The 57281-nt window shown below is 69.7% G+C and carries 51 protein-coding genes and 1 pseudogene (1 of these 52 running past the window's edge); 27 read left to right on the top strand and 25 right to left on the bottom strand.

Annotation, left to right across the window (positions count from 1 at the left end):
• Positions 1-325, top strand: the 3' portion of a protein-coding gene (gene ureG, locus AADR41_RS11290) for an urease accessory protein UreG (RefSeq protein ID WP_342281230.1). 317 nt of this gene lie to the left of the window's left edge; the window shows 325 of its 642 coding nt (coding positions 318-642); its start codon lies beyond the left edge, outside the window; the stop codon is at positions 323-325.
• Between the two features lie 59 nt (positions 326-384).
• Positions 385-1263, top strand: a complete 879-nt coding sequence (locus tag AADR41_RS11285) for an urease accessory protein UreD (protein WP_342281229.1) — start codon at positions 385-387, stop codon at positions 1261-1263.
• 52 nt (positions 1264-1315) lie between these two features.
• Here the strand turns inward: AADR41_RS11285 and AADR41_RS11280 are convergent, their stop codons facing one another.
• Positions 1316-2785, bottom strand: a complete 1470-nt coding sequence (locus tag AADR41_RS11280) for an extracellular catalytic domain type 1 short-chain-length polyhydroxyalkanoate depolymerase (RefSeq protein WP_342281207.1) — start codon at positions 2783-2785, stop codon at positions 1316-1318.
• Positions 2786-3068: 283 nt separating this feature from the next.
• Here AADR41_RS11280 and AADR41_RS11275 point away from each other — a divergent pair, with 283 nt between their 5' ends.
• Together AADR41_RS11275 and AADR41_RS11270 are read left to right on the top strand one after the other, a co-directional pair.
• Positions 3069-3875, top strand: a complete 807-nt coding sequence (locus tag AADR41_RS11275) for a 3-hydroxybutyrate dehydrogenase (RefSeq protein ID WP_342281206.1) — start codon at positions 3069-3071, stop codon at positions 3873-3875.
• Between the two features lie 74 nt (positions 3876-3949).
• On the top strand, positions 3950-5932 hold the full coding sequence (locus AADR41_RS11270; RefSeq protein WP_342281205.1) for a helix-turn-helix domain-containing protein: 1983 nt from the start codon (positions 3950-3952) through the stop codon (positions 5930-5932).
• Between the two features lie 21 nt (positions 5933-5953).
• Here the strand turns inward: AADR41_RS11270 and AADR41_RS11265 are convergent, their stop codons facing one another.
• From AADR41_RS11265 to AADR41_RS11230, 8 genes are all read right to left on the bottom strand, one after another.
• The gene (locus AADR41_RS11265) at positions 5954-6838 is read right to left on the bottom strand and encodes an alpha/beta fold hydrolase (RefSeq protein WP_342281204.1); all 885 of its coding nucleotides are present in this window, start codon (positions 6836-6838) and stop codon (positions 5954-5956) included.
• A complete protein-coding gene (locus AADR41_RS11260; protein WP_446751014.1) occupies positions 6835-7989 on the bottom strand; it encodes a branched-chain amino acid ABC transporter permease in 1155 nt (384 codons plus the stop codon). Before AADR41_RS11260 ends, AADR41_RS11265 begins: the two co-directional genes overlap by 4 nt.
• Positions 7986-8873, bottom strand: coding sequence for a branched-chain amino acid ABC transporter permease (locus AADR41_RS11255; RefSeq protein ID WP_342281203.1), 888 nt, complete (start codon positions 8871-8873; stop codon positions 7986-7988). Before AADR41_RS11255 ends, AADR41_RS11260 begins: the two co-directional genes overlap by 4 nt.
• On the bottom strand, positions 8873-9619 hold the full coding sequence (locus AADR41_RS11250) for an ABC transporter ATP-binding protein (protein WP_342281202.1): 747 nt from the start codon (positions 9617-9619) through the stop codon (positions 8873-8875). The genes AADR41_RS11255 and AADR41_RS11250 overlap by 1 nt, the downstream gene beginning before the upstream one ends.
• Complete coding sequence (locus AADR41_RS11245) at positions 9616-10407, bottom strand: ABC transporter ATP-binding protein (protein WP_342281201.1); 792 nt, start codon at positions 10405-10407, stop codon at positions 9616-9618. The genes AADR41_RS11250 and AADR41_RS11245 overlap by 4 nt, the downstream gene beginning before the upstream one ends.
• Before the next feature lie 3 nt (positions 10408-10410).
• Positions 10411-11652: a substrate-binding domain-containing protein gene (locus AADR41_RS11240; protein WP_342281200.1), complete on the bottom strand. Its 1242-nt coding sequence runs from the start codon at positions 11650-11652 to the stop codon at positions 10411-10413.
• 232 nt (positions 11653-11884) lie between these two features.
• Entirely contained in the window at positions 11885-12235 is a 351-nt protein-coding gene (locus AADR41_RS11235) for a DUF4190 domain-containing protein (protein ID WP_342281199.1), read from the bottom strand.
• Positions 12236-12349: 114 nt separating this feature from the next.
• A complete protein-coding gene (locus tag AADR41_RS11230; RefSeq protein ID WP_342281198.1) occupies positions 12350-12961 on the bottom strand; it encodes a TetR family transcriptional regulator in 612 nt (203 codons plus the stop codon).
• Positions 12962-13191: 230 nt separating this feature from the next.
• Between AADR41_RS11230 and AADR41_RS11225 the strand changes: the two genes are divergently transcribed.
• The 3 genes from AADR41_RS11225 to AADR41_RS11215 all read left to right on the top strand — a co-directional run bounded on the left by AADR41_RS11225 (position 13192) and on the right by AADR41_RS11215 (position 16415).
• The gene (locus AADR41_RS11225) at positions 13192-14523 is read left to right on the top strand and encodes a glycosyltransferase family 4 protein (protein ID WP_342281197.1); all 1332 of its coding nucleotides are present in this window, start codon (positions 13192-13194) and stop codon (positions 14521-14523) included.
• Between the two features lie 63 nt (positions 14524-14586).
• A complete protein-coding gene (locus tag AADR41_RS11220) occupies positions 14587-15345 on the top strand; it encodes a class I SAM-dependent methyltransferase (protein WP_342281196.1) in 759 nt (252 codons plus the stop codon).
• Positions 15342-16415 (top strand): prenyltransferase/squalene oxidase repeat-containing protein, encoded by a 1074-nt coding sequence (locus tag AADR41_RS11215; protein ID WP_342281195.1) that lies wholly within the window; start codon positions 15342-15344, stop codon positions 16413-16415. The genes AADR41_RS11220 and AADR41_RS11215 overlap by 4 nt, the downstream gene beginning before the upstream one ends.
• Positions 16416-16512: 97 nt before the next feature.
• Here AADR41_RS11215 and AADR41_RS11210 read toward each other — a convergent pair whose 3' ends face one another.
• The gene (locus AADR41_RS11210) at positions 16513-16710 is read right to left on the bottom strand and encodes a hypothetical protein (protein WP_342281194.1); all 198 of its coding nucleotides are present in this window, start codon (positions 16708-16710) and stop codon (positions 16513-16515) included.
• Between the two features lie 353 nt (positions 16711-17063).
• Between AADR41_RS11210 and AADR41_RS11205 the strand changes: the two genes are divergently transcribed.
• From AADR41_RS11205 to AADR41_RS11185, 5 genes are all read left to right on the top strand, one after another.
• The gene (locus AADR41_RS11205; RefSeq protein ID WP_342281193.1) at positions 17064-20033 is read left to right on the top strand and encodes an AfsR/SARP family transcriptional regulator; all 2970 of its coding nucleotides are present in this window, start codon (positions 17064-17066) and stop codon (positions 20031-20033) included.
• A gap of 208 nt (positions 20034-20241) precedes the next feature.
• A complete protein-coding gene (locus AADR41_RS11200) occupies positions 20242-20808 on the top strand; it encodes a hypothetical protein (RefSeq protein WP_342281192.1) in 567 nt (188 codons plus the stop codon).
• Between the two features lie 40 nt (positions 20809-20848).
• Positions 20849-21637 carry a maleylpyruvate isomerase family mycothiol-dependent enzyme gene (locus tag AADR41_RS11195; RefSeq protein ID WP_342281191.1) on the top strand — a complete coding sequence of 263 codons (789 nt, stop codon included), beginning with the start codon at positions 20849-20851 and terminating at the stop codon, positions 21635-21637.
• 113 nt (positions 21638-21750) lie between these two features.
• Entirely contained in the window at positions 21751-22827 is a 1077-nt protein-coding gene (locus AADR41_RS11190) for a PHP domain-containing protein (protein WP_342281190.1), read from the top strand.
• A 4-nt stretch (positions 22828-22831) separates the two neighbouring features.
• A complete protein-coding gene (locus tag AADR41_RS11185) occupies positions 22832-23392 on the top strand; it encodes a VOC family protein (RefSeq protein WP_342281189.1) in 561 nt (186 codons plus the stop codon).
• Here the strand turns inward: AADR41_RS11185 and AADR41_RS11180 are convergent.
• The 4 genes from AADR41_RS11180 to AADR41_RS11165 form a co-directional block, all read right to left on the bottom strand.
• Entirely contained in the window at positions 23382-24392 is a 1011-nt protein-coding gene (locus AADR41_RS11180) for an LLM class F420-dependent oxidoreductase (protein WP_342281188.1), read from the bottom strand. The genes AADR41_RS11185 and AADR41_RS11180 overlap by 11 nt on opposite strands.
• Before the next feature lie 120 nt (positions 24393-24512).
• Positions 24513-25346 carry a DUF5336 domain-containing protein gene (locus AADR41_RS11175; RefSeq protein ID WP_342281187.1) on the bottom strand — a complete coding sequence of 278 codons (834 nt, stop codon included), beginning with the start codon at positions 25344-25346 and terminating at the stop codon, positions 24513-24515.
• Between the two features lie 190 nt (positions 25347-25536).
• Positions 25537-26466, bottom strand: a complete 930-nt coding sequence (locus tag AADR41_RS11170) for an N-acetylmuramoyl-L-alanine amidase (protein WP_342281186.1) — start codon at positions 26464-26466, stop codon at positions 25537-25539.
• Positions 26467-26501: 35 nt separating this feature from the next.
• Positions 26502-27089 (bottom strand): class I SAM-dependent methyltransferase, encoded by a 588-nt coding sequence (locus AADR41_RS11165; RefSeq protein ID WP_266500338.1) that lies wholly within the window; start codon positions 27087-27089, stop codon positions 26502-26504.
• Between the two features lie 252 nt (positions 27090-27341).
• On the opposite strand from AADR41_RS11165, the gene AADR41_RS11160 reads away from it, so the two are divergent.
• Positions 27342-27776 (top strand): VOC family protein, encoded by a 435-nt coding sequence (locus tag AADR41_RS11160; RefSeq protein WP_342281185.1) that lies wholly within the window; start codon positions 27342-27344, stop codon positions 27774-27776.
• Positions 27777-27967: 191 nt separating this feature from the next.
• On the opposite strand, the gene AADR41_RS11155 is transcribed toward AADR41_RS11160, so the two are convergent.
• Positions 27968-28861, bottom strand: coding sequence for an oxygenase MpaB family protein (locus AADR41_RS11155; protein WP_446751013.1), 894 nt, complete (start codon positions 28859-28861; stop codon positions 27968-27970).
• A gap of 24 nt (positions 28862-28885) precedes the next feature.
• Positions 28886-29830, bottom strand: coding sequence for a 4-hydroxybenzoate octaprenyltransferase (locus AADR41_RS11150; protein WP_342281183.1), 945 nt, complete (start codon positions 29828-29830; stop codon positions 28886-28888).
• Between the two features lie 316 nt (positions 29831-30146).
• On the opposite strand from AADR41_RS11150, the gene AADR41_RS11145 reads away from it, so the two are divergent.
• Complete coding sequence (locus tag AADR41_RS11145) at positions 30147-30299, top strand: hypothetical protein (RefSeq protein ID WP_342281182.1); 153 nt, start codon at positions 30147-30149, stop codon at positions 30297-30299.
• A 445-nt stretch (positions 30300-30744) separates the two neighbouring features.
• Here the strand turns inward: AADR41_RS11145 and AADR41_RS11140 are convergent.
• Positions 30745-31813 (bottom strand): annotated as a pseudogene (locus AADR41_RS11140) (IS110 family transposase); the annotation flags it as partial.
• A 602-nt stretch (positions 31814-32415) separates the two neighbouring features.
• On the opposite strand from AADR41_RS11140, the gene AADR41_RS11135 reads away from it, so the two are divergent.
• From AADR41_RS11135 to AADR41_RS11125, 3 genes are all read left to right on the top strand, one after another.
• Positions 32416-33324 (top strand): NHL domain-containing protein, encoded by a 909-nt coding sequence (locus tag AADR41_RS11135; RefSeq protein WP_342281181.1) that lies wholly within the window; start codon positions 32416-32418, stop codon positions 33322-33324.
• A 377-nt stretch (positions 33325-33701) separates the two neighbouring features.
• Positions 33702-35150, top strand: a complete 1449-nt coding sequence (locus AADR41_RS11130; protein ID WP_342281180.1) for a glycoside hydrolase family 18 protein — start codon at positions 33702-33704, stop codon at positions 35148-35150.
• Between the two features lie 176 nt (positions 35151-35326).
• On the top strand, positions 35327-35722 hold the full coding sequence (locus AADR41_RS11125) for a hypothetical protein (RefSeq protein ID WP_342281179.1): 396 nt from the start codon (positions 35327-35329) through the stop codon (positions 35720-35722).
• A gap of 285 nt (positions 35723-36007) precedes the next feature.
• Here AADR41_RS11125 and AADR41_RS11120 read toward each other — a convergent pair whose 3' ends face one another.
• A complete protein-coding gene (locus AADR41_RS11120; RefSeq protein ID WP_342281178.1) occupies positions 36008-39532 on the bottom strand; it encodes a hypothetical protein in 3525 nt (1174 codons plus the stop codon).
• A 311-nt stretch (positions 39533-39843) separates the two neighbouring features.
• The gene (locus AADR41_RS11115) at positions 39844-40230 is read right to left on the bottom strand and encodes a hypothetical protein (protein ID WP_342281177.1); all 387 of its coding nucleotides are present in this window, start codon (positions 40228-40230) and stop codon (positions 39844-39846) included.
• A 272-nt stretch (positions 40231-40502) separates the two neighbouring features.
• Between AADR41_RS11115 and AADR41_RS11110 the strand changes: the two genes are divergently transcribed.
• From AADR41_RS11110 to AADR41_RS11095, 4 genes are all read left to right on the top strand, one after another.
• Complete coding sequence (locus AADR41_RS11110) at positions 40503-41126, top strand: hypothetical protein (protein ID WP_342281176.1); 624 nt, start codon at positions 40503-40505, stop codon at positions 41124-41126.
• A 196-nt stretch (positions 41127-41322) separates the two neighbouring features.
• Positions 41323-42660 carry a hypothetical protein gene (locus tag AADR41_RS11105; RefSeq protein ID WP_342281175.1) on the top strand — a complete coding sequence of 446 codons (1338 nt, stop codon included), beginning with the start codon at positions 41323-41325 and terminating at the stop codon, positions 42658-42660.
• Positions 42661-43074: 414 nt separating this feature from the next.
• Positions 43075-43203, top strand: a complete 129-nt coding sequence (locus tag AADR41_RS11100) for a hypothetical protein (protein ID WP_342281174.1) — start codon at positions 43075-43077, stop codon at positions 43201-43203.
• Between the two features lie 475 nt (positions 43204-43678).
• Positions 43679-44200, top strand: a complete 522-nt coding sequence (locus AADR41_RS11095) for an RICIN domain-containing protein (protein ID WP_342281173.1) — start codon at positions 43679-43681, stop codon at positions 44198-44200.
• A 714-nt stretch (positions 44201-44914) separates the two neighbouring features.
• Here AADR41_RS11095 and AADR41_RS11090 read toward each other — a convergent pair.
• Both AADR41_RS11090 and AADR41_RS11085 read right to left on the bottom strand, forming a co-directional pair.
• The gene (locus tag AADR41_RS11090; RefSeq protein WP_342281172.1) at positions 44915-45580 is read right to left on the bottom strand and encodes a response regulator transcription factor; all 666 of its coding nucleotides are present in this window, start codon (positions 45578-45580) and stop codon (positions 44915-44917) included.
• Between the two features lie 35 nt (positions 45581-45615).
• Positions 45616-46788 carry a sensor histidine kinase gene (locus AADR41_RS11085; protein WP_342281171.1) on the bottom strand — a complete coding sequence of 391 codons (1173 nt, stop codon included), beginning with the start codon at positions 46786-46788 and terminating at the stop codon, positions 45616-45618.
• 161 nt (positions 46789-46949) lie between these two features.
• Here AADR41_RS11085 and AADR41_RS11080 point away from each other — a divergent pair, with 161 nt between their 5' ends.
• The 3 genes from AADR41_RS11080 (at position 46950) to AADR41_RS11070 (ending at position 49989) form a co-directional block, all read left to right on the top strand.
• The gene (locus tag AADR41_RS11080; RefSeq protein ID WP_342281170.1) at positions 46950-47675 is read left to right on the top strand and encodes an ABC transporter ATP-binding protein; all 726 of its coding nucleotides are present in this window, start codon (positions 46950-46952) and stop codon (positions 47673-47675) included.
• The gene (locus tag AADR41_RS11075; protein ID WP_342281227.1) at positions 47675-49012 is read left to right on the top strand and encodes an ABC transporter permease; all 1338 of its coding nucleotides are present in this window, start codon (positions 47675-47677) and stop codon (positions 49010-49012) included. Before AADR41_RS11080 ends, AADR41_RS11075 begins: the two co-directional genes overlap by 1 nt.
• A 209-nt stretch (positions 49013-49221) precedes the next feature.
• Positions 49222-49989, top strand: a complete 768-nt coding sequence (locus tag AADR41_RS11070; RefSeq protein ID WP_342281169.1) for a DUF4097 family beta strand repeat-containing protein — start codon at positions 49222-49224, stop codon at positions 49987-49989.
• A gap of 249 nt (positions 49990-50238) precedes the next feature.
• Here AADR41_RS11070 and AADR41_RS11065 read toward each other — a convergent pair whose 3' ends face one another.
• Positions 50239-50580: a helicase associated domain-containing protein gene (locus tag AADR41_RS11065; protein ID WP_342281168.1), complete on the bottom strand. Its 342-nt coding sequence runs from the start codon at positions 50578-50580 to the stop codon at positions 50239-50241.
• 89 nt (positions 50581-50669) lie between these two features.
• Between AADR41_RS11065 and dacB the strand changes: the two genes are divergently transcribed.
• The 3 genes from dacB (at position 50670) to AADR41_RS11050 (ending at position 55602) form a co-directional block, all read left to right on the top strand.
• On the top strand, positions 50670-52331 hold the full coding sequence (gene dacB, locus AADR41_RS11060) for a D-alanyl-D-alanine carboxypeptidase/D-alanyl-D-alanine endopeptidase (RefSeq protein ID WP_342281167.1): 1662 nt from the start codon (positions 50670-50672) through the stop codon (positions 52329-52331).
• Between the two features lie 280 nt (positions 52332-52611).
• Positions 52612-54318: an amidohydrolase family protein gene (locus AADR41_RS11055; RefSeq protein WP_342281166.1), complete on the top strand. Its 1707-nt coding sequence runs from the start codon at positions 52612-52614 to the stop codon at positions 54316-54318.
• Between the two features lie 390 nt (positions 54319-54708).
• On the top strand, positions 54709-55602 hold the full coding sequence (locus AADR41_RS11050; RefSeq protein WP_342281165.1) for a serine hydrolase: 894 nt from the start codon (positions 54709-54711) through the stop codon (positions 55600-55602).
• Here the strand turns inward: AADR41_RS11050 and AADR41_RS11045 are convergent.
• Genes AADR41_RS11045 through AADR41_RS11035 form a run of 3 tightly spaced genes read right to left on the bottom strand, consistent with a single transcriptional unit; the run spans position 55592 to position 57064 of the window.
• A complete protein-coding gene (locus tag AADR41_RS11045) occupies positions 55592-55726 on the bottom strand; it encodes a hypothetical protein (protein ID WP_342281164.1) in 135 nt (44 codons plus the stop codon). The genes AADR41_RS11050 and AADR41_RS11045 overlap by 11 nt on opposite strands.
• 58 nt (positions 55727-55784) lie before the next feature.
• Positions 55785-56522 (bottom strand): TniB family NTP-binding protein, encoded by a 738-nt coding sequence (locus AADR41_RS42860; protein WP_446751015.1) that lies wholly within the window; start codon positions 56520-56522, stop codon positions 55785-55787.
• Positions 56519-57064 (bottom strand): DoxX family protein, encoded by a 546-nt coding sequence (locus AADR41_RS11035; RefSeq protein ID WP_342281163.1) that lies wholly within the window; start codon positions 57062-57064, stop codon positions 56519-56521. The genes AADR41_RS42860 and AADR41_RS11035 overlap by 4 nt, the downstream gene beginning before the upstream one ends.
• Positions 57065-57281 lie beyond the last annotated feature (217 nt).

The raw sequence follows: 57281 nt of genomic DNA, 5'->3' as shown, positions 1-57281 counted from the left end.
CTTCGAGAGCGGCGGGGACAATCTCACCCTCACCTTCAGCCCCGCGCTGGTCGACCTGTTCCTGTTCGTGCTGGACACCGCCGAGGGCGACAAGATGCCCCGCAAGCGCGGCCCCGGCATCACCGAGTGCGAACTGCTCGTCATCAACAAGGTGGACATCGCCCCCTACGTACGGTGCGACCTCGGCGTCATGGAGTCGGACGCGCACCTCGTCCGGGACGGCCGGCCGGTGGTGCTGACCAATTCGCTCACCGGAGAGGGCCTCGGCACCGTCGCCGACTTCCTCCTGTCCCACGAAGCCGCCCAGGAGACGGCCTCCGCGTGACCGGGGCGCCCGCGCGGCTGGACCCCGCGCACTACGAACCCCGGCGGGTACCGGCCCGGATGCTCGAACTCACCGGCAGCCCGGACACCCTGGCCGCCGGGCGCCCCGGCAAGGTCGGCCTGCTCGAACTGGGCTACGCGCGGGCGGGCGGGCGGACCGAACTCGTCGACCGGTACCAGAAGTCACCGCTGCAGATCATGCGCCCGCTGTACATCGATCCGCTGCGCCCCGACCTTCCGGTGACCTGTCTGATGTCGACCGGCGGCGGCATCATCCAGGCCGACCGCAACCGGATCGACATCGACTGCGGCCCCGGTACGTCGGTCCACCTGACCACGCAGGCCGCCACCAAGGTGCACCGGATGGAGTTCGACCACGCGAGCCAGATCGTCAACCTGGCTGCGGGGGAGGGGAGTTACGTCGAGTATCTGCCGGACTCCCTCATCCCCTTCCGGGACTCCCGCTTCTACCAGCACACCCGGGTGACCGTCGACCCGACCGCAACCGTGCTGCTGGGCGAGACGATCGCGGCCGGACGGCTGGCCCGTGGCGAACGGCACGCCTACCGGATGCTCTTCAGCGATCTGGAGGTCCGGCGCCCCGACGGGACGCTCCTGGCGGTGGACAGCGTCCGGCTCGACCCGCACGGGCCGGGCGGGGTCACCGGACCGGCCGTCTTCGCGGGCCACGACCTGATGGCCTCCCTGTACGCGGTCACCCCGCTCGCCCCCGCGGCCCGGGTCGCCGACACCCTCCACGAGGCGCTCGAACCGACCGGTCTGCTCTTCGGGGCGAGCACCCTGCCCGACGACTGCGGGGCGTGGGTCCGGGTCGTCGGCAGCGACCCGCCCGCCCTCACCCGCGCGATGCGCGCCGCGTGGGACGCCGTGCGGCGGCTGCTCATCGGCGTCCCGGCCCCGGACCTGCGCAAGACCTGACCGCGCGGACCGGAGACCGGGGCCGGACGCCGCCCCGGCCCCCGGACACCGCTCAGGCCGCGCACCCGGCGTCCGCGATCACGAAGTGGCCGGCCGGCGACTCCCGCAGGGTGTGGGTGACGAACACGTTGTACAGGCCCATGTCCTGGTCCGAGCCGTTGGCGTACACCTGACCGCCCGTGGTGTGCGCCCGGCCCGCCGCCACCTGCGCGTAGTTGGTCGCGGTGAAGCACCGGGCCGGGGTGCCGCCGGTGGTGGTCGCCGTCACCTGGGGCGAGGCGGTGCCGGGCGTGCCCGATCCGTCGAGGGCCGTCACCGAGTAGCGGTACGCCGTGCCGGCGGTGAGACCGGTGTCCGTGTACGTCGTACCGGAGGTGGCGGCCACCTCGGCGCCGTCACGGCGCACCGCGTACGAGTCCGCTCCCGCGACCGCGTCCCAGGACAGCGAGACACGGTCCGCCGAGACGTCCGTGACACGCAGACCGGACGGGGCGGGAAGCTGCTCCCCGCCGCCGGGCACATCCCGGTCCAGGCCCCAGAAGACACCGGTGTGATACGTCGAGCAGATGGCGTTCAGGAAGTACGCGGCCGTCGTCCCGCACTGCTCGGCGCCCGAGCCGGGGCTCACGGCCAGACCGTGGCCCATGCCGGAGACGGAGTACGTCACCACCGCCGGATTCCCCGAGGCGTCGTCGTACACGCTGCGCGTCGTGCTGCCGGGGAGGCTGTCCGTGGCCGACGGGGTCTGGCCGATGCCCCAGACGTCCGTCCACTGGTCGCGCAGGGCCGTCGCGTTGGCCGGGTACACCGTGTAGTCGGCGCTGCCCTGCCAGATTGCCACCCGGGGCCAGGGGCCCGCGTACCCGGGGTGGGCGGCGCGCACCTTGTCGCCCCACTGCGCGGGCGTCAGCTTCTGCGGGCCCGTCTGGCAGCCGGACGCGCCGGCCTGGCTCGTCGCGCACTGGGCGGGCAGCCCCGAGGCCACGGAACCGCCCGCGAACACGTCCGGGTAGGCGGCCAGCAGATCGGCCGTCATCCCGCCGCCCGCCGAGAGGCCGGTGACGTACACCCGGCGGCCGTCCGAGCCGTACTGCTGCTTCGCGTACTCCACCATCTGCACGATCGAGGCGGCCTCGCCCCGGCCCCGGCCGTCCTCGGCCGGATCGAACCAGCCGAAGCAGGACAGCGCGTTGTTGGCGGCCGTGGTCTGCGGGAACACCACGGCGAAGCCCCACAGATCGGCGTACTTCGGCCAGCCCGAGTTCGTGTAGTAGTCGTTCGCGGTCTGCGTGCAGCCGTGCAGGGCGACGACCAGCGGCGCGTTCGCCGGCAGGGACGCGGGGGCGTACTCGTACATCTGGAGATTGCCGGGGTTCGCGCCGAAGCCGGTGACCTGTTGCAGACCACCGGCCGCAGCGGCCGGCGGCGCCGCTCCGGTGGCACCGAGCATCGCCGCGACGAGGGCGAGAGCGGCCGTGGGGGCGACGCGCCGGAGCAGGCGTCGCAGGATCGATGGGCGCACGGGTGCCTCCCTGAGAGGGCTGGACCGGCTGATCGGACACTGCCGGCGGACGCTACGGGCCCCCCGTGCCCCCGCCCATGGGCCCGGCTGCCACTCCTCGGCACCGGCTGTGTGCGGCACCGCCGTTGCGGGCCCCGGCCGGCGGCCGCGCGCCGTGCCCGGCCCGGCACACCGCAGGCCCGCCGCCGGACCCGCCCCATGTACGCCGCCACCATGCCGGCGTACGACGGTGTGTGCACCGACCCCGTGTGACGTGGGCCCCGGCCTCCTTACGGTGACGGCCATGGAGACTCCTCAGCCCCAGGCCCCCGGGCCCGCCCCGCTCACCGTCCCGCCCGCCGCGAACCTGCCGCTGACCGGGCGCACCGCGCTGGTGACCGGCGCCGCGAGCGGCATCGGGCGGGCCTGCGCACAGGCCCTGGCGGCGGCCGGCGCCCATGTGCACGTGGTGGACAAGGCCGCCGACGCCGCGAAGAGCCTGGCGGAGTCGATCGGCGGGACGGCATGGGTGGCCGATCTCGCCGTCCCCGACGTGGTGGACGCGCTGCCCGCCGACGTGGACGTCGTGGTCAACAACGCCGGGCTCCAGCACGTCGCCCCCGTGCACGAATTCCCGCCGGACCGCTTCGCACTGATCCAGCGCGTCATGGTGGAGACCCCGTTCCGCATCTTGCGCCGGACCCTGCCGGGCATGTACGAACGCGGCTGGGGGCGCGTGGTCAACATCTCGTCGGTGCACGGACTGCGGGCCAGCCCCTACAAGTCGGCCTATGTGACGGCCAAACACGCACTGGAGGGACTCAGCAAGGTGGTCGCGCTCGAAGCGGCGGAGCACGGGGTGACGAGCAACTGCGTCTGCCCCGGATACGTACGCACCCCGCTGGTCGAGAACCAGATCGCCGACCAGGCCCGTACGCACGGCATCTCCGAGGAGGAGGTGGTGGGCAGGGTCATGCTGGAACGCAGTGCGATCAAGCGGCTGATCGACCCAGGCGACGTCGCCGAGGCCGTGCTGTGGCTGTGCGGGCCGCGCACCGGGCACATCACCGGAACCTCGCTCGCCATGGACGGCGGCTGGACCGCCAACTGACCCGCCGCCCCGCGAATCCCGCCCCGCGAATCCCGGCCTCCACGAATCCCGCCCCCGACGAATCCTGGCCGCCCATGTCTGAACCGTCCGCCTCCACCTCCGCCGCACCCCATCTGCGACGTCTGCTCGACCTGCTGGCCGACGACGCCCCCGCCGAGGCACTGGGCGCCGTCTCCTCCCAGGCGCGGGCCGCCGGGGTGTCCGCCGGCGATCTGGCGGAGGTGGAGCGGGGCACTGCCGCCGCCCTGCGGATCAGGGGCGCCCTGCGCCAGCACCGCCGCCGCGAACTCCAGCTCACCGCGCTCTTCGACACCGCGGGCGACCTGGCCGCCTCCCGCGACCTGGACGAGGTGCTGAACGCCATCGTCCGCCGGGCCAGGATGCTGCTCGGCACGGACACCGCCTACCTCACGCTCCCCGACGAGGAGGCGGGCGACACCTACATGCGGGTCACCGACGGGTCGGTGTCGGTGGCCTTCCAGCGCCTGCGGCTGGAGCTGGGCGAAGGGCTCGGCGGGCTGGTGGCGCAGACCGCGAGCCCCTACGCCACCCACGACTACCGCACCGACGACCGCTTCCACCACACCCGCAACATCGACTACGCGGTACTCGACGACGGGCTCGTCGCCATCCTGGGCGTGCCGCTGCTCCTCGGCTCCAGCCGCGGCGGCACCGGAAAGGTCATCGGCGTCCTCTTCGCCGCCGACCGGGCCCCCCGCGTCTTCGGCCCCGACGAGGTCGCCCTGCTCTGCTCGCTCGCCGCCCATGCCGCGATCGCCATCGACACCGCCCGCGCGCTCGCCGACACCCGGTCCGCACTCGACGAACTGGCCGACACCAACGCCGAACTGGCCGAGGCCAACGCCGCGGTGCGGGAGCACTCGGCGGCCATGCGCCGGGCCGAGGAGTCCCACGACCGGCTCACCGACCTGGTGCTGCGCGGCCGGGACGTCAAGGACGTCGCCGCGGCGGTCGCCGGGCTGCTGGACTCCCCGCTGACCATCCACGACCCCGGCGGACGGCCGCTGGCGGCCGTCCGGCCCGACGGCGCGGACTTCGCCGCCGACGGCATGGACGCCGGCTGGCTGGCCGAGACCGCCGAGGAGTCCCGCACCGGCGCCCGCGCCGTGCACCGCGACGGCCGGTGGATCTGCGCGGTCCTCGCCGGGCAGGAGCTCCTGGCCGGTCTCGTCCTGCACCGGCGCGGGCAGCTCGACGACTCCGACCGGCGGCTGTTCGAGCGGGCCTCGGTGGTCACCGGACTGCTCCTGCTGCTGCGGCGCACCGTCGCCGAGACCGAGAACCGGATCCGGGGCGAGCTGATCTCCGACCTGCTGACCGACGCGGACCGCGACCCGGCCGGACTCACCGAACGCGGCCGCCGGCTGGGCATCGACCTCGACCGCCCGCATCTGCTGCTGGTGGCCGAGGGCGGGGCCCGGGAACGGCTGGCCCCCGCCGCGATGCGCTATCTGTTCGGCGGGGACATCCACGGGGTGAGCGCGGAACACGCCGGGGCCGTGGTGCTGCTGGTGGCGGCCGGTGACCCCGGACCGGCCGCGGGCGAAGCGGCCCGTGCGGCGGCGGCCCAGCTCGGCCGGCTCGCCCAGACCCCCGTCACCGTCGCCGCCACCGGCCCGGCGCGCGGCGCCCGCGAACTGGCCGCCGCCTACGGGGAGGCCGCCCGCTGCCTGCGCGCGATGCGGGTCCTCGGGCGCACCGGCGAGGGGGCCTGCGTCGAGGAGCTCGGTTTCCTCGGCGTGGTCCTGGGCAACGCCCAGGACGTCGACGGCTTCGTCTCGGCGACGCTCGGCCCGCTGCTGGAGTACGACGCGCGGCGCGGCACCCACCTGGTGCGCACCCTCGCCGCCTACTTCGGCTCCGGGGGCAGCCTCGTCCGGGCCAAGGACGAACTCCACGTGCACGTCAACACGGTGGTGCAGCGGCTGGACCGGGTGCAGGCGCTGCTCGGGCGCGACTGGAACGAACCGGGTCGCGCCCTGGAGCTGCAACTGGCCCTGAGACTGCACCTGCTGGCGGGCGGCCGGGAACGGTAGGAGCCGCCCGCCCCCGCTTCCTCAGACGCCGGACAGGTCCAGCAGCCGGCGGGCGATCTCCTTGCCGCCCGCGTCCCCCGTCAGCACCGTGTAGTGGTTGACGCCCCGGACCGCGACCGGCGTCACCCGGGTACCCCCGAGATCCGCCGCCGCCAGCCGGCTCTCGTCGTACAGGCCCTGCTCCTCGCCCATCAGCCCGCGCTGCGCCCACAGCAGCGTCGCCGGAACGGGCAGCTTCCGTACCGCCGTCAGCACCTCCTCGCCGAAGAGGCCGATGCCGTCGGTGCGCACCGCCTCGATCCGGCAGGTGGAGCGCATGGCGGGCTCCTCCCCGGTCAGATCCCGCTGGATGTACGCGTCCACCTCGTCCGACCAGGCGTCCGCGAACGCGGGGTGGGCCCGCCAGAACGCGCGGTACGCGTCCCGGTCCGGAAAGGTCATCGACAGCCGGTCCATCGCCGGGCCGATCACGGCGGTCATCAGCTCGTCCGGCGCGAGGTGCGTGGGAGCGGGGAAGCCGATGCCACCGTCCACCAGCAGCAGCGGCCCGAACCGCTCCGGGTGCCGCACGGCGGCCAGCGCCGCCACGAACGCGCCCATCGAATGGCCCGCCAGCACCACCCGGCCGGTGCCCAGCGCCGCGGCCACGGCGGCCGCGTCGTCGGCGTGCGCGGCGATCCCGTACGGACCCGGCAGCGACGAACTCCCGGCCCGGCCGCGCAGATCCGGCGCGACCAGGGTGACGCGGCCGTCCAGCAGCCTCGCCACCGGCCCCCAGGACAGCGCGTTGGCCGTGATGCCGTGCAGGGCCAGCACCACCGGCGCGCCGGGATCCCGGGCCGGCCACCGGAGCACCGCCAACTCGCCCCCGGCGACGGGGACTCGTACCTCTTCGTACGCGATCACGGGCGTCCGTTCTCCTTCCGGGACTCGCCGTCCCTGGACGATTCGGCGGCGGCGGGCGTACGGCGTGCCCCGCGCAGCCGGGACGGCAGCCGGGCCAGTCCGCCGGGCAGCAGGTGTACCACGGCGACGAACAGCACGCCGAGCAGGAAGAGTGGCTGGGAGAGCGGCACCCGCAGCACCGCGGGCAGTCCGGCGACCGCGCCCGAGCCGGCCAGATCACCGAGCCGGTGATCCGCCCAGGTGTAGAGGATGCCGCCGGCCATCGGCCCCCACCGGGTGCCCGATCCGCCCAGCACCACCATCACCAGCAGCGACAGGGTGAAGTCGGAGGTGGTGGTCTGCGGGGTCGAGCCGCCGGTGAGCAGCAGGTGGACCAGACCGCCCAGCGCGGCCAGGGCGCCCGCCAGGACGAAGGCGGTGAGCTTGAACCCGTACGGCTTCAGCCCCAGCACCTCCACCCGGCGCTCGTTCTCCTTGATGCCCTCCCAGACGCGTCCGGTGGGGGAGTTGACCGCCCGGTGGACGACGGCGAGCGTCAGGACCAGGTAGCCGAGCGCCAGCCAGTAGAGGTTCGCGGTGTTCTCGATGCCGACCAGCCCGGACGGCAGCAGTTCGGCCGGGGCGGCCCGGCCCTCCTCGCCGCCGGTCAGACCGCCGGGGTTGCGGGAGACCAGGATCGATCCGGCCTGGGCGAACGCCAGCGTCACCATGGAGAAGCCGATGCCGGTGACCCGCAGGCTCACCGAGCCCAGGACCAGCGCGAGCGCGATCCCGCAGCAGACGCCGAGCAGTGCGGACACGGCGAACGGGAGGCCCGCCTCCAGCAGGAACACATTGGTGGCGTAGCTGCCCGCCGCGAAGTAGAGCGCATGCCCGAAGGAGAGCAGCCCGGTGCGGCCGAGCAGCAGGTCGTAACCGGTCGCCAGGGCGCCGAACAGCAGGCAGGTGGCGAGAAGCTGGAGACTTCCCGGGCTGCCGAGCGGGCCGTCCAGAAGTCCCGGCAGCGGCAGCGCGCTGAACGGGGCGAGGGCCAGGACCAGCAGTGCGGCGGCGGGCCACCAGCGGCGCAGCAGCCGGACGGCGCTCCCGGACGCCTGCGCGGCCGGGAGCTCCCCGCCGGTGCGGTGTTGTGTCTCGGTGGCGGTGCTCACGCGAGCCTCCCGGTCAGTCCGCGCGGCCGTACGAGCAGCAGCGCGGCGAGCAGCACGACGACCGCCAGGTCGCCGAGGCCCGCTGCGGTGTAGTAGTTGGCGAACTGCTGGACCAGGCCGATGACGACCGACGCCACGGCGGCGCCGCTCACCGACCCCATGCCCCCGGTGACCACCACGACGAACGCGAAGATCAGCAGCGAGGTGCCCTGACGCGGGTCGACCGAGCCGAAGTACAGGCCGCCGAGCGCCCCGCCGAGCGCGGCCACGCAGCCCCCGATCGCGAAGACCAGCGTGAACGCCTTCCGCACGTCGACACCGAGCGCGGTGACCATCGCCCGGTCCTCGACCCCGGCCCGTACGACCAGACCGTGCCGGGTGCGGCCGAGGAAGAGCCGCAGCGCCACGAGGACGACGAGGGCCGCCGCGACCAGGACCAGCCGGTTGACCGGCACCTGCGCGCCGAGCAGGCCGAACGTGCCGGACAGTGCCTTCGGACCCGGGAAGGTACGGGCGTCCGGGCCCCAGATGCCCGACAGCAGCGCCGGGACGGCGAGCCCCACCCCGACCGTGGCGAGGACCTGTTCGCGCGGCCGGGTGTAGAGCGGCCGCACGACGGCGAGTTCCAGCAGGACGGCGGCCGCGGTGCCCACCGCCGTACCGAACAGGACGGCGAGGGCGAAGCCCGCCCCGCCCGGACCGGCGCCCGGCAGATGGCCGGAGGCCGCCCACCAGGTGCCGTACGCGCCGATGGAGAGCAGCGCCCCGTGCGCGAAGTTGAGCACGTCCATCAGCCCGAAGATCAGCGAGAGTCCCGATGCGATCAGGAAGTAGAGGGCTCCCAGACCGAGTCCGGTCATGGTGAGCAGAACGACGGTGGACATCAGGAATCCGCCTCCACGGAAGGTGCTTCGGTGGCCGGGCCGTGTCCCACACCCAGCAGGCGCCGTGCGGCCTCCGCGTCGCCCAGCAGCTCGGCGGCCGGTCCCTGATGGGCGGTCCGGCCGTCGGCGAGCACCGCGCAGTGCCGGGCCAGACGCCGCACCACGGCGAGGTTCTGCTCCACGAGCAGCACCGGCACCGCCTCGGCGGCCCGCTCCAGCACCTGGGCGACCTCGGTGACCACCTTCGGCGCCAGGCCCTTGGTGGGTTCGTCGGCGATGATCAGCCGGTTTCCGTTGAGCAGGGTGCGGCCGATGGCCACCATCTGCTGCTGCCCGCCGGACAGCGTCCCCGCCAACTGCCGCTCTCTGCGCTTCAGTTCGGGGAACAGCTCATGGACGAGTCCGTAGGCGGGCCCGTCCGCGCCGCGCCGCTCGGCCAGCCGCAGATTCTCCGCGACGGTCAGCCCGGCGAAGACACCGCGGTCCTCGGGCGCGTAACCGATGCCGAGGCGCACCACGGTGTGGGTCGGCATCGAGACGGTCTCCTCGCCGTCCAGCCGCACGCTCCCGGTGCGCGGGACGAGGCCGAGCACGCCGCGTACGGTCGTGGTCTTCCCGGCACCGTTGCGGCCGAGCAGCGCGGTCACCCCGTGCCGGGCCACGTCCAGCTCGACGCCGTGCAGGATGTGCCGGCCGCCGATCAGGACCCGCAGGTCCCGTACGGCGAGCAGGGGTCCGGTGGTCACAGCCCCTCCCCGAGATAGGCCTGCTGGACGGTCGGGTCGGCGGTCACTGCCTCGGGGGTGTCCAGCGCCAGCAGCCTTCCGTGGTGCATCACGGCGAGCCGGTCGGCCAGCCCCAGCAGGACGTCCATGTGGTGCTCGACCATCAGGACCGTGCGGCCCTCGTCCCGGTGCAGGGTGCGGATGAGTTCGGTCAGTGCGGGGACCTCCTCCGCGCTGACCCCGGCCATCGGCTCGTCGAGCAGCATCAGCCGCGGCTCGCCCACCAGCAGCACCGCGAGCTCCAGCTTCCGCTTCTCGCCGTGCGACAGTTCGGCCGCCGCCGCCCGTGCCCGGTGGACCAGGCCGGTGCGTTCCAGTACGCCGTCCACCTCGGCGGTGTACCGGGACGCCCGCCGCCACAGCCGGTGGGAGCCGCCCCGGGCCGCCTGGGCGGCCAGCCGGACGTGGTCGGCCACGCTCATCGCCGGCCAGAGGCTGGACGTCTGGAAGGTCCGGCCGATGCCGCGCCGTGCCCGTGCGTGCGCGGGGTCGGCCGTCATGTCGGTGCCGTCCAGCGCGATGGTGCCGGAGGTGGCCGTGGTCAGCCCGCTGATCAGGTTGAACAGGGAGGTCTTGCCCGCCCCGTTGGGGCCGATGAAGGCCAGGAACTCGCCCTCGTGGACGCTCAGCGTGACGTCCTCGACGATCGTCGCCCCGCCGACGCCCCAGCCGAGCCCGTCCAGCCGGAGCACCGGGGCGGCGGTCCGCGCCCCGCCCGGGTGCCCGGCGGTGGTGTCCGGTGCGGTCATCGCTCAGCCCGCCGAGGGCTTCGCGGGCGGCGCCACCTCGTCCATCGGTGCGGTGCTCACCAGCTCCGGCCGGGCTCCGGCGCCCTTCCCCCTGAGCTTCGCGACGAACATCGGCTGCACCAGGGCGTGGTCCTCGGCCCGGACCTGCTCCCTGCCCTTCACCCCGTCGAAGCTCCAGCCCTCCAGGGCCTTCACCATGGCGGCGGTGTCGGTGGTGCCGCCCTCCTCGACCGCGCGCACCACCATCTGCGCGGCGGTGAAGCCGTCGGGGGTGAACAGGTCGGGGGTGCCACCGGCCTTGGCGACCGAGTCGAGCATCGACTTCTCCACGGCGTTGCCGCCGCCCGCGCCGGGGAAGTAGTGCGCCAGGAACGACACCTTGGAACCGGCGTCGCCGAAGACCGGGTACGAGGCCGTTCCGGCGAGACCGGTGACGACCTTGCCCGCCTCCAGCACGCCCTGCTGGTCCAGCGCGGTCCACAGCGCCGGCGCGGTCGAGCCGGCCCAGGCGACGAAGACCAGATCGGGTCCGCCGGCCTTGACCTGCCGGGCGAACGGGGTCAGGTCGGTGGCGCCGGGCGGAGCCAGCACGGAGCCGACCTCCGCGCCCCCGGCGCCGAGGACGGCCTTCACCGCGGCGACATTGGCCTGGCCGAACGTGGAGTCCTGGGCCAGCACCGTGACCTTCTTGCCCTTGGCCTCGCCGAGCATCGTCCCGGCGGTGAGGATGTCCTGGTAGGACTGCCGGCCCGAGCGGAAGGTGTAGTCGTTGATGCCGGTCACGGCGTCGGTGGCGGCCGGGCCGCTGATGTACAGCACCTTGTTCTGGGCGGCGAGCGGCGCCATCTGGAGCGCCACCCCGGAGTCGGTGGTGCCGGCCAGCACCTTGTAGCCCTTGCCGATCAGGCTCTTCGCCGCGGAGACCGCCTTGCCCGGATCGCCCGCGTCGTCCTGCTCGGTGACCTCGATGCGGTGCCCGGCCACCTTCCGGGTGCCCTTCGTGGCGTGGTCCAGCCCCGCCATGAACCCGTCGCGGTACTGCTTCCCGTAGTCCGCGAGGAGGCCGGTACGGGAGTACACCAGGCCCACCTTCACGGTCGCGTCCTTCGCGCCCCCGGCGGAATCGCTCTCGCCGGCCTTTCCGGCGGCGGTGCACCCGGTGAGCACGAGGCCGGCGCAGGTCAGTGCGACGGCGGCGTGGAGGGATCTGCGGTGACGGGCGGTGCCTGTGGCTCTGCGACGCATGGTGACCGGCTCCTCGGCGTGTTCATGTGATGTCGCCGAACCGTATGAACACCGTGCCCCCGTCGACATGGTGCAGAGCGCCCCACCTGACACGGTGCGCATGTGGGGGCCGCACATGGGACCGGAAGGCGAAAGCCGCGCAGGGGAACCGGATCGTACGGTTCCGCTGCGCGGCCGGCGCGCGGTGCGCGGGTGTGTGGCGCGTGGTGCGCGGGTCCTGGGTGGTGGCCCGTCACATCGCGCTGATGCCCTGGATCGTGGCCACGGTGACGCCGAGCACGGCGAACGCGATGCCGACCCAGCCCATCGCGATGCCCGCGACCGCCTGGCCGCGGCCGCCGCCCTCGCCCCGGTCGGCCATGCGCTTGGCCGAGACGCCGAGGCACAGCGCGACGATCGGCAGGATGATCGGAACGAGCACCAGGCCGAGGATGCCGAGCACCATCGAGGCGGTCGCCTTGCCGCTGGGCAGCGGGGCAACGCCCGGGTACCCGTAGCCGACCGGCGGCTGAACGCCGTACCCCGGTCCGCCGGGGGCCTGAGTCCCCGTCGCGTCGCCTGCAATGCCTGACTGGTGGGCCATGTATTCCTCTCATCGGTGCTGGTCATGACCATGGTAAAGAGCGGATTGTGGCTCTTTCGGTCAGAACGGTGTGAGGAATGTGATGAAGGCGCCACGGGGCAGGCCCCGCATGTGCTAAGGCGTGTCTGTCGGGCTGGTCACATCGATCAGCCGGCACACCGTGTCGATGTCGATCTTCACCTGGGCGATCGACGCCCGCCCCGACAGCCAGGTGATCAGCGCGGAGTGCCAGGTGTGCTCGATGACGCGGACCGCGGACAGCTGCTCCGGGGTCGGATGCTCCAGGCCCATCGCGTCCAGGATGATCGCCGTCGTGATCCGCGAGACGGTGTCCACCTCCGGGCTGACGCTGCGGTCCGCGAAGGTCAGCGCCCGCACCATCGCGTCCGCCAGATGCGGCTCGCGCTGGAGCGCGCGGAAGGCCCGCATCAGGGTGTCGGCGACCCGCTGGGCCGGGTCCTGGCCGGCCGGCGGACGTTTGTGCAGCATCGTGTGCATGTGCTGGAGCTGGTCCTGCATGGTGGCGACCAGCAGGTGGATCTTGGACGGGAAGTAGCGGTACAGCGTGCCCAGGGCGACCCCGGCCTCCTCCGCGACCTCACGCATCTGCACCGCCTCGAAGCCGCCCCGGCCGGCGAGCTGGGCGCTGGCGTGCAGGATGCGGCGGCGGCGGGCCTCCTGCCGTTCGGTCAGGGGCGGCGATGCCGGCTTGGCCTCAGCTGTCATGTGTCCCCATCCATGGCTTCTGTCCGCGACCGGAGGGAGGCGCTCGGTCTCCCGGGGGCGCACAGCATGCCAGCGTGCCCGGTGGTGGCGCGAATCACCTGATCCGGCCGTTGCACCGACGCTACCTGCCGGTAGATTCGTAGCTCATTGAACGATCCAGTCTGAAACTTGTTCTAGATTAGCGTGAGCGGTTACGCTCCGGCGAACACGCAGGGAGAAGGGGGCCGAGTGTGACCGCTGAGGCCATAGAGTCGGGCCCCCGCACGGGCAGCGACACGTCCGGCACCGCCGACGACCGTCCGTTGCGCATCGCACTCCTCACCTACAAGGGCAACCCCTTCTGCGGCGGCCAGGGCGTCTACGTACGCCACCTCGCCCGCGAGCTCGCCCGCCTCGGGCACAGCGTCGAGGTGATAGGCGCCCAGCCCTATCCGGTGCTCGACGAGGGCGTCCCGCTCACCGAGTTGCCGAGCCTGGACCTCTACCGCCAGCCCGACCCGTTCCGCACCCCGAAGCGCGGCGAGTACCGCGACTGGATCGACGCCGCCGAGGTCGCCACCATGTGGACCGGCGGCTTCCCGGAACCGCTCACCTTCAGCCTGCGCGCCCGGCGCCATCTCGCCGCCCGCCGCGGCGAGTTCGATGTCATCCACGACAACCAGACGCTCGGCTACGGACTCCTCGCCGACCTCGGCGCCCCGCTCGTCACCACGATCCACCACCCCATCACCGTCGACCGGCAGCTCGACCTGGCCGCCGCCGGCACCCGCCGTCGGCGCGCCTCCGTACGCCGCTGGTACGGCTTCACCCGGATGCAGAAGCGGGTCGCCCGCCGGCTGCCCTCGGTGCTCACCGTCTCCGGCTCCTCCCGGCAGGAGATCGTCGACCACCTCGAGGTGCGCCCGGACCGCATCCACGTCGTGCACATCGGCGCCGACACCGACCTCTGGTCGCCCGACCCCTCGGTCGCCGAGGTGCCAGGCCGGATCGTCACCACCTCCAGCGCCGACGTCCCGCTGAAGGGCCTCGTCCACCTCGTCGAGGCGCTCGCCAAGCTCCGTGCCGGGAACCCGGAGGCGCACCTCGTGGTCGTCGGCAGGCGGGCCGAGGACGGACCGGTCGCACAGGCCATAGAGCGGCACGGACTCCGGGACGCCGTCGAGTTCGTCAAGGGCATCAGCGACGCCGAGCTCGTCGACCTGGTGCGCGGCGCCCAGATCGCCTGCGTCCCCTCGCTGTACGAAGGGTTCTCGCTGCCCGCCGCCGAGGCCATGGCCACCGGCACCCCGCTCGTCGCCACCACCGGCGGCGCCATCCCCGAGGTCGCGGGCCCGGACGGCGAGACCTGCCTGGCCGTCCCGCCCGCCGACGCCGGGGCGCTGGCCGACGCGCTCGCCCGGCTGCTCGGCGACCCCGAGCTGCGGGCCCGGCTCGGTGCCGCCGGCCGTGACCGGGTGCTCTCCCGCTTCACCTGGAAGCAGGCCGCCATCGGAACCGCCGCCCTCTACCGCGAGGCGATCGCCGCCCGGTCCGGTGCCACGCGCCCCGGCCGCGGTCGTTGACACCGCCGCCCGTTCCCGTCGTACCCGCCCCCCGACCTCCCCCGACCGCGAAAGCAGGCATTCGTGCTGACCGTGGACTTCACCCGCTTCCCGCTCGCCGCAGGTGACCGAGTGCTCGACCTGGGCTGCGGCGCCGGACGCCACGCCTTCGAGTGCTACCGGCGCGGCGCCCAGGTCGTGGCCCTCGACCAGAACGGCGAGGAGATCCGCGAGGTCGCGAAGTGGTTCGCCGCGATGAAGGAGGCCGGCGAGGCCCCCGAGGGAGCCACCGCCACCGCGATGGAGGGCGACGCGCTCAACCTGCCGTTCCCCGACGGGTCCTTCGACGTCGTGATCATCTCCGAGGTCATGGAGCACATCCCCGACGACAAGGGCGTGCTCGCCGAGATGGTCCGGGTCCTCAAGCCCGGCGGCCGGATCGCGATCACCGTGCCGCGCTACGGCCCCGAGAAGGTCTGCTGGACGCTCTCCGACGCCTACCACGAGGTCGAGGGCGGCCACATCCGCATCTACAAGGCCGACGAACTGCTCGGCAAGATCCGCGGCGCCGGCCTCAAGCCGTACGGCACCCACCACGCCCACGCCCTGCACTCGCCGTACTGGTGGCTCAAGTGCGCCTTCGGGGTGGACAACGACAAGGCACTGCCGGTCCGCGCGTACCACAAGCTGCTGGTCTGGGACATCATGAAGAAGCCGATGGCGACCCGGGTCGCCGAGCAGCTGCTCAACCCGGTCGTCGGCAAGAGCTTCGTGGCGTACGCGACCAAGCCGCACCTGCCCGTGGCCGCCGCGGCCGAGGACCTCACCAAGGCCGAGGCGTGACCGTTCCCGAGCAGACCGAGCACCTCGTACTGCCCGGGGTCCTCACCGCCGAGGAGGCCGCCGAGACCGTCGCGGCCCTGCTCGCCGTGCAGCGCCGAAACGGCGCCCTGCCCTGGTTCCGCGGCCACCACCTCGACCCGTGGGACCACACCGAGGCCGCCATGGCCCTCGACGCGGCGGGCGAGCACGCCGCCGCGGAGCGCGCCTACGACTGGCTGGCCCGGCATCAGAACGAGGACGGCTCCTGGTACGCCGCGTACCACGACGGAGACCCGGACCGGCCGACCGACCGCTCGCTGGAGAGCAACTTCTGCGCGTACGTGGCCGTCGGCGTCTGGCACCACTACCTCGCCACCGGCGACGACGCGTTCGTCGACCGGATGTGGCCGACCGTCTACGCCGCCGTCGAGTTCGTCCTGCGGCTCCAGCAGCCCGGCGGCCAGATCGGCTGGAAGCGCGAAGCCGACGGAACCCCGGTCGAGGACGCGCTGCTGACCGGCTGCTCCTCCATCCACCAGGCGCTGCGCTGCGCGCTCGCCATCGCCGAACGGCGCGAAGAGCCGCAGCCCGACTGGGAGTTGGCGACCGGAGCGCTGAGCCACGCGATCCGCAGCCACCCGGAACGCTTCCTGGACAAGAGCCGCTACTCGATGGACTGGTACTACCCGGTCCTCGGCGGCGCGCTCACCGCGACCGCTGCCAAGGAGCGGATCGAGGAGGGCTGGGACCGTTTCGTGGTCCCCGGCCTCGGAGTGCGCTGCGTCCTGCCCAACCCCTGGGTGACCGGCGGCGAGAGCTGCGAACTCGCCCTGGCGCTCTGGGTGATGGGCGAGTCCGACCGGGCGCTGGAGATCCTTCAGTCCATCAAGCATCTGCGCGCCGAGGGCGGCATGTACTGGACCGGGTACGTCTTCGAGGGCAACCGGGCGTTCTGGCCGGAGGAGCTCACCACCTGGACCGCCGGATCACTGCTGCTCGCGGTCGCCGCGCTCGGCGGCGACGAGGCGACCGGGGAGGTCTTCGGCGGCGAACACCTGCCGCGCGGACTGGAACCGGACTGCTGCCGCTGAGGCGAAAGGACCCGGGCCGGGCACCGGCCGCGCGACTGGGGGAAGCGGTTCTCGTGCCGCCGCTTCCCCGAGCCGGACGCGTACGTCGCGCGGATGTCTACACCGGGGTGCTGAGCGCGGCGTACAGGGCGTAGAGCACCACGGGAAGCGCACCCACGAGCCCCGTCACGGCCGCGATCACCGAGGGCAGCCGCCTGTTGGTCCGCAGGGACCTGATGAGGTAACCGACCAATACGAAATAGGCCAGAGTGACCACGACTCCGGCCCACAGCACAGCTGGACTGATTGATTGCATGACAATGCTCGTTCTCCCTGTGACGATGCCCAGTCCGGATCTACTGCGCTCACCAACAGGCAGGCCATGCGGGGCCCTTGGCAGGGGCCGGCCCATCCGCGGTTCGCGGCAGTGGGATGACGGTAGCTCAAAGTCGCTTGACTGAGCTAGAGTTGACGAAAATCGCAGCACGAATCGATCGGCTGTCGGGCCGGGCGGTCGGGGCCCGGGATGCCACTCCCGGGAACCCCGCCTCGGCGCAGCCCCGGACTGGGCAAGTCACAGAGTGCGATGCGCACATAGTGTCAGGCGCCGATAAACGATCCGTATACGTCTGCTAAACGAGTTGGTACGCTGCCGAAAGGGGGGCAGCGATGGATGACGCGTCACGGTTGTTGAAGCAGCGTCCCGCCGTGTCGCCCGATGGGCCGACGGCACTGCGCTTCAGCGTACTCGGCCCGGTGCGCGCCTGGCGCGGAACCGAGCAGCTGTCGACCGGATCACCGCAGCAGCGTGGCCTGTTGGCCGCCCTGCTGTTGCGCGAGGGCCGCACGGCGACCGCGGCCGAACTGATCGACGCGCTGTGGGGCGACGAGCCCCCGTCGCAGGGGCTGGCCGCCGTCCGGACGTACGCCTCCCGGCTGCGCAAGTTCCTCGACCCGGGCATCCTGGTGAGCGAGTCGGGCGGTTACGCGATCCGGGGCCTGCCCGACGGAGCCCTGGACCTGTCGACGGTGCAGGATCTCGCGGAGCGGGCGGAGCGGGCCAGGGCCGACGGGGAGCTGGGCCACGCGAGTGAGCTGCTCCGCAGGGCGCTGGCCCTGTGGGACGGCGAGCCGCTGTCGGGGGTGCCGGGCCCGTACGCGGAGACCCAGCGCATGCGCCTGGAGGAATGGCGCCTCCAGCTGATCGCATTCCGCCTGGACACGGAGCTGGAGCAGGGCCACCACGCGGAAGCGGTCTCGGAGCTCACGTCGCTGACGGCGGCGCACCCACTGCGCGAGCGGCTGCGGGAACTGCTGATGCTGGCGCTGTACCGCAGCGGCCGCCAGGCGGAGGCGCTGGCGGTCTACGCCGACACCAGACGGCTGCTGGCGGACGAACTGGGCGTGGACCCCAGCCCCGTCCTGACGGAGCTGCAGGGCCGGATCCTGCAGGCGGACCCGGCCCTGGCGGAACCCTCCGCCCCGGAGCCCGGGTCGGCCGTGGCCTCCGTACGGCCCGCCCAACTCCCCGCGACGGTCCCCGACTTCACGGGCCGCGCGCTGTACGTGGAGGAGCTGGGGGAGGTGCTGGCATCGGCCAACGGCCAGGTCATGGCGGTGTCGGCCCTGTCGGGAATCGCGGGCGTCGGCAAGACGACCCTGGCGGTACACGTCGCTCACCGGGCACGCTCGGAATTCCCCGACGGCCAGCTGTACGTGGACCTTCAGGGCCTGCGGACGACGAGGACCGAGCCCGAGACGGTCCTGGGTTCCTTCCTGCGCGCCCTGGGCACGCCGGAAGCGGCGATCCCCGACTCCCTGGAGGACCGGGCGGCGCTGTACCGCTCGGTCCTGGACGGGCGGCGGGTGCTGGTGCTCCTGGACAACGCGCACGACGCAGCCCAGGTGAGACCGCTGCTGCCGGGCACGGAGGGATGCGCCGCGCTGATCACGGCCAGGGGGCACCTGGGCGACCTCGCGGGCGCCCGTCTGGTGGACGTGGACGTGCTGAGCCCGGAGGAGGCCCTGCTCCTGTTCACCAGGATCGTCGGCCAGGAACGTGTCGCCGGCGAGCGTGCGGCGGCGCTCGACGTCGTTGCCGCGTGCGGCTTCCTGCCGTTGGCGATCCGGATCGCCGCGTCGCGGCTGGCGGTGCGGCGGACCTGGACCGTTTCGGTACTGGCCGCGAAGCTGGCGGACGAGCGGCGGCGACTGGACGAGCTGCAGGCCGGTGACCTGGCGGTGAAGGCCGCCTTCGAGCTGGTCTACGGGCAGCTGGAGCCCGCGCAGGCGCGCGCGTTCCGTCTGCTGGGCCTGGCGGACGGGCCGGACATCTCCCTGCCGGCCGCCGCGTCCGTGCTCGGCCTTCCCGAGGAGGACACCGAGGAACTCCTGGAGTCCCTCGTCGACACCTCGCTGGTGGAGTCGGCGGCACCGGGCCGGTACCGCTATCACGACCTGCTCCGCCTCTACGCGCGTGCCTGCGCGGAGCGCGACGAGCAACTGCCGGGCGAGCGGGCGGCGGCCCTGTCCCGGTTGCTCGACTTCTACCTGGCCACCGCGGCGGGCGTGTACGCGCTGGAGCGGCCCGGCGACCGCCTGATCGAGCACCTGGAGCCGACCGCCGGCGACGGGCCGGTGTTCACCGACCGCGCCGCGGCGCTGGACTGGCTGTTCGGCGAAGCGCGGGCGCTGCTGTCCGCGGCCCATCAGGCCGTCGGCACGGGCGAGTTGCGCAAGGCGGCCGATCTGCTGCTCGCGACGCGGGACCTCGCCGAGTCCGGCAGCGAATTCACCCGCTACGAGTCGGCGGTCACGGCCCTGCGGGACGCCGCGGCGGCAACCGGCGACGAGCGGACCGAGGGCCGGACACGAACCGCACTCGCCCACCTGCACTCCCTCGCGGGCCGTTTCCGGGAGGCGGACCACGAATCGCGCGAGGCAGTACGGCTCGCCGGTTCGGCCGGCGACTCCTGGACCATGGGCGACGCGCTCAACAGCAGGGGCGTCATCGCGCTCTACCAGAACCGGCACGAGGACGGGGAGGCCCATCTCTCCCGCGCCGTCGAGTACTTCCGTGCGCTCGGCGACCGCCCCGGAGAGGCCGGCGTCCTGTGCAACCTCTCGCGGGCGCACCTCGCGACCGGCCGGACCGCGAGCGCCGTCGCGCTGGCCCGGCAGGGCATCGAGATCTACGACGCCCTGGGCAGCTCCGTGCGCGGCGCCAACGGCCGGTACGCGCTTGCTCTGGCGCTCACCCGGAGCGGCGAACTGGACCTTGCGAGCGACCGCCTCCACGAGGCTCTGGACGTCTTCCGCGAGGGCCGTCAGAAGCTGTGGGAGGGCATGAGCCTGTTCCGGCTGGCCGAGGTCGACCTCGCCGCCCGGCGCCCGGCACAGGCCGCGGTCAACGCCGAGACGGCGCTGATCACGCTGGGCGGAATCGGCGGGGAGTGGCGTCGGGCCAACGTGCTGACCGTGCTCGGCCACGCACTTTCGGAACTGGGCCAGACCGGGCGTGCCGTCGCTTCGTGGAACGAGGCGCTGGACGCCTACGAGCGGCTGGGCGCCCCGGAGGCCGAGGCGTTGCGCACGCTGCTCCTCGACGGGCACCCGGACCGGACGTACAGCGTCGCCTGACGGGGCCGCCGCGCCGGCCGGTCCACGTGCCCGTCGTGTGCCCCGCACCGGCCGGTCCTCATGCCCCGTCGCGTGCCCCGCACCGGGAACCCGGACGGCGTTTCCCGGGTGGCACGCCGTTCCGGGCCGGGCGAACCTTACCGAGAGTGGCCAGAGCCGTCACTCATCGTAGAGATCGCCCTGATGTGCCCGGCCAGGGAGGCCCGCTGTGCCCAGTTACACCGCGACCGGTCCCGTACCGCTCCGCCGTCCGATCGTCGCGCTGCTGCTGTCCTGTGCCCTCGTCGTGGGCACCGGCGCGTGCGGCGGCGGCGACAAGAGCGGTACGAGCAGTTCGGCGTCGCCGAGCGGCACCTCGTCGGCCGAGGCACAGAAGTTCGCCAAGACCCGGTTCGTCACCAACGCGGGGCTCGCTGCCGGGGCGACGTACCAGTGGATCGTGAAGCCCTATCGGGCGGGCAAGTTCAAGAAGGGCGCCGACGGGCGGACGTTCGCGCTGGTCAAGGCCGGGCTCGCGGGTGGCTTCGCCTACAACCGGCTGAAGGCGGCGGCGGTCAACGCCAAGGGCGACCCGCTGCTGTCCAAGGCGGTCGCGCCGCTGACGGCGGGCATCGAATCGCTCAAGGGGCTCGCCGAAAAGCTCCGCAAGGGACAGGCGGGCGAGGGCGACGTCGGCGCCTTCGAGAGCGTGATCAGCGGCATCAAGGACGCGGGCCGCAGCGCCGGTGCGGAGGTCAAGGACAAGGTGCCCAGCACCTCGCAACTCGGCGGATAAGCAATGGGGTTCGGCCCGTGACCGGATTAGGGTGCGCGACATGAACCCACTCACGCAGGACCTCGCGCACGACCGCTACTGCGACGAGATCATCGCCCGCACCGACGCGCTGAGAGCCACCGTCCGGGGCGCGGACCTCGGCGCGACCGTACCGACCTGCCCCGACTGGACCCTGCGCGAACTCGCCCACCACGTCGGCCAGGCCCACCGCTGGGTCGGCGAGATCGTACGCACCCGGGCGACCGAGGTGGTCCCGCCCGAGCAGGTACCGCACTCCACCCCGGGGAGCGACGACCCCGCCGCCCTCGACGCCTGGCTGGCGGAGGGCGCGGCCGGCACCGTCGGGGCGCTGCGGGCCGCGGGCCCGGAACAGAAGGTGTGGTCCTGGGCCTGGGAGGGAAGCACCGGCTTCTGGGCGCGCCGAATGGCGCACGAGACGATCGTCCACCACGCCGACGCGGCACTCACCGCCGGGACCGGGTACGAGGTGGCGCCGGAACTGGCCGCCGACACGATCGAGGAGTGGCTGGAGATCGTCGCCTTCGCGCAGGGCGCCGGCGACAAGGAGGCCGCCGGGCTGACCGGGGCCGGGCGCTCCATCCACCTGCACGCCACGGACGTACCGGACGCCGAGTGGCTGATCGAGCTGGGCAAAGAAGGCTTCACCTGGCGGCGCGCCCACGAGAAGGCGACCGTCGCGCTGCGGGGCCCGCTCACCGACGTCATGCTGGTCTTCTACCGGCGCCTGGCCGCCGACAGCGGCCGGGTCGAGGTGCTCGGTGACGCGGAACTGCTGGACTTCTGGCTGGAGCGCGCCACCTTCGGCTGAGCGCCCGGGCCCCGGGATCCCGCCGCCGGCCCGGCCCGTTCTGCGCGCCGGGCGGGCCTGAGCGAAGCTGGATGGGAAGCCCGTAGTGTCCGGCGGCCCCGGTGGAGGTGCCGATGGAGCCAGTCCGCGCCCTGAAACGGATCGCCTTCCTGCTGGAACGTGGCAGGGCCGACACCTACCGCGTGCGGGCCTTCCGCGCTGCCGCCGACGCGGTGGCCGCGATGGCGGACGGCGAGGCCGGGCGGCGGGCGGCGGCCGGGTCGCTGGAGGCGGTCAAGGGCATCGGGCCGAAGACCGCGCAGGTGATCCGGGAGGCGATGGCCGGGGAGGTGCCCGGCTATCTCGAACGGCTGGAGGAGGAGGCCGCGGCCCGGCCCGACGAGGGCGGCGCGGACCTCCTCGCGCTCCAGCGCGGCGACTGCCATCTGCACTCCGACTGGTCGGACGGCGGCAGCCCGATCGAGGAGATGGGCCGCACCGCGGCGGAGCTGGGCCACGAGTGGGCGGTCCTCACCGACCACTCGCCCCGGCTGACCGTCGCCAACGGGCTCTCCCCGGACCGGCTGCGCCGGCAGCTGGCACAGGTCGCCGAGCTGAACGCGCGGTGGGCGCCGTTCCGGCTGCTCACCGGCATCGAGTGCGACATCCTCCCCGACGGCTCCCTCGACCAGGAGGACGAGCTGCTGGAACAGCTGGACGTCGTGGTGGTCTCCGTCCACTCCGAACTGCGGATGGCCCCGGCCCCGATGACCAGGCGCCTGATCGCGGCCGTCCGCCACCCCCGGGCGGACATCCTCGGGCACTGCACGGGGCGACTGGTCGCGGAGCGCAGACGCCCGGAGTCCCGGTTCGACGCGGACGCGGTGTTCGCCGCGTGCGCGGAGGCCGGTACCGCCGTGGAGATCAACAGCCGGCCGGAACGGCTCGACCCGCCCCGCAGGCTGCTGAGCCGCGCCGTCGGGGCGGGCACCCTCTTCGCCGTCGACACCGACGCCCACGCACCCGGACAGCTGGACTGGCAGATCCACGGCTGTGCCCGCGCCGAGGAGTGCCTGGTCCCGGCGGAACGCGTCGTCACCACCTGGCCGGCCGACCGGCTCCTGGCCTGGTCGCGCGGCGGCACGATCCCGGAGCGGGCCCGCTCCGGGGCGGACGGGGCCGTCGGCGCGGCCCCGGGACAGGAACGGTGAAGCCATGACGGCCACGAGCGTGCGAGGCATCGACCACATCGGGGTCACGGTCCCCGACCTGGAGACCGCGACCCTCTTCCTCACGAGGGCCTTCGGCGCCGAGGTGCTCTACGACACCCTGCGCCGCCAGGACGGACCCAGCGGCGGCCCCGACGTCGAACGGCGGCTCGGCGTCCCGGCGGGCACCCAGCAACTGGCGATCAGGATGCTGGCCCTGCCCGGCGGCGGTCCGGGCATCGAGCTCTTCGAGTTCCAGGGCCCCCGCCGCGAACCCCCGGTGCTGCCCTGCGACTTCGGCTGGCAGCACGTGGCGCTGTACGCGGACGACCTGGACGCGGCCGTCCGGGACTGCGTGGCCGCGGGCGCCTCGCTGCTCGCCGACGCGCAGCCGCTGCCGGGCCCCGAGGAGGGGGAGCACAACCGGTTCGCGTATCTGCGCACCCCCTGGGGCAGCACCCTGCAACTCCTGACATACCCGGACCCCCAGCCGTGGGAGCGCACCGCCCCACGACGGAGCGCCGGTGCCTGGCCGACCGACCCGGCCCGGCCGGCCGCTACTGGTTGAGCTCGGCGAGCACCCGCAGGGTGTGCGGGTCCGGCGCCGTCACCAGCAGATCGGTGACCGGCCCCTTGCGCCACAACTCCAGGCGCTCCGCGATCCGTTCACGCGGACCGACGAGCGAGATCTCGTCCGCGAACGCGTCCGGCACCGCCAGCACCGCCTCCTCCTTGCGCCCTTCGAGGAACAGCCGCTGGATCCGCCGCGCCTCCTCCTCGAACCCCATCCGCGCCATCAGATCCGCGTGGAAGTTACGGGCCGCGTGGCCCATTCCCCCGATGTAGAAGCCGAGCATCGCCTTCACCGGCAGCAGCCCCTCCGCGACGTCGTCGCAGACCCGGGCCCGGGCCATCGGCGCGATCACGAATCCGTCGGGCAGGTCCGTGAGCGAGGCCTCGTACACATCGGTGCGCATCGGGGACCAGTACAGCGGCAGCCAGCCGTCCGCGATCCGGGTCGTCTGCGCGATGTTCCTCGGCCCCTCCGCCCCGAGCAGCACGGGCAGCCCCGGCCGCAGCGGATGGGTGATCGGCTTCAGCGGCCTGCCCAGCCCGGTGGCGTCCGGACCGCCGTACGGGTGGGAGTGGAACCGGCCGTCCAGCTCCACCGGGGCCTCGCGGCGCAGTACTTGGCGGATGACGTCGACGTACTCCCGGGTCGCGGTCAGCGGGCTCTTCGGGAACGGCCGTCCGTACCAGCCCTCCACCACCTGCGGGCCGGACAGACCGAGGCCGAGCATCATCCGGCCGCCGGAGAGATGGTCGAGGGTGAGGGCGTGCATGGCGGTGGCGGTCGGGGTGCGCGCCGCCATCTGCGCGATGCCGGTGCCCAGCAGGATCCGGGAGGTGTGCGCGGCGATCCAGGTCAGCGGGGTGAAGGCGTCCGATCCCCAGGCCTCCGCCGTCCACACCGACGCGTACCCCAGCGCCTCGGCCTCCCTGGCCAGCTCCAGGTGGGCGGGGTTCGGGCCCCGGCCCCAGTATCCGAGCGCGAGTCCGAGCCGCATGTCCGCCGCCTCCCCATAGTTCTGACGATTCGTCAGAAAGTCAGGTACGGACGGAGGGTACGGCAGCGGCCCCCCACCCGGAAGGGGTGGAGGGCCGCTGCCGTACTGCCTGTGGCGGGCTCAGCCGCGCTGGATGCCCGTCGTGTCCTGGAGTACACCGCGACGGCCGTCCTGGGTCTGGGCGATGAGGCCCGGACCGCGCTGCTCCACCGCGAGGTACCAGGTGCCGGGCGCCAGTTCGGCGATCGGCGACGGCGAACCGTCCTCCCCGTACAGCGGGCGGGCCACCGGCACCGCGAACCAGAACGGCGTGAAGTCACCGGCCGGCGCACCGCCCGCGTCGGGAGCCTTCGGGGCGTGCCCCTGGGGCTGCGGCTCCGGCTGACCGGGCTGCGGCTGCGCACCGTAGGGCTGCTGCTGACCCGGCTGGCCACCGTACGAGGGCTGCTGCTGGCCCGGGTAGCCGTATCCCTGACCGGGCTGCGGCTGACCGCCGTACTGCGGCTGCACAGCGGGAGAGGCCGAGGCGCTCACCAGCGGGGCCTTGAGTGCGGGGACCAGCGGGGTGGCGATCGCGCCGCCCGCGAGCACGATCGTGGCCAGCAGGCCGAGGATCATTCCGGCGCCCGTGTCGCTGGCGTCGATGGTCGTCCAGAAGGCCGTCCACAGCGCGAAGACGCAGAAGGCGGCACCGAATTGACCGAGGTCGAGACCGACGACCTTCCGGGCCGGCATGGAACGGCCGACAATGACCAGCGCCGCACCGATGATCCCGGCCAGATAGACGCTCATCAGCAGCCCGAGCGAGTCCCAGGCGTTCGGGGCGTTGTAGTTGGAGCAGCTGATGCCCGAGGGGCAGTCGAAGCCGAAGAGGTCGAGGAATGAGGCGATGAACAGCACGACCGCTGCTCCGATCACCACGCCGTCGCCTCGGGAGAGGGAGCGGATATTCACGTGAAGGTCCTTAGTCGGTCGTCTCGTCGGGGCGGTCGTCGCTGCCGCCTGTACGGGTACAGCGGGTACGGCACGAAGCTCGGGGCGGCCCCCATCGTACGGATGAATCTATCGTCTGACCGTACGGGTTGTGTTCCTGCCCGGACGCCGGACACACATCCCCCCAATTTCGCCTCAGAACTACCTCTCGCTACCCGTTGAGGTAGCTGCTGATGCCATCGGCGATGCCCTGTGCCGCCTTCTGGCGCCAGCTCGCGCTGGTGAGCAGAGCGGCGTCCTTCGGATCACGCATATTGCCGCATTCGATGAACACTTTGGGCACGGTCGACAAATTCAGTCCGCCCAGGTCCTTTCGGATGTCCAACCCGCTATTGCCGCCGATGTAATTGGAAGGCGCACTTCCGGTATCGCGGACGAAGAGTCCGGCGATCCTGGTGCCGAGGTCGCGCGACGGCTCGACGATCTTCGAGGTGTCCGCCTTACCGCCCCGCACCAGCCCGGGAAGGATCACATGGAAGCCGCGGTTGCCGACCGCGGAACCGTCCGCGTGCACCGAGACCACCGCGTCGGCCCGCGCCTCGTTGCCGATCCGGGCCCGCTCGTCGACGCACGGCCCGTACGCGCGGTCGTTGTCGTACGTCAGCACGACCTTCGCACCCTGCTTCTGGAGGAGAGCGCGCAGCCGGTGCGACACATCGAGGGTGAACTGTGCCTCCGCGTAACCGGAGTTGGTGGACGTCCCGGTGGTGTCGCACTCCTTGTGCGTGGTGCCGATGTCCACCTGGCGGTTGATCTCGCCGGTGTGCAGATGGTTGTTCGGGTTGTGCCCGGGGTCGATGACGACGGTCTTGCCGGACAGCGGCCCGGTGGCCCCGCCGCCCGCCGGCTTCGCGGCGGGCGTGGGGGATGCGGACGTCTTCGTCCTCTGCGGCGCCGGGGCGCTCTTCGACGGCGGCGGCGCGGAGGTACCGCCGCCGCCCTGCCGGGGCTCGGCCCGCGTCCCGCCGCTGTCGTCGCCCGCGCCGCAGCCCGCGGCGGTCAGGCACACGGCGGCGAACGCGGTGGCGGCGAGCAGGGACCGGCGGCGCCGGGTGGGGGGAACACTCTCGTCGTACGGCACCACGCGATGCTATCCGGGCCTCTGGACGGCCGCCCTCAGATGCCCGTTCCGGTACGCCGCAGCACCCGCAGCGAATCCGTCACCGAGACCTCGGTGAACGCCCCGGACTCCAGTGCCCGCAGATAGACGCGGTACGGGGCCTGACCGCCGTGCGCGGGGTCCGGGAACACGTCGTGGATCACCAGCAGCCCTCCCTCGGCCACATGCGGCGCCCAGCCCTCGTAGTCGCCGTTCGCGTGCTCGTCGGTGTGACCTCCGTCGATGAAGACGAACCCGAGCTTCCCGCCCCAGACCGCCGCGACCTGCGGAGACCGCCCGACCAGCGCCACGACGTGGTCCTCCAGACCCGCCGCGTGCAGGGTCCGGCGGAAGGTCGGCAGTGTGTCCATCCGCCCGACCTCCGGATCCACCACGGTCGGGTCGTGGTACTCCCAGCCCGGCTGCTGCTCCTCGCTGCCGCGGTGGTGGTCGACGGTGAGCGCGGTCACCCCGGCCGCCCGCGCGACATCGGCGAGCAGGATCGTGGAGCGCCCGCAGTACGTGCCGACCTCCAGGACGGGCAGCCCCAGCGCGGCGGCCTCGGCGGCTGCCGCGTACAGCGCGAGTCCCTCACCCACCGGCATGAAGCCCTTGGCGGCCTGGAAGGCGGCGAGAATCTCGGGCGACGGCTCGACGACGGACTCGGCGGGCACGGGTTCCTCCTGGTGGGGACGGTGGTCGGGGGTGCGCGTTTCGACGGCGCCCCATCGTGCCGTACGCCCCCGCCGAAGGTGTCGGCGGGGGCGTACGGCCCGCTCGACGACCCAGGCGCCGGCTTCAGGTCTCTTCGTACGGCCGTGAGCCCGACTGTCACAGGCGCGCAGTACGGTCGCCCCATGGCAGCCGTGATCGACCTGACGCTTGACTGCGCGGACGCACAACTCCTCGCCGCTTTCTGGAAGACGGCCCTCGGCTATGTCGACGAGCCGCCGCCGGCCCCCTTCAGGACGCGCGCGGAGTGGTTCGCGTCCTTCGACCTGCCGGAGGACGACTCCGTGGACGACGGGGCGTGGCTCTGCGATCCCGACGGCGTCGGCCCCCGCCTGGGCATCCTCAGGGTTCCCGAGCCCAAGACGGCGAAGAACCGGCTGCACATCGACGTTCGAGTGCCGGGACACGGCAGTCCGGACGAGAGATGGGCACGGATCGAGGCGGAGTCCGAACGCCTGGTGCGGGCGGGCGGGAGCGTCCTGGAGAAGTTCGACGGGCACCACGTGATGATGGCGGACCCGGAGGGCAACGAGTTCTGCGTCGCCGCAGCGCCTGTGTGACGGGCCGGTGGCGCCGGGCCCGGCCCGCAGGGCCGTACGCCCCCGCCGGACACGGTGTGTGCTCGGCAGCGGCGTACGAGGGGTGAGCCCGGGGCGGGGCCGGTCGGCGGGGCCGGGACGTCGGCAGGTCTGCCGGAGGCGGGTCATGACGCCGAGGCGTGCTGTTGCCGGACGCCTCGTGGATCCCGGCGTCACCCCCGCGGCGCCCCCGCGAGCCGCCCCCGCGCGGCGGCCTGGATCGGGGAGGGCCCGATCGCCCACTGGAAGGTGCGTCCGACGGCCGTCGCCAGCGGCCGGTCCCAGCCGGTGCGGACGAGGGCCGGGCGGTGGATGCCGAGTTCGGTGCGGGCCCAGTCGGGGAGGAGCCCGGCCGAGGCGTTCGTGAGCAGGCGTACGACCAGCCGTTCCCGTCGTGTGCGTCCGAAGCCGCGGAGGAACAGTACCGAGTCCAACGCGGCCGGAGTCGCGTGGAGTCGGGGGCGCAGCCGGGCCAGGTAGCGCTCGGCTTCGAGGGATGTGCGCGGTACGTTCCGTGCGCCCAGCGCCTCGGCCATGGGGGCGGCCTGGCGGTAATAGGCGTCGCACTCGGCGGGGGTCAGCCGGAGCGGCCGGGGTGCGTAGGTCTGGTGGCCGGCGAGGAAGCTGCGTACCTCGGCGGTGTGCACCCAGGTGAGCAGATCGGGGTCGTCCGCGCGGTACGGCCGGCCGTCGGGGGCGGTGCCGTGCACCCGGGTGTGGATCCGGCGCACGAGGTCGATCACCTCGCGGGCGGCGGCCGAGGAGCCGAAGGTGGTCGTGGTGATGAACCGTACGGTTCCATTCAGCCGCCCGACCGGATCGGCGCGGAAGTCGGAGTGCTGGTCGACCCCTGCCATGGCCAGCGGATGCAGCGACTGGAGCATGAGCGCGGCGAACCCGCCGGTGAGCATCCCGGTGGCCTGCCCGTGCACCCGCCACACCGGATCCCCCGGCGCGATCCCGAACAGCCCGGGATCACCCGGTGGCCCGGCGTACCGCTCCAGCCTGAGCTCCCCGCCGTGCATGGTCGCCGTGAGTTCCGTCGCGATCCGTTTCCGCAGTCCCACCGGCACCTCCAGGGTTCCCTTCCCTCAGCCGAGGGTACCGACCCGCCCGGCGAGCACGGCCACGAGAATGAGCAGTCCGCACAGCGGATTGGTCGCGAACGCCCGCCCGCAGGCCACGGCATCCGCAGGGTCGGCCCGCCACACCTGCCATCCCAACTGCCCCGCGACCACGCACAGTCCGGGCCAGTACAGCGGCCCGAGCCCGGCCACGGTCCCGAACGCGACGAGCAGCACCACGCACCCCGCGTACGCGCCGCCCACCAGCACCCGGCTGCGCCGCCCCAGCAGTACGGCGGCCGACCGCACCCCGGCCCGCACATCGGCCTCCCGGTCCTGGCAGGCGTAGACCACGTCCGTACCCACGGCCCAGCAGATCAGCGCCCCGTACAGCACCCCGCCCCCGAGCCCGATCCCTCCGGTGAGCAGGACGTACACCAGCGGCACCGTCCAGTTGATGGTGATCCCCAGCCATACGTGCGGCCAGTGGGTGAACCGCTTCAGGTACGGATACACCGCCGCGAGGGGCGCCCCGGCCGCCGCCCACACCACGGCCTCCACACTCCAGAACCCCATCACCAGCGGAGCGACGGCCCCCACCACGACACACAGCACCAGGGCCCGCCCGGCCGCCAGCCGTCCGGAGGCGACGGGCCGCCCCGCCGTACGCGGCACCTGCGCGTCGAACCGTGCGTCCAGCACATCGTTGAGGCCGCAGGCGGCCCCCCTCGACAGCACCCCGTACACCAGGAGCAGCAGCCCGAGCAGGCCCCCGTCCCGGGGCCCGGCGATCGCTCCCAGGGCTATCCATCCGGGCACCACCAGCAGCCAGGACCCCACCGGCCGGTCCAGCCGCAGCAACTCCAGATAGGGCCGCACCCCGGAAGGGGTCCGCCCCACCAGCCGGGCGGCACGGCCCTGGGCCGGGACTCGATTCGGGGTTCGGGCCGGGGCCTGTGGGGCGGCGGTCATACCGATTCATGCCCCTTTCCAGGGGGATCGCGTGCCGATCGGTCCAACCTAAGGGCTGTCCCGCAATTCCTGGCGGGCGTGCGACGACAGCTACGGCACCTCGCCGCGTTGTCGGAACGTCCACATACATCCAGTATGTGGACGTCCCTCCGCCTTGCGATGCACCGCATCTGACGCCGCACGCTGTTCCACCAGGAATTGCGGGACAGCCCTTAGCCGACAGGCGAGGGGGCGACCCCGGCCAGGACTTCTGGTCCCAGCCGGGACGACGATCGTGGTGCCGCCGCCGGATCGCGTCTTCGACGTACCTGACAGAGTGGACGCCTCCGTATCCCGACTGCGCAAGGTCACGGCAGCCGGCGACTACACCTACTACGTCGACATCGCCACCGCCATGGGCGGCCTGCCCCAGCTTGCGAACAGCGCCGTCCAGTGGCTGGAGGACCCCCACACCGTCCGGCAGCGCTGACGCGACCTGGTCACCGCCCGCCAAGGCCACCTGCGCGGGACTCAGTTACGGAACAGGAGACCATCGGTCCCGGTCGGAGCAGGCAGGTTCACCAGCTGCACTCGCAATTGCACGCGATCACGAGGCTGTTTGCGGCTGCGGCACCAGACACCGTCTCGGCGTGGGCCGGGCCGGCAGTGGACAGGAAGGCACCGGTCAATACGGCGGCGAGCAAACCAGCCGTACGCAACTTTCGCAAGATGGACATTGGTTACGCTCCTCAGTCTGCGCTGTAGGCACTGCGCGCTCTGGTAGAGGCATTCGCAGCTGCTCAGGTTCCCGTCGCCCCGGACGCCTGCCTTTCAGCGCACAGATCGCCTCGGCCTGCGGCCGGTCCGGGGGGGTGCCCCTATGTCTTTGGTCAAGGTGGTCGGGTGGCGCTCTGTCCGCCATGAGCGATGAGGCGTGTGTGGAAGAGCGGGTCGGCCAGGGATGCGAACGCGGCGAGGAAGAAGACCCGTTTGAGCTGCTTGTTTCCCCTGCGGGAGGGCTGTTCGCCGCAGATCGAGGACCCCGAGCTCCGGGTCGCGGGGGCGAGTCCGCGTAGGCGGCGAGGTGGCCGGCGGTCGGGAAGGTCCTGCCGTCGCCGACCTCGACCAGGATGCGGGCCCCGGTCCTGACTCCGACTCCCGGCATGGATGTCAGGACCTTCGAAAGGGGGGTGGGCCTCCAGCAGTTGCTCGATCCGAGCGGCCAGTAGCTTGCGCTGGTCAAGCACGGCGGCCAGCGAGGCGGCCAGGCTCGGAACGATCAGCGCAGCCGCCTCGGTGCCTGGAACGACGACGGTCCGCTCGTCCAGTGCGGCAAAGATGTCCTCGACCAGCCGCTCGGCCATCCTCGGAGCCTTCGGCCGTAACCGGGTGACCAGACGTCGCCGTCCGGCCTTGCGAATCTGAGCTGGTGACCCGAACCGTTCCAGCAGCGTGAGGACGGCCGGGTGCTGCATCCGCGGCCCCAGCACCCGCTCCAGCGAAGGAAGGATGGATCTGGGCCAGCAGGCCGTGGAGCCGGTTCGCGACCCGGGTCGCTTCGCCTGCCAGGTCGTCATCGAACCCGACGATCATCTCCAACTCGGCGATCGTCCCGTCCTCGCCGTCGACGGCCCGCAGCATGTGAGGCGTCGCCCGGGACGCGTCCGCGATGATGAACGCGTCCTTCGCGTCTGTCCTGGCCTCGCCCGGGTAGAGGTCGGCGATCCGCCGCATCGTCAGGCCCGGAAGACAGGCGACCGGGCAGCCCATGTCCCTCGCGACGGCCAGTGGCAGGGCGCCGATCGAGGCCGGCTGATCGACCACGACCAGCACCGTTCCGTGCTTGGCCCCCAGCTTCGCGAACGGCTCGTGGAGTTTCGGCTCGGTGTTGGGCAGCCGTTTGTCGAAGGCTTTCTTCCTGGTCGGAGTGACGGCGGTGGCGTGGTGTTCGCCCTTGCCGACATCCAGGCCGAGAAGGACGTCGATGGTGCTGGCGTCGATCACGTGCAGGCCCCTCCGTCACGATTTCGTCCGGCCTTGCCTCGGCACCGAGCTGCCACATCCACGTTACGGAGAGCTCTTCCGGCCTGGGTGAAGCCGGTGCTCAAGCCCCTCATCAGCGGTCCGTCGATGCCTCCGGGCCCGGTGACACCCCCCCGGATCATCAACCGCAACAAGGGGGGAAGTCATGCCGGACCCGAAGGCCGGAGGCCCCATTGTGGAGCCACGAAAAAGGTGACGGGGGGCGGAACGAAATTGTCGTCTGGGCGTGTAACTCCGCAACAGGAGACCTGGTAATCGCATGTCGGATCAGTCTTGCGGAATTTGGTTTTCCACTTGTCTTCGCAGGGTTAATGGGTGACCAAATGGCTAGGGCATTCGATGTGGTCCCAGTAGGGGAATTCCTCTGGACGGTCCAGGGTTGCGGCCCCGGCTTCCTTGTCCTTTTTTGCCTGGGGCCCGCAACTGGATTTTCAGTGACTGCCCTTTATGGTCCAGTCGATGCCACTTCACGGGCGGTTCCGGCGGCTTCCACACGCGTTCTTCCGTCGCAGCGAACAGCATGGTGGTGAGGGGGTCACCTGAACTTCGCTGGAAGGATCGCTATGGCTACCGGCAAGATCTCCACAGTCGCAGGGACGGGACAGCGGGGGCTGGACAAGGAGCACGATGCCGTCAAGGCCCGGCTGAACGCTCCGGGAGGGCTCGCGGTGGACGCTGCTGGAACCCTCTACATCGCCGACACCCAGAATCACCAGGTCCGGAAAGTGGTCGGCGGTGCCATCTCCACCGTTGCGGAAGGCTTTTCCTTCCCAACCGGGCTGGCGATCGACAGCCTGGGAAATCTCTATGTCGCCGACGCTGGGCACAACCAGATCCGGAAGATATCCCCAGCCGGAGTGGTCACCACCATTGCGGGCAACGGAAAGGAAGGGAATTCCGGCGACGGGCAGAGTGCCGTGGAAGCCGAGTTGAATCAGCCGGAGGGGGTGGCAGTGGACAAGGCGGGAAACGTCTACCTCACCGACACCGGGAACGACCAGGTGCGGAAGGCCTCCAACGGGGTCATCGCGTTCGTCACCGACAAGAACGTCGGGGGCGAGGGCTGCCTTTCGGTTCCCACGGGCATCGCCGTGGACAGTATGGGCAACATCTACTTCTCCAGCACGAACACGTCTCAGGTGCTGAAGTTCTCCACGACCGGCGAGACGACCGAGGTCACCAGACACATCGCCTGGCCCAAGGGGCTGACGCTGGTCAAGGACGGAGACGAGTACGTCGCCGGGTGGGGCGAAGAACGGGTCTGCGAGATCTCCGGGGGCCAGGTCACCCCGGTGGCCGGTACCGGCAAGTCCGGCTACGACGGCGACGACAAGGACGCCCTGACGGCCAAGCTCAGCGAACCGGAAGCCGTGGCCGTGGACGCCGCAGGAAACTTCTACATCGCGGAATCCATGAACCACCGTGTGCGCAAGGTGACGGTCGCGGCCCATGGACCGCAAACCGGCGTGTGAGGGGCCTGTCGAGCCGCTTCATCCGCCCGAGGTGAGCTGTCGACGCGTATGACGCGTGTGGCTCGTACGAACGAGTGGGAGCCGGGCAGGACCCGGCGGCGCTTCCGGCCGATGTGGTCGGGGGCGCCGGCGCGGTCGGCCGCGTCCGGCCGGGGGAACTCAGGGGAGCGCCGGACAGCGACCGGGCATCAGGGGAACCCGTGTCCCGCCTGGCGACGCTTTCGCTTTCGTGCGCGCCGCTGTCCCGGTCCACAGCTCGGCCGAGTCGCGATCATGACGGGCCTGACCGACTCTGTGGCCGTGGCGGCGCGGGATCACGGCGCGGCGTCCACACCGGTCCCGAGCAGGACGCTCGACATCGATCCTGAAGGAGAAGCATGGGCACGCCCGAGTACGTCGGCTACTTTCCAGCGTGGGGGATCTACGGCAGGAAGTTCCACATCAAGGATCTCCACGACAACGGCACCGCGGAGTGCCTGACGATTCTGAACTACGCGTTCGAGAACATCTCGTCGGACACCAAGTACAACCCCGGCTTCAAGTGCTTCGAATCGATCAAGCTGAACACCGCGGAGAGCGACAACAACGCCGATGGCAGCAAGGACGCCGGGGACGCGTGGGCGGACTACCTGTGCGCCTTCGGCCCCGGCGAGAACCTGGACGGGGTTCAGCAGCAGGCGGAGGCCAAGACCCTCATGGGGAACTTCTACCAGCTGAAAAAGCTCAAGGAGAAGCACCCCAACCTCAAGGTCCTTGTCAGCCTCGGAGGCTGGACGTACTCCAGGAACTGGTCCGAAGCGGCCAAGACCGACGACACCAGGAAGGCGCTCGTCTCGTCGTGCATCGACCTGTTCATCAAGGGAAACCTGCCCACGAAGATCTTCGACAAGACGGAGATGAAGGACCACTTCGGGGGCGCCGGCGTGGCGGCGGGTATCTTCGACGGCGTCGACCTCGACTGGGAGTGGCCCGCCTGTGATCTCGGGCTCCACGGGAACCACTTCGACCCGAAGAACGACAAGACGAACCTTGTCGCGCTGCTCAAGGAGTTCCGCACCCAACTCGACGCGCTCGACCAGAAGCAGGCCCGCGGCGGAAAGTACCTGCTGACCATGTTCCTCCCCGCCGGGCCGGACGTGCTGACGGCCGGCTGGGACGTGGACGGCGTGATGCAGAACCTCGACTACGGCAACCTGCAGGGCTACGACTACCACGGGCCGTTCGGGGGATCCGAGAACAAGACCAACCACCAGTCCCAGTACGCGGACTCGGCGGCGAACGCCCTCTCGGTGGAGCGGGCTCTCGCGCCATGGATCGCGAAGGAGGAACACAAGAAGAAGATCCTCTTCGGGATCCCGTTCTACAGCCGCGGCTGGGAGAAGGTGAAGGACGACCCGCAGCACCCGGACGGGCTCGGCTGCGAGGCGACGGCTGCGGTGCGCACGACGAAGAAGGACAAGGACGGCATCCCCGACTCGAACGACGTGAGCGGAAACCCGTGGAAGGCGAAGTGGCAGGCGGGCGTCAACGACTACCGTGACGTCGCCGGGCTGACCGCGTACGGCTTCACCCGCCACTGGGACGCGAACGCGCTCGTCGCCTATCTGTACGGCGAGGTGACCGACACCTTGACGCAGGACAAGATGAAGGTCTTCTGGACCCTGGACGACCGTCAAGCGGTGTACGAGAAGGCGAAGAAGGCCAAGGAATTGGGGATCGCCGGGGTGATGGCCTACTCCCTCGACGGGGACATGACGAAGACCGGCGATCTGTCCCGGAGTATCCGCGCCGGCCTGGACGGCAAGGACAACCCGGCCGGCGAGTAGGGGCCCGCGCGATGTCACGGCCTGAAGCCGCGTGCCCGGCTCCGCCCGTCCGGTTCCGCCCCGCCTTCGAATGCGAGCCCGAACGGGTGGAGCGTCAGCGGATGGCGTGGACGGGAACGTGCCGCCGGGTACCTCTGCTCACGTCATGCCAACCCCCTTAATGAAGGGATGAGTTCGTGAAGAGAGCCATGTTCGCTGCCGTGCTGACGGGAGGCCTGATCCTCAGCGGCGTAGCCGGTCCGGCCGCCCTGGTCGGCAGCGCCTCGGCGCAGGTACAGACCGCGTGCGGAACCCAGGCGTCCGACTATCTCGGTGCCACTTATCGGACCAGTGATCAGGACGTGCTCTACCGCTTGGGAGACGACGGCACCGTCTACTCCAACTACGGTGGGCAGATCGAGCACCCCTGGGGCAAGTGGCGGGTCACCGACAAGGGCCTGGAGGTCCAGGGCGGTGGCAGCCCCGTGTGGACGAGCACCTTCCGGGGGTGTGACAACGACTCCACGACTCCGTCCTTCCTGGTGTTCACTGGTGCGGGTGGTCACTACACCCTGGAATGGATCAAGGTCTGAGCCGAGTCCCGACAGGGATCCCCGCCGGGATTCCTGCCCGGACCGTCGACCGACTGCCGGGGCGGCAGCGGATCGGACCCCGCTCCACGACGCTGGAGCGGGGTCCTGGCCGTTCCCGTGGGAACCGCAGGGGGCTGTGCGCAGGAGGGAGCGGGTCGGCAGCGCCGGGTTCTGTAGGTCTATGTTGCGGTCTTGGCCTGCGGGCGACCAGACGCAGATAGAGGGCGTGGCGGGCCGGGTCGGTGGCCAGAACCGCCCCCTGAATGGAATTCCCGGCTCAGAACACTAGGAGTAGTGCTTGATCAGGAGGGCGCCGCCGACGACGATGAAGGCGAGGTTGATGAGTTCCTTGGCCGCGAAGACCAGTTCGCCGGCGTCGGGGGCCTGCAGCAGTCTTTGGTGGGTCATGGCCGTGGCGGCGGGCGGGACCGCGAGGAAGACGCGTCCGGTGGTGTAGTCGGCGTCCTTTCCCTTGCCGATCTCCAGCAGGGCCGAGCGCAGGTCCCAGATGACTCCCTTGAAGGTCAGCGCGATCGGGATCGGGTCTCCGGCCTTCACCAGCCGATCGAGGAGCTGCGCGATCCGGGCTTTGTTGGCAACCGCGACCATGACCGCGGTTCCGGCGCCCAGCACCAGGATGAGGAGGCCGGCCCAGAACCAGGTGTCGCGTCCGCTCGCCTCGAAGCCGAGTTCCATGACCACCATGCTGAGCAGCATGTTCGCGACCAGGGCCAGGGTGCCCAGGTACGGCAGTTCCTCGCCCTTCGCCTTTACCCAGGCACCGAAGTCGCTGATGGCGCACGGAACGACCTGCACGGTCTGCAGGATCGTGGCCACCAGCAGGATGTCGGAGGTGAAGTACGTGGCGGTCCGCCGCACTGCCGTCTGTGCCGGATCGGGCGTTTTCGGGGGGAAGGGCTGGGCTCCGTTTCCCTTGATCAAGCGGTAGATCAAGGTGACCGGCAGCGCGCCGAGCAGACAGACCACTCCGCTGACGGTCAGCGGGGCGTCCTTGTCGCCGGCCATTTCGGCGATCCACTTCCACAGCCTGCTCAGCAGCCCGGGATCCCGTGCGGCGTTCAGGGAGGTCTTCAGCTTGGCCAGGGCCTTGGACACCACGACGGCCAGCACCTGCGCCACGCCGTCCCCGAAGTCGAGGGCGGCCAGCGCCAGGTTCTTGAACGCGTCCAGGAGCGTGGCCAGGGTCTGGGCCTGGAGGTCGCCCGGTTTGGAGATGAGCCGCGCGAAGCCGTCCAGGAGTTCCTTCACTCCGGTGACGAACTTGTCCCCGGCCGTTTCGAGTTTGTCGGCGCAACTCTTCCAGGCGTCGTCGTCGATGATCTCCTCGTCGTTGCCCGCGAAGTCCGCTCCGGTGCCGATCGCCCTGTCCTGGAACCAGTTGAGGTGGGCGTTTCCTCCGCCGAGGTCGGCCAGTCTCGCCGCCCCGGTCACGGGGGTGCCCTGCTTCCCCTTGCCCGGCCAGGTGCCGACGCTCCCGGCAGTCTTTGCGCCCAGTTTGTCCTGGGCGTCCTGGAAGCTCTTCTCGACGTCCTTCTTCTGCTGCACGAACCAGTCGGCCGTCAGTTTGCCGACCTCGGCGACCGCCTTCTCGGCCTCGCCGAGCATCGTGTCGACGGACTGCTCGAAGGCCTTCTTGGTGTTCCAGATGGCGGGGAAGTCGAACCATGCCTTCAACCAGTCGACAACCTTGGCGAGCGCTGCTCCGATCAGGTCGAAAATCTTCCCGATGACCTTCCAGATCGCCTCGATCGTCTTCTTCAGCGAGGCCTTGAACTCCGTGTAGATCCCGTAGATCTCGGCACCCAGCGTGATCCATCCGGACGTCGCGTCGAAGGTGAGCTGCCGGAGCTCGACGGTCCCGTTGTGCAGTCCCTCGACCAGGTCTCCGGTCGCGATCCGGTTCTGCTCCCAGGAGTCGTCCGGGCTGACCTTCGCCTCTTCGGCGGTGAGTTCCCTGACGTCGAGCCTCGGGATGCCGTCGTCCGACCTGGTGACCGACAGATGGAAGCCGGGCGAGGCGTTCGAGGCGGGTTCGAACCAGTACGCGGCCAGCTTCCGCATCACCAAGGCCGCGGGCTTGGCTACCAGCGTGGGGTGTTCCTGAGCCAGGGGTGCCAACGGCTTGGCGGTCGGGCGGCCGCCCTGGCCGGGGACCTTTGCCTCCGCGAGCGCTTTTCCTTCGAAGTCGGGCAGGGCACCGGCCGGGTTAGTCAAATTGAGCCGCTTCTTCTTCGTGCCCTGCAAGTAGTCCTGGGTGTCCTGGGCGGGCCGCAGGGGGACACCGTCCTTCAGCCCGTCGACCTTGAGCACCAGGTTGGGTGCGGTCAACCGGTTCGGCGTCACAGCGATGGTGACCTTGCCGAAGGCGTCGGTGACCAGAGGCGTCGGCTTGTCCGTGATTTCCGTGACCTGGCCGCCGACCGTGATCTCGCCTTCGCTGCTGTCCGACGCGCGGGCCAGGGTGACGGCGTGCCGGGGCATGGGCGCACCGCACCGGTCGTAGACGGTGGCCTCCAGCCGGTAGCGGGTGACGTCCTTGACCCCTTCGGCGGGGTCGTGCACATGGACGCGGCGCCACAGGCCGGTGGCGCTGTCCTGGACGTCGAGCCGCAGCTCGTTCTTCGTCTCGTCCCCGGTCTCGGTGCCCGCCTCCGCCAGGAAGACGGTCGAGGTCTCCAGCGGTGAAGGGGGTGTGGCGACGGCGGCCAGGTCCTTCTGCAATGGGACCCCTGCGCTGCTGCCCTCGGAGGTCAGCCGGTACACCCAACAGGTGCGGTCGGTGTCGACGACGTAGATGTCGCGGCCGCCCTGGGCGGTGGGATGGGAGTCCACCCGCACGGTGCCTTTGGCGTGGAGCCGTCGGCCTGCCTTGATCCACTGGCCGTCGCAGACCGCGGTCCACAGGCCACCGTCGGGGTCGGTCACCAGGAACACGGCTTCCTGGCCCATGACGAAGCCGCCGACCACCTGCTTGGGCTGGAAGGGGAGCTCGGCGGTCTGGACGTTTCCCCCCGAGTCGTTCCCTTCCTGGAACAGGGCGCTCAACCCGCCCGACACCACTGCCGCGATTACGACGTATGTGTCCCGCAGGGCGACCGCCACGGTGAGTCCGTCAGGGACCTGCCCGAAGAACCCACTCACCACGTCGAACGCGTCGGACTTGAGCCACACACCCCCCGGGGCGTTGCGCACGGCGTACACCACGGGTTTCCCCGCGGCCGTATAGGTCGTGTCGATGGTGTCGAAGGCACCCTGAGGAGTCTCGGGAGGAGGGGGGACGGATACGACAGGCTCGGCCCACTGCGTACCGTCGTGGGACAGTTCGGAACTGAAGACCTGAGCGGCCGGTTTCCCGTACTGACTGGGGCTGACGACACAGAAGTGCGCGACCACCGTTCGGGTACCGTTCTCGGACCGCACGCTCACCGTGAGGTCCTTGAACGACCAGCCCGGCTGCTTGGCCTGTTCCTGGAGCCAGGACTCGAACGGCCGGGTGACCCGCCAGCCCGTCGCAGTGCCCAACGCGCGGGCTACATGCCTGATGTCGGGCACCGGACCCTGCCGGGGGCAGAAGACCAGGGCCTGGTGCCCGTCGGAGTCAGAACCGGCTGTTTCACCGGGATTGTGGAACGCCAGCACAGGCTTGTGCCGGGCGATGTCCACGACCACGGGAGTCCCCAGCACTACGTCCTGGCTCAGGACCTGGGTGACCTCGACCCGGTCCGGTTCGCGTCCCGCGATCCGCTCGTCCCGCCGTGTCGGCTGGTCGGTTTCCGGGCGTGCCATCATGAGCGGCTCCTGTCTCGGCTTACCCAGACATTAACCACTTCGCGGAGCTTCACCGGATTCCATCGGCTATGTGTCGTTTCGGGGCTACTGCACCCGTGGGACGCGGACGGCATCCTTGGCGCGGAGAACGGTGCCGCACCGGCAGTTGCCCGAGACCAACCGGACCCCGGCACCTCCCAGGGCTGGCTCAGGTGTGCGGGTTGTAATCGTAGAACTGAGGATCGTCGTCCTCCCCGTTCCGTGCATTCGGCCAGAACGTCCCCGTGGGTACTGTCACGTTGGCCGACAGGACGGGAGGATCTTCGGGTCGGTCATTCTGGGAGGGGTTGTCCGTGGGCTGCACTCCGCCGTCGTGCAAGGGGGTACCGGTACCCGGTTGAGGTGTTCTCCCGCTGAGTGCGGCTGTACTTCCGCTTTCCGACGGTGATGGTGCAGCAGCCGATGATCTGCCGCGCTGTGCCGACGTCCCTGAGCAGTACCTCGTCGCGGGTGTTGCAGCCGTCCCGGTCGGCGTCGATCCAGTGCTTGAACTGCTTGCGGGAGTACCCGGCGCGGGGCCCTTCGGCCTCGACGGGAAGGGAGGCGATCAGCTCTGACAGCGGGGCGGTTACCACGTCACCCGGCGCTGCCGAGGCCGCGCCGGAGGGCAGGAGCAGTAGGACGGGCGCGGCGGCGAGTGCTGTGCGCAGGAGTTTCATGCCGGATCTGCGCGCCAGGGGCGGGCCGGGTGACGGTCTGTCCTTCCGGTTCGTCCGAACGTGCGCCCTGCCCGGGCGATCAGCCGGCCTGGAAACAGCCCCGGCTCAGGCTGCGTTCGGCACCGGCCCGAAATCGACGAGCAAAGTGGCGGGTGACGTCGACAGCAAGGGCGTCCAGGGGGCTGCGGACAAAAAATTGACGGCGTGCGAGCAGAAGACATACGCCATACCGTGAAATCAGATGACCGAATTCTTGGAGCGGTGGAGGGAACATGCCTGACTGCAATGAGCTTTCGAAGAAGATCGACGAACTGGACGGAACCTTGCAGAAGTGCCTCAGCGGGGAACCGGGAGGCGACTGTGCAAATCAGCGCATGGCTTTCGAGGCTGCGGTCCAGGCATATTACAGAGCGGGGTGCATGGGTAAACATCACTCAGGCGGCGTCAAATGGGTGCAGCTCAAGGACATCAATGATGGCCTGGATCTTTCGGTGCGGACCCCGGACAACAAGATCGTCGTCGTCGACGACTTCCTGAATCCGCCTGGCACTTCCGGCCTTCACGAAGGCATCCCGGCTCACATCACCACCACGCCGAAATCACCTGGCTGGGACGTCAGAGTAATCAGTAATTCGGATCCTCGCTATACGATCTGCTTCGATAACGAACCGGTGATTCCGTATGTCAGTCCTCGCCTTGGTGTCAGCTTTCACCATTGCGGCGAGCCGGAATCGTTGATTTATTTCCACTTCAAGGACAAGGTCATCCTGGACCGTCCTCGGGGAAAGATCGGCGTGGACTGTGTCACACTCCACGTCTTGAATACACAGATCGACCCCAGCGGCGGCTACGGAATCCGACTGGGACCGGACAACATCATCGAATACGAAGAGTGACCTCTGAACTTCCGGGGCCCCGCCCTGCTCTCGACTCGGAGAGAGGGCGGGGCTCTCGGGGACACGAGGTGAACGGCGACGAGTACGTCGCAGGGTGGGGCGAAGAGCGGGTCTGGGGCGGCCGTCATCCTCTTGGCGTGCCGGGCGCCCGCCGGTGCACCACGCATTCGGGCGCACACGCAGCCCGGGAGAGGCGATGAGGATGTATCCCGACCAGGTGGCACGGCAGAAACGGCAGAAGGGGCATATCTACACCTACCTCTGCCGGAGCGGCGGTGGACAGGGCGTGATCACCTACCCGCCCCTGGGCCAGGGCGGTTTCGGAGTCGTGTGCGTGACCGAGGACAGCACCCTCTATGTCGTCGACTACGAATGGCGGCTGCTGAAGGTCAGCCCGCAAGGGGATGTCACGCACTTCGCAGGGAAGGAGGGCGGCACGGGCGCGGACGACGTCCAGGCCACCGAGGCCGCGATCGGCAGGGTGCCCCAGTGCGCGGTCGATGGCGCAGGCAATGTCTACCTCGTCGACCAGGACAGCCGCAGGGTGCGGAAGATCGATACGACAGGGATCATCACGACGTTCCTGGAGACCGAGCTCCCCAGCGGTGTGGCAGCCGACGCCGAGGGAAACGTGTACATCGCTGATATGAGCCTCCACCAGTTGGTGAAGGTCGACACGAAGCGGAGAGTCACCATCCTCGCCGGCGCCAAAAATACGCCGGGGTCGTCCGGCGATGGCGGCCCGGCCAAGGACGCCAGGCTCGTTGGACCAACCTTTCTGGCGCTGGACCGCAAGGCGAACAAGATCTACATGACCGAGTACGTCACCCCCCACGTGCGCGTCGTCGATCTCACCAAGGAGACGATCGACTCGCTGCACGATGTGGCAAACCTCGGCAAGTACGTGATGGACGTGGCGGTTGACGCGCAGGGCAACGCCTACGTCGCCGTGAACAAGCCCGACGGCGTGTGGCGGATCCCCTCCACAGGCACAGGGCCGCGTCCGGTCACCGCTGTCGGTGACGGCACGACGGGCGACGGCGGCCCGGCAATCCAGGGGCACCTGGCCAAATCACCCCTCACACTGGCCTCGACCAGTTCCTCCGACCTGTTCATCTCCGACTTGATCCAGCCAGCGGTACGGCTGGTGTCAGGCGCGGACACCAACGCTCCCCTGGTCGGTCTGGAGAGCGCACAGGCGCTCCCTCCATCGATTCCGGCAGGGCAGCCCCGGAAAGTCACCTTCGGATGGAAGATGGCGAACCCGTTCCCGGTGGTGGAGAAGGCGGTCACGGTCACCGCGGCGCTGCCGGCCGGTGCGACGTACGAGTCCTCGTCACCGGCTGGGGCGACGTGTACGAACGATTTGGTTACCTGGCCCACGACTGACGTCGCGGCCAACTCCAGTGCAACTTACGACGTCACGGCGTCGGTGACACGGAAGACAACAGACACCGCCGCCACGGTGAAAGTGAACGCCACACCCGCAGGGATCGCTCCCGCAGCAACAGAGGTTTCGACGCACGTGGCGTAGCCAGGGCGGACGGCCCCTTCGGCCCTGACACAGCGACCCGTTGGTGCGATGCTGCTCCCCGCGCCCGCTGGATGCGCGCGAAGCGGCCCCGAACGAGGACATGCATGGCTGCCGCGTGGCTGGACACCTCTGGACCGTGCAGCTGCGGCGCACCGAGAACTGTTGGGACGAGACCCGCCAGGTGCTCCTGCCCCATGTGCAGGCCATCGGGCACGAACTGCCTCCGGGTGCGAGGCGCCCAGGTCGAGGGGCCGCTGCCCGCGATCCGAGATCTTCTGCTTGCCCGATCACCTTCCCGGCCGCCACCGGTTCGGTCCCGCCGTCCCGCGTGGCGCAGGAGCTGAGGGTGTTCTCCAGGATCCATTGCTGTGCGGGCAGCAGCTGCTCCCACCCGTACCGCTGAGCGTTGACCCAGTGTCCGAGGTCTTCGCCCTGGACGACGACGTCGCCTGCGGCCATGGGGAGCGTGCCGCTGGTCTGGACGTGGTTCTGGACGAGGCGGTGGCAGCGCTGCCGCGCGGTGCCCGCCCGCCCGTACGATGACCAACGTGACCGCCCGCCGCGCCCTTGGCTCCGGCCTCCAGGTTCCCGCGCACCCGGCATCCGCGCCGCCCACGCCGACCTGCTCTGCGGCCGGTGGAGAGAAGCACATCGTCGCCGGGCCCATCGGCCACAGGCTTCAGCCTGTCCTGCCCCGCCCAACTGATGCGCCTGTCCTTGACGCCCACCACCCATGCTGTTCGTCGGACCAGGCCGGTCGCTGACCGCGTGGGCCGGAACGGCCAGCCGAGGAGTGAAGCCGCCCGCCTTTTCCCTCGCGGCGGGTCTCGCTCTGCCGGAGGCGTCACCGTGAGCTGACTGTGGATCCCACAGGCGGGTGATCATCTTCGCTCTAACGGAGGCTGTCAGGAGCTATCCGCTACCGGCGGCCGAACAGCGGCATCCAGGATGCGGGGCACCAACTGCTGATCTCGGGACGGTGCTCTCGCCTCCCCCTCAACGATTTGGGACTGTGCTCATGGCTTCGCTCCTCTCTCCTCGCCGTCTCGGCTCCCTCACCGGCGCGGCGCTGCTGCTCGCCCTCGGCGCGGGGGTGCCGTCCTCCGCGGCGGCTCCCGCGTCCCGGGCTGCCAATGAGGTATGCCTGGACGCGGGCAACACCCGCAACAACGGTGATCAGGTACGCCTCTGGAAGTGTGCCGGCCACAAGAACCAGCGGTTCGTGATCACCAATGGACAGATCAAGGTCGAAGACACGATCGGCGGCGCCAAGGAGATGTGTCTGGACGCCGGCAACACCCGCAACAACGGCGACCGCGTACGCATCTGGCAGTGCCTCAACCACACCAACCAGAAGTGGGTCGTCCGCAACGCGCAGATCGTGCTCGCCGACACGGTCGGCAAGAGCCAGGAGATGTGTCTGGACGCCGGCAACACCCGCAACAACGGCGACCGCGTACGCATCTGGCAGTGCCTCAACCACACCAACCAGAAGTGGGTCATCCAGCAGGGCTACATCAAGGTCGCGGACACGATCTGACCGGGTCCTCGGCCGCCTCAGCCCTGGCCTCCCTTCCCAGGGCAGAGGCGGCTGAGGGCGGAGCCAGTGCTCCTTGGCTCCGCCCTGGAACAGAAGGCAACCGGACGTCATGGAGGGAGGCGGCCGGGACGACCCAAAAGGCGCTGCCCATACGATGACCCGCGTGACCGCCTGCCGCATCCTTGGCTCCGGCCCTCGGGCTCCCGCGCCCAGCATCCGCGCCGCCCCTCGACACGCTCCCCGGAGAGCGCCTGTCCGACCTCGACGAACTACGAGCCCGAGGCGTACTCTGCACGCATCCCGCGGCGCCCCGTCCCCGCGCGGATCCTCGGAACGGCCGGTCACGCCGACGAGGAACAGCCCCACCACCCGGCCTGAGACCTTCTTCTTTCCCGGCTGGGCCAATTCGGCCCAGAGATCTATTGCACCATCTCTTGCCCCTCTCTCCGGGACGCCATGCGTTTATGCAGGTCACCATGGCTGCAAAGCGTGGTCGGGGTGCTGACATCCCCTCTGCGCACCCCCTGCCGCCCGACTACCGAAATGGAGCGGGTGGGGGCGGGGCGGCGGAGGTGTACAGCGGCTGGGTCAGGCGGCCTGGCCGTCTTGTTGGTCGCCGCGGTCACTCGCCGGCGAAGTGGCGCGTCCGAGAGGCAGCGCAGCAGCTGCACCGTACGTAGGCGCCCGAGGCCAGAATCAATCGATTCAGAATAGCTAATTGTATTCGAACCAGGTGAGAATTGCTTTAACGCGCCGATTGTCCTCGTCAGGAGGCATTCCGAGCTTCACAAATACGTTCGCCACATGCTTGCTCACGGCAGCGCCCGAGAGAAACAGTTCCGTCGCGATTTCTGTATTGGAGCGCCCTTCGGCCATGAGGGCCAGCACCTCTTTTTCGCGAGAAGTGAGCCGGGCAAGCGGACCCTGCGGTGAGTCTGCGTGCGTGACGTGGCGAACAACTTCGGGGTCGATTACGACTCCGCCTGCGGAGACCGTCTCAAGAGCTCGCAGGAAGTCGGTGACCCTGCCCACCTTCTCCTTGAGCAGGTACCCGACGGCTCCGTCAGCGCCCGGGCCGTTCAGAAGTTCCCGTACATATGGGCCCGTGACATAGGCGGAAAGAACCAACACGGGCAGATCCCGGTGACGGGACCGCAGATCGATCGCGGCGCGGAGGCCGTCATCGGTGTTCCTGGGGGGCATGCGAACATCCGTTATCACCACGTCCGGGGCGGCCCCGGCGCGCGCCAGCTCATCGACGGCAGCGAGTAGCTCGTCGGCATCTTCGCATTCGCGGATCACATCATGAGCGCTGGAGGTCAAGATTTCCCGGATGCCGGCGCGTATCAGCACGCTGTCATCTGCCAGTACAATTCTCATTCCCCCTCCCTACCAGCTCGTCCTGATCCAATTTATCACCATGCGGGTTGGCTAGGAGCGGACGCTACAACTTCCGTTCCGCCAGCCGCGGGGCTGAGAATTTCGAGATTCCCGCCGACACTTCGCATCCGCTCGCGCAGTCCAGCAAGCCCGGAACCCGCCTCGATTCTCGCACCGCCGGTACCACTGTCATGCACGCGCACGTGTACGCCGGTTGTGGTGCACCGTATGTCGATGTGGGCGCCTCCCACACCTGCATGCTTTGCGATGTTCGTCAGGGCCTCGGAGACCGTGAAGTATACGGCCGTTGCAGTCGGTGACGAAAGCTGAGCGTCGTCGCCGGTGCTGGTCAACTCGACCCGCAAAGGAGATCGCGCAGCCAGCTCTCGGACGGCAGCGATGAGGCCGAGGTCGCTCAGTTCGCGGGGGTGGATGTCGCGCACCGTGTCCCTCAGCCGTTCGAGTGCGCGCTCCGCGTGTTCCTGGGCCTGACGTGCCAGCTGCACGATTCGTTCCTGGTCGGTTCCTGCGGCCGTGGCTGTGGTTTCCAACATCCCAAGACGCATGACGACGGCGACGAGCTCCCGCTGGGCGCCGTCGTGCAGATCGCGTTCGATGCGCTGCCGCTCGAATTCGAAGGCCGCTGTCAGCGAAGCCCGACTGGTACGGAGCTCCTCCAGCTTCGCGAGCAGATCCGGATCCCGGCTCCCTGAGAAGGCGCGCAGGAGAAGGTCGCGAAGAAGAGATACGCCGGTCAGCATGCTCGTGGTGACCGCGCCGAGAACGATACCTGCGGGCATCGCCAGCAGGGTTTCCTGCAGAGATTCCGGAGTGAATGGCCCGACCTGTGCGGCAATACCGAAGGACCAGAAGACCGGAGAGAATACCAGAGCGATGGCGCCGATGAATCCGAAGAAGGCCACCAGCAGTGACAGCGCGGACAGGAGTACAGAGGTCACGAAAATTGGGATGTCGGTGCGCCATACCGACCGTGAACGCAGCCGGAGCGCTACCCACTGAGCCCAGCTGTGAGTAGAGGGTCTCAGGGGCATGACATTGACGCCGCACAACCGTGCTCTCGAACGCTCCATCTCTGCTGCCACTGGGGCCGAGAATGGCAAAACGAGAATAGAAAGCAGCGGAATCGGAAAAGCCATTGCCGCGATGCATTCCGTCAGCACTCTCCGGACAATACGAATCTGTGCCATGGTCGAAATTATTACATACTTCGGGCCGGGTGAAGGTAGACCTAGGTCTACCTTCAAGCAGTGCAGGCACCCGTGTGGCGGCCGTCGTGCCCTGCTTAGCTTCAGGCATGCCTATCTCAGCTTCCGCCCCCGTACCGTTTATGCGTTTGCGTGGCCTTCAAATGGACTTTCCCATCCCAGGCCGCCGACGCGAGACGACACGTGTCCTGCACGATATCGACCTGGACATTCCTGAAGGTCAACTGACTGCCATCGTCGGTCCCTCCGGGTCGGGCAAGTCGACGCTCCTGCTCTGCACGGCTGGTCTGGAACAGGCGACCGCAGGTTCCATCGAGATCCTGGGGACGGATGTCCTGTCGCTCACCCCTCGCCGGCAGGCCGCATTCCGCAGCGAGAACATCGGCTTCATCTTCCAGGAGTACAACCTCGTCAGCTCGCTGACGGTCGAGGACAACATTGCCCTGCCGGCGCGACTCGCCGGCCACCGGGTGCCCAAGTCGCGGGTCACTGACGCCATGTCGAGGCTCGGCATCGCCAAGCACGCGCGACGGCGTCCCGACCGGCTCTCCGGAGGTGAACGTCAGCGCGTCGCAGTGGCCCGGGTCGTCGCGAATCAGCCGCGGATCGTTTTCGCCGACGAACCGACCGGTGCGCTCGACCTCAAGTCGGGTCACATCGTGCTCGATTGGCTGCAGGCACTTCCCGCGCAGGGAACCACGGTCCTGATGGTCACACACGACCCTCATGCGGCCGCACGTGCTGACCAGGTCGTGGTGCTGGGATCTGGGCGGGTACACGCCGTCATTCCTGGTGGCGACTCTCACGCGGTGAGCGATGCCGTCCTCGCAGCGCAGTCGGAGGACGAAGCAGGTGAGCAGGCGTCGTGATGCGACTTGTCCTGTCAGACATCCGGATGCAGGCGTCCATGTGGTTGTGGACGCTCCTGTGCGCAGCGGTGGGCGCCGCGTGCTCAGCGGGCTCGGTCATCGCAATGTTCACCGCTGTCTCGACAGCACGGGCGGCGGGTGATGCACGGATGGTCTCCGCGTCGATCGCACTCGGCGGCAACATCGTCTTCTTCACCGTGCTTGCCGCCGTGGGCATCGTCGCATCCACCGTCGGTCTGACGTTGACGACCCAGAGACGCGAGCATGCCCTGTGGGTGATCCTCGGGATTCCGCGCAATCGAGTCAGATCCATTCTGCGAACAGAACTGGTTGTGCTCGGCGCGATTGCCGGCGTGCTGGCAGTACCGCTGGCACCTCTCGTCGCGAGTATCGCCCTGACACAGTGGACAACAACGGGACTCGACCTGCACGGAGCCACGGTCGGATTCCAGCTCTGGCACATCGGGGCGAGCGTGCTGGCCGGAGTGGTTCCGTGCCTGCTCGGCGGCTGGGGAGTCACGCGCCGTGCCGCGCGGACACCAGAGATGCGCGCGTTCCGAGACCTCTCCGATCCACCGGCGCGGCCCGGCGTCGCGCGCAGCATTCTCGCCCTGTGCCTCCTCGCCGGTGTGGTCGGGATGTGGATTCCCGGGCTGGGCCTCGAACTCGAAGGTGGGATCGAACAGCGGACAGCCTTCGCTTTCGCCGGCAACCTCTTTCTCATCTGCCTGTTGCTGCTGATGGGGCCGTGGGTACTCACACCTCTGATGAAGTTCTGGACTGCGTTCGTGCCATCGCGCGGCGTTGCCTGGCACCTTGCTGTGCAGTCGTGCCGCACCCGCGCAGCAAGAAGCGTCACCACGGTGCTGCCCTTCGCTCTTTCCCTGTCGCTTGTCGGACTCTTCATGGTGATGGGCAACGTCATGCCCGGAAGCACCGCCGGACTGGACGATGTCCTGGTCGTGCTGGGCTGGGTCTTCGTCGTGTCCTGGGTCGGCGGCCTTGCTGTCATCGCTCTGGTCGGGCGGGAACGCATACGTGATTCGGCCATCGTGACGGTCGCCGGCGCGCGACCAGGTGTGGTCACACGATCAACGATCTACGAGGGAGCGATCTATGCAGGAACGGCGATCATCTTCGGCGTGATCTCCATCGCGGTGACGAGTGTCACCATCGCCATGGGGGCCAAGATCAGTGTCGTCCAGGTTCTGGACGGTCTTCCCTGGGCAACACTCAGTGCGCTCGCCGCCGTGACACTCGCCACCACCTGCCTTGCTTTGGCTTTGCAAGCTGCCCGCGTATTGCGCACGGTCGCAGCCCGGGCTCTGCGCTCGTGAATCGGGGCGATGGCCATACGTGAAAACGTCCGGGGAGCCCTCTTGCGGGGCGAGTAATGCACCGGGATCCCCACCAGCCGGCATTCGGGTGCTCTGCTTCCGCCACGGAAGGGACTTGCCATCAACGCGATCGCGCCCTTCAACCTGACCACCATGACCATGAACGGCATGCATCACCTGCATGTTCAGAATCACGAAGGAATTACCTGATGGAAATTAGGAAACACGCTCTGCTCGTTTTCGGGGGAGTGGCACTCCTCGCTTCCACAGCAATAGGATGTACCACGGACGGTGACCTGGCGAACGCAGCTGTGGAATCAAAATCGTTCGAGTTCAGCGGCGACAGCCTGACCGTGAAGTCCAACTCCGCGGACCTTGAACTTGTAGCTGCCGACGTCGAGGACATTCGGGTGGAGCGGCAGGCCAGTGGCGCAAAAGTAGGCAGCGACATCGAATCCGGATGGCGACTGGCAGGGAACACGCTCACACTCTCGCTGGACTGCACAGGTGTCTCCATCAACTGCAAGGCGAAGTACACCGTGAAGGTACCGCGCGACGTTGCAGTCACTGCCGAGAACAACAAGGGCCTCATCAGAGCCACAGGTTTCACTGCCGACTTCTCGGCCAAAGCCGACGACAGCGACGTGCAGTTGTCGGACCTCAGCGGAGCCCATCTGGATCTGGAAGGCGGCGACGGAAGCATCGAGGGCGACGGGATCTCCGTAAAATCGGTCACCGTCACCTCAAGAAACGGCGACAACAAACTGAGCCTCGACTCCGTGCCGGACCTCGTCGATGTGCGAAGCAAGGACGGCAACGTTCGGCTCAGCCTGCCGGATGCGACGTATGCAGTCGAGACAGCCGCCAAAAAGGGAGACGTCGCCGTGGATGTCATGAAAGACGAAACGAGTGACCATGTTGTGAGGATTCACACGCGTAACGGAGACATCGCCATCGGTAGGGGGACGGCATCCTAAGCATGGTCCCGTAGGAGGCGTGCCGCGTATCGGTCACCGGGCCCGCGCGGTCTCGACGGGGCCGCAGGCCTGCCGCCGCCGCTGCACGTTGGCGTCTGCGGCCCCGGCGGCGAACCTTTGGTTTTTGGCCAGGATCCCGGTCGGGTATCGGTCCCAGACTGCGCTCGCGGGTGGCAGGAGCTGACCATGCGCTGTAGCCCAGGCGCGGGCAGCGACGAGCCCTTCCTCGGACGCGACGTCCTGATGCGATCACACCGTCCCCAGCCTGTCGAGCTGCTCCACCCGTCCCGTGTCCAGGCGGCCGGCCTTGTGGCGCCTGCGCTGGTCGGCGAGCCATGTACCGAGCGGAAACCCGGTCGGGGCCGGTCTCCCAGGTGATGTGGCCGTACGGCACCGCAGTTGCTGAGCCCCGGTCTCCTCGATCGTTTCGGTGTTGTGCGCGCGCAAGGCTCCGAGGACTTCACGAGAGTTCCGTAGGTGTCCGAGGCCGGCATTTCGTCCGGCTTTTCTGTGCTCTCGAACTGCAGCTTTCACGATGCGTAAGACGGGTCGACTCGCAGGTCCTGGGCATTCGGGGGTTTTCCCCACCATGCGTCGGCCTGCTACCTGGATCGCCTGAGCGAATCTTTTCAGCCAGGCTGGAAGTGTTCGGTCGAATCCCCGGCCCGTGCGCGATAGAAATGAATCAGAAAGAAATAATGTCTAGTAGATCTTCACGCATCTTCGGAAGCAGGGTGCGTCCGCGTGCAATTCTGATGGTCGCAGCTTCGATGGCGGCTGCTGTCACGATGTCGGCATGCTCCAATGGCTCCACGGACCATTCAGCTGCTCCGTCGTCAGGGACTGCGCGAGTAAGTTCCGACCTGCAAAAACTCATGAACGGTGCACCGTGGTCGTCAGGCCGGTGGGGCGTGCAGGTGGCCGACCTGAAGACCGGAGAAATTGTCCAGTCGAAGAGCCCTGATTCTCAGTTCATGACTGGATCGACGGCCAAGACTTTTGCGGTAAGCGCCGCGCTCGATGTCCTGGGCGGTGACCATCGATTCCGTACCCCAGTGGTTCATTCAGGTACCGTATCGCCCGACGGGAGGCTTTCAGGAAACCTGATTATGGTCGGGAGCGGTGATCTGGCACTCGGTGGGCGGACCACTGCGTCAGGGGCACTCGACGTGCCGGACTTCGACCACTATGACGCCAACGCTGTACCTGGAATGGCGACCCTTGCTCAAGAGGATCCGCTGGGGGGCATCAATGAGCTGGCTCGGCAGGTTGCGGCCAGCGGCATCCGCCAGATCGACGGCGACGTGGTGATCGACAACCGGCTCTGGGATCCAGTGTCGATCGGCGGCGTGCCGGTCACTCCAACCATCGTCAACGACAACCTGATCGACGTGCTGATCACGCCGGGCGCCCCCGGCGAGCCGGCGAAGGTCGACTGGCGTCCGAAGACAGCAGCCTTCAGCGTCGACGCACAGGTGACAACCACGCCTGCCGGAAGCAAGCCGGCGGTGACGACCGAAAGTGGCACCCCCGGTCACATCGAGGTGCGAGGTTCCGTGCCTGCGGACGCGAAGGCTCCCTTCGTGACGACGTACCAGGTTCCCGACCCGGCGGCCTTTGCCCGGACCGTGCTCATCGAGGCGCTCGCCCGTAATGGCGTCGGCGTGACTACGCCGCGACTGGGAGAAAACCCCAGCAGTAAGCTCCCTCCGTCCAAGGAGGTGAACGAGATGCCTGCGTCGGCAACCTATGTGTCACCACCTTTCAAGGAATACGCAAAGCTGATCAACAAGGTCAGTCACAATCTCGGGGCGAATCTTCTGCCACCGCTGATGGCGGTGCAGCATGGTCAACGAACCTATGCGGACGGGATGAAGATCGAGCGGGAGTTCCTCGCTCGCTCCGGAATCGATCCGCAGGCACTCGCGCTCGTCGACGCCCAGGGCCTCCCCGGCGACAAGGCAACGCCAACTGCCCAAGTGGCATTGCTGCGGCATCTTGCCCGGCAGGAAAACTTTGACGTCTTCTATGACTCCATGCCGAGCATGGGGGTCGATGGTTCGCTTGCCGATGTCATCGCGCGCACCAATCCTGCCGCAGGGCACATCCGGGCGAAGACCGGCACCTTGGTCAGTGCTTACAAGGGCAAGCTGGCTCTCGGTACGAAGGCACTCGCAGGATATATCGATGCGAAGGACGGTCACCGCTACGCCTTTGCGATATATGTGAACAACATCCCGGTGCCCAGCAATTCCGTGAGCGATGCCATCGACCTCGCACTCAGGGCCAACAAGCAACTGGGAGCGATGGCCGCCGACATCTACAAGTCACCCAAGGCGTGATGGGCGCTCAATGAGGTGAGCGATCCGGTGTCCTTGGGCGGGTGACGAATCAGTGCGTTGCCCGCACCACGCGGATTGATCCCAAGCCGGGTAATCTGCCTCGACCTCGCATGACGGTCCACCGACGGAGTCGGTGGACCGTTTCGCCTCATGTGGTTGACGGTGGCCATGTCGGCGCACCGGGCCGCCGAGCGGTGGCGACCAGCCGGGCGGCTGTCGAAGAGGCACAACTGTGTGTGGTCGGTCAGAGCGAGCAGGCGCCCGTGCGAGACCGTTCGCCATGCCGCGCTCCGGGCCTCGGCCCTCGCTCCGCTGCCCCGTCTGCCGCTCTGCCGGTCTCCAACAACGCGGACGCCTATGTGAGCCTTGGCCCGCCGAGTTCGTACCGGGGCATGACCAGAGCCGCACAGATTCGTCGTCCAGGACGAACTGCGGCCCCATCATTCCTCCTAGAGTCGCACCGGAGAGCACCGCAGGTGTCCAGCGCGTCCTTGACGAGGAGACGAAGAGCATGCAGACCCTCTTGCGTGGCGGCCGTGTCATTGATCCGGGAACCGGGCTCGACGCCGTCACCGACGTCCTCGTATCCGACGGAGTGGTCAGGGCTGTGGGCACCGGACTCGACGCGCCGCCGGGATGCACGGTACTCGACGTCACGGGCCTGGTCGTCGGCCCGGGATTCGTCGACCTGCACAGCCATGTGCACTCGATCGCGGGGCATCGGCTGCAGGCCATGGACGGCGTGACGACGGCACTCGACCTGGAATCGGGGTTGATGCCCATCGGACGGGCATATGCCGAGGCAGCCGCGGCCGGACGACCCCTGCACTACGGTTTCTCCGCCTCGTGGGGCGGTGCTCGGGCCCAGGTGCTCGCCGGTATCGAGCCCGACGCACGGGTGACGAGCGGATTCGCGGTGCTGGGGAATCCCCGTTGGCAGCGCTCCTCGTCCGATCGTGAACTCGACGAGTGGCTGGCCTTGTTGGAAGGCGAGCTGGCCGGTGGAGCGCTCGGCATCGGAGTTCTCCTCGGATACGCGCCCCAAAGCGCTCCCAGGGAGTTCCTTGCGGTCGCCCGGCTCGCGGCGAAGGCCGGAGTGCCGACGTACACCCACGTCCGTGAGCTGGTGGAGGTGGATCCCCGCACACCGGCGGACGGCTCCGAGGAGATCGCCATCGCCGCGGCCGAGACCGGTGCTGCGATGCACCACTGCCACGTCAACAGCACTTCCGGCCACCACATCGACCGTGTGCTGCGCGCACTGGACGGCTCACGGCGGTCCGGATCCCGCGTGACGGTCGAGGCGTACCCGTACGGGGCGGGCAGCACCGCGATCGGCGCCGCGTTCCTCGACGCCGATCGGCTACGGATGAAGGGCCTGTCCGCATCGAGCGTCGTGATGCTCGAATCGGGAGAACGCATCGCCGACGACGGTCGGCTGCGCCAACTGCGCGAGCACGACCCCGGGGCGCCCTGCATCCTGGAGTTCCTGGACGAGGGCGACCCGCGACAGCGGGCGATGCTGCACCAGGCGCTCGCCTTCCCGGACGCGATCGTCGCCAGTGACGCGATGCCCGTCTTCTGGCCCGACGGCAGCAGCGACAGCGCCCTGTGGCCGCTGCCGCCCGGAGGAACCACGCACCCGCGCACGGCGGGGACGTTCGCCAAGACCTTGCGCGTGATGGTGCGGGAGAGCGGTGCCTGGGACTGGCCGGAGGCGTTCCGGCGGTGTTCCCACCTGCCGGCCAGGGTCCTCGACGAGGTCGCACCGGGTGCCCGCGCGAAGGGGCACCTCGGCGTCGGGGCGGACGCCGACATCGTCGTCCTCGATCCCGAGACAATCACCGATGCCGCCACGTACTTCGATTCCACCCGCCCTTCCGTGGGAGTCCGGCACCTGCTCGTCGGCGGCGTCCCGGTGGTCAGCGCGGGGGAGTTGCAGGCCGACGCGCTCCCCGGACAGCCGCTGCGAGGCGAGCCGCGATGACGGCAGGGGCGATGCGGTGTACGGGGACTCCTGGTGGATGTTGAACCCCTGTAGCGGTGCAAGGCGGCCTGGCCCGGTCACCAGGCCACCTCCCACAGCGGGAACGCCGGCCGCCGGCCGCCAATCCCGAGCGCATCGTGGCCGATGGGCGCAGGCACCTGAGGCGGCGGCCCGGGCGGGACGCCCCCGTGTCCTGCTGGTCCTACTGCTCGGACACGCACGACACGGTGCGGCCCGCAGAGCTGCCGATCCTGGATCGGCACCACGCCGCTCACTGTGGTGACCGCGCTCCCGGCTCCGCAGCGCGCCGGACAGTTCACCTTCCCGCAGGCCACCACCAGACAGCCAGTCCATTCGAGTCCGGTCCGGACAGACAGGAGCGATCAACCCATGGTCACCGAATCAGAACTGGTCGAGACGATCACCGCCCGCGCGGCCGAGGTCGGCGTGCGGGTCCGGATGCACGCGGCCGACCTGGACGGTTCGCGCCAGGTGGGCATCGACGCCTCGGAGCCGGTGGTCACCGCCTCCGTGTTCAAGGTTCCGGTCGCGCTGGAACTGGCCCGACAGGCGGCTGTCGGCCACCTCGACCTCGCCGAGCGGATCGAGGTGGCCCCCGGGCATCCGACCGCCAGTCCCTACGGCCTGGCGACGTTCCGCCACGCGGTCACGATGTCCTGGTACGACCTGGCCCTGCTGATGATCGGCATCAGCGACAACGTCGCCACAGACCTGGTGGTCGCGAGGGTGGGCAAGGCTGCGATCGCCGAGTCACTGCGGCGACTTGGTCTCCCGCACACCGCCGTCCCACAGGACTGCGGGGAGCTGCTGCGCTCGATCGGGGAGGACCTGGGCATCGACTACCAGGACGACGAGCGACTCCTGGCGGCGTTGCCGCCCGAACGGCTCGACGCACTGCGCGCACTGACCCCCGCGGCCACCTGCCGCACCACCGCTGCGGAGAGCACCCGCTTGCTGGGCCTGATCTGGCGGGACGAAGCGGCGCCCGCGGCGGCATGTGCCGACGTCCGGCGCTGGCTGGAGCTGCAACTGTGGCCGCACCGGCTGCGTTCCGGCTTCCCGGACGACGATGTGAGGATCAGCGGGAAAACCGGAACGCTGCCCTCGCTGCGCAACGAGATCGGCGTGCTGGAGTATCCGGACGGTGGCCGGTACGCGGTCGGCGTGTTCACCAAGGCCGTCGACAGCCGCTCACGGGTTCCGGAACGGGACGCCTTCATCGGGTTCGCCGCCGCCCGGGCAGTGGACTGGCTCAGGCAGTGACCTGCTGGCGGCCGGAGGCTCCGCCGGTCGCGACGAGCGTCTTGCCCGCGTCGAGGCACACCACCTGATACGGGGCCACCAGTGCCCGGCTCACGGCTTCGGAGAGTGCCAGTGTGTACGCCACCGGCCCGAACACCCGCGACCCCGGGTCGATACTCGCGATCAGCCGCGGCTCACCGGAGTCACCACTCCGGGCGTGCTCGGGTGCTTCCCGGATCCGGGCCGTGGCGGTCATGTACAGCCGGCGGGTTGCCGGGATCCGTACCTGGTCGTGCACCGCGGCCCACGGCTTGCCCGCGTACCCACTGGTGTGGTGCCTCGTCGACGACCACCAGGTCCCATGAACCAAGGCCGGCACCGTGAGCGCGCTGGAGAACGCCGAGGCCGACGGCGGCGTACGTGGCGAACACCGCCACCCGCTCCAGCCCCCGTGCACAGGAGACGAGTTCACCCGGATCGGTCGTGCAAGGGACACCGTCGGAGTCGCCGGCCCGCAGCGAGCACACCCCGCGGACACCCGTGAACAGTTCGGTGCGTGTCACGTCGATGCCCGCGTACACGAACCTCGCGCCGATGCGCTCGGTGAGGTCTTTCGACAGGTCAGTGGTTTCGGCACCGGTGCTGGTGTGCGGGTTGAGCCGGTGGATCTCGTCGATCAGCACAAGCCTGATGCCAGCTTGGGCGTAGGTGGCACACACGGCCGAAGTGATCTGGGCTTGGGTCATACGGGTGGTGATGGGGATGCCGAGGTGGCGGGCGAACTCGGTGGCGAGGGTCCTCGCGCTGGCGGCGGGAGGCACCAAAACATAGGCGACCGGTACCTGGGCGCGCCGTCCGCGTGGTCGGCTCTGTCTGCCGTACCCGCGTTGTGCCTGGGCGCTGCGGCTGGAGGAGGCGCTGCGGGTAGCGGCGGTGCTCAGTTGCGGATGAGCAGGACGAGGCCGGCGAGCACCACGGCGAGTGCCACGGCGGCGGCCCCGTACACGAGCCGGTGTGCACGCAGTCCGGGCAGGAATCGGTCGATGGCGATCCTGCCCGGCCCGGTGAGGGCGAGTCCGGCGGCGCCGGCGGCCAGCAGGACTTCGTACTCGACGCCCTGCGGAGCGAAGAAGCCGCCGCCCCACTTGACGGCCAGGGCGTTGATCATGGTGCCGAGGGCGGCGGCGCCAGCGAGCGGCGTCAGCAGGCCGAGGACCAGACCGAGCCCGCCGAGGACCTCGCTCAGTCCGGCTATGGCGGCCATCGTCTCGCCCGAGGGGTAGCCGCTCATAGTGAAGAACTGGCCGGTGCCCTTGAGGCCTCCGCCGCCGAACCAGCCGAACAGCTTCTGCGCACCGTGGGCTGCGACGGTCAGTCCGAGGGCGACGCGGATGATCAGCAGTCCGGCGTCGTAGGCGTGCGGCGAGGTGCCCTCGGTGACGCCGGAGCGGGAATCGAGGGAACGGGTGAGAGTGGAAGCCATGTTGAACGGATCTTTCTGAGGAGATCGAGAAGTCTTACTTGAGAGTTCAAGTATCGGTCTCATGGATGGTAGCCGATAAGTGAAACTTCAACCACTTCGGGCTCTGGCATCGACCCCACACTGCGGGAGTGGTCAGCGGCCTTGCCCCGACGTTTGTCGGACAGGGGCTCGGCGGTCGGGGATTGTTTCTGTCTACGGGTGGGGGGTCCGCGGGGCC

The organism is Streptomyces sp. CLV115, assembly GCF_038448545.1.
GTDB classification, from domain to species: domain Bacteria; phylum Actinomycetota; class Actinomycetes; order Streptomycetales; family Streptomycetaceae; genus Streptomyces; species Streptomyces sanglieri.
Note: the sequence above shows the minus strand (reverse complement) of the source record. Positions and strands in the feature narration are given on the sequence as shown.

What these genes read in the sequence shown, in the direction of transcription:
- AADR41_RS11285 (WP_342281229.1), top strand. Translation starts at nt 385, where the DNA reads ATGCTCGAACTCACCGGCAGCCCGGACACCCTGGCCGCCGGGCGCCCC.
- AADR41_RS11275 (WP_342281206.1), top strand. Translation starts at nt 3,069, where the DNA reads ATGGAGACTCCTCAGCCCCAGGCCCCCGGGCCCGCCCCGCTCACCGTC.
- AADR41_RS11270 (WP_342281205.1), top strand. Translation starts at nt 3,950, where the DNA reads ATGTCTGAACCGTCCGCCTCCACCTCCGCCGCACCCCATCTGCGACGT.
- AADR41_RS11255 (WP_342281203.1), bottom strand. Translation starts at nt 8,873, where the DNA reads ATGTCCACCGTCGTTCTGCTCACCATGACCGGACTCGGTCTGGGAGCC.
- AADR41_RS11245 (WP_342281201.1), bottom strand. Translation starts at nt 10,407, where the DNA reads ATGACCGCACCGGACACCACCGCCGGGCACCCGGGCGGGGCGCGGACC.
- AADR41_RS11240 (WP_342281200.1), bottom strand. Translation starts at nt 11,652, where the DNA reads ATGCGTCGCAGAGCCACAGGCACCGCCCGTCACCGCAGATCCCTCCAC.
- AADR41_RS11235 (WP_342281199.1), bottom strand. Translation starts at nt 12,235, where the DNA reads ATGGCCCACCAGTCAGGCATTGCAGGCGACGCGACGGGGACTCAGGCC.
- AADR41_RS11230 (WP_342281198.1), bottom strand. Translation starts at nt 12,961, where the DNA reads ATGACAGCTGAGGCCAAGCCGGCATCGCCGCCCCTGACCGAACGGCAG.
- AADR41_RS11210 (WP_342281194.1), bottom strand. Translation starts at nt 16,710, where the DNA reads ATGCAATCAATCAGTCCAGCTGTGCTGTGGGCCGGAGTCGTGGTCACT.
- AADR41_RS11205 (WP_342281193.1), top strand. Translation starts at nt 17,064, where the DNA reads ATGGATGACGCGTCACGGTTGTTGAAGCAGCGTCCCGCCGTGTCGCCC.
- AADR41_RS11195 (WP_342281191.1), top strand. Translation starts at nt 20,849, where the DNA reads ATGAACCCACTCACGCAGGACCTCGCGCACGACCGCTACTGCGACGAG.
- AADR41_RS11190 (WP_342281190.1), top strand. Translation starts at nt 21,751, where the DNA reads ATGGAGCCAGTCCGCGCCCTGAAACGGATCGCCTTCCTGCTGGAACGT.
- AADR41_RS11185 (WP_342281189.1), top strand. Translation starts at nt 22,832, where the DNA reads ATGACGGCCACGAGCGTGCGAGGCATCGACCACATCGGGGTCACGGTC.
- AADR41_RS11180 (WP_342281188.1), bottom strand. Translation starts at nt 24,392, where the DNA reads ATGCGGCTCGGACTCGCGCTCGGATACTGGGGCCGGGGCCCGAACCCC.
- AADR41_RS11165 (WP_266500338.1), bottom strand. Translation starts at nt 27,089, where the DNA reads ATGCCGGTGGGTGAGGGACTCGCGCTGTACGCGGCAGCCGCCGAGGCC.
- AADR41_RS11160 (WP_342281185.1), top strand. Translation starts at nt 27,342, where the DNA reads ATGGCAGCCGTGATCGACCTGACGCTTGACTGCGCGGACGCACAACTC.
- AADR41_RS11150 (WP_342281183.1), bottom strand. Translation starts at nt 29,830, where the DNA reads ATGACCGCCGCCCCACAGGCCCCGGCCCGAACCCCGAATCGAGTCCCG.
- AADR41_RS11135 (WP_342281181.1), top strand. Translation starts at nt 32,416, where the DNA reads ATGGCTACCGGCAAGATCTCCACAGTCGCAGGGACGGGACAGCGGGGG.
- AADR41_RS11130 (WP_342281180.1), top strand. Translation starts at nt 33,702, where the DNA reads ATGGGCACGCCCGAGTACGTCGGCTACTTTCCAGCGTGGGGGATCTAC.
- AADR41_RS11120 (WP_342281178.1), bottom strand. Translation starts at nt 39,532, where the DNA reads ATGATGGCACGCCCGGAAACCGACCAGCCGACACGGCGGGACGAGCGG.
- AADR41_RS11115 (WP_342281177.1), bottom strand. Translation starts at nt 40,230, where the DNA reads ATGAAACTCCTGCGCACAGCACTCGCCGCCGCGCCCGTCCTACTGCTC.
- AADR41_RS11110 (WP_342281176.1), top strand. Translation starts at nt 40,503, where the DNA reads ATGCCTGACTGCAATGAGCTTTCGAAGAAGATCGACGAACTGGACGGA.
- AADR41_RS11105 (WP_342281175.1), top strand. Translation starts at nt 41,323, where the DNA reads ATGAGGATGTATCCCGACCAGGTGGCACGGCAGAAACGGCAGAAGGGG.
- AADR41_RS11095 (WP_342281173.1), top strand. Translation starts at nt 43,679, where the DNA reads ATGGCTTCGCTCCTCTCTCCTCGCCGTCTCGGCTCCCTCACCGGCGCG.
- AADR41_RS11090 (WP_342281172.1), bottom strand. Translation starts at nt 45,580, where the DNA reads ATGAGAATTGTACTGGCAGATGACAGCGTGCTGATACGCGCCGGCATC.
- AADR41_RS11085 (WP_342281171.1), bottom strand. Translation starts at nt 46,788, where the DNA reads ATGGCACAGATTCGTATTGTCCGGAGAGTGCTGACGGAATGCATCGCG.
- AADR41_RS11080 (WP_342281170.1), top strand. Translation starts at nt 46,950, where the DNA reads ATGGACTTTCCCATCCCAGGCCGCCGACGCGAGACGACACGTGTCCTG.
- AADR41_RS11075 (WP_342281227.1), top strand. Translation starts at nt 47,675, where the DNA reads ATGCGACTTGTCCTGTCAGACATCCGGATGCAGGCGTCCATGTGGTTG.
- AADR41_RS11070 (WP_342281169.1), top strand. Translation starts at nt 49,222, where the DNA reads ATGGAAATTAGGAAACACGCTCTGCTCGTTTTCGGGGGAGTGGCACTC.
- AADR41_RS11065 (WP_342281168.1), bottom strand. Translation starts at nt 50,580, where the DNA reads ATGGTGGGGAAAACCCCCGAATGCCCAGGACCTGCGAGTCGACCCGTC.
- dacB (WP_342281167.1), top strand. Translation starts at nt 50,670, where the DNA reads ATGAATCAGAAAGAAATAATGTCTAGTAGATCTTCACGCATCTTCGGA.
- AADR41_RS11055 (WP_342281166.1), top strand. Translation starts at nt 52,612, where the DNA reads ATGCCGCGCTCCGGGCCTCGGCCCTCGCTCCGCTGCCCCGTCTGCCGC.
- AADR41_RS11050 (WP_342281165.1), top strand. Translation starts at nt 54,709, where the DNA reads ATGGTCACCGAATCAGAACTGGTCGAGACGATCACCGCCCGCGCGGCC.
- AADR41_RS11035 (WP_342281163.1), bottom strand. Translation starts at nt 57,064, where the DNA reads ATGGCTTCCACTCTCACCCGTTCCCTCGATTCCCGCTCCGGCGTCACC.